Source organism: Vreelandella titanicae BH1 (assembly GCF_000336575.1).
Taxonomy (GTDB): domain Bacteria; phylum Pseudomonadota; class Gammaproteobacteria; order Pseudomonadales; family Halomonadaceae; genus Vreelandella; species Vreelandella titanicae.
This window is the reverse complement of record NZ_AOPO01000016.1, coordinates 1-55,635: the sequence shown is the minus strand read 5'-3', so window position 1 is coordinate 55,635 and position 55,635 is coordinate 1. Positions and strand designations below refer to the sequence as shown.

Here is a 55,635-nt window from a genome sequence, read left to right as displayed (position 1 = left end):
AAGCACCAACGCAGCCTCATACAAATACCTTAGCCCAGTGGCTTAATTTCAAGCTGTTCTTTTGTAAAGTGAACTTCTGCGGGCCGCCCCAGAAGCTGCGCATCAATATCTTCAGAGCGTTTGTAATTACCTGCCACTGAAAGCAGTTCAGCCTCCAATTCGCGGCAGTAAATACCCGCTTGGATATTGCCATGAATACCCGCCAACGCACGGCCACGCAGCGCGCCATAAACATGAATACTGCCAGCGGCCAGCACTTCTGCACCGGCATTCACCGCCCCAATCACCACTAAATCTCCATCAGAGGCGCTTACTTGCTGCCCCGACCGCACGGTACCGCGATAAAGCCGCGTAGCGAGCGTTGGCGCTTCCGCCTCACTTACTGCCTCCTCACGGGAGACTTCTTGCACTGGCGAATTACTGACACTTTCAAGCCCCCGGGCACGGCCCTCTGCCACTGGTGGAAACCACCCCAACCCCAGCGCCCAGGACGATTGGCGCACCGGCTCGGTGCCACCGCGTACGGCCACCGGCAACAGCTTGTGGTCACGGCACACAGCACAAATGCGTTCAAGGGCTAAGTGGGGTTCATCGAGTTTTTCCACGCTGAGCACAACCGGTGTATGCTGAAAGAAAGCAGGAGACTGGGAGAATTTGCCAGCCAACTGCTGCCGGATTTGCTCCGGATCAGCACTACTTAGCTCCATGACGGTCATCGGCAACATGCCCCCTTTGAAGGTAAAGGCCACTACGGCACTATCCACGTTAAGGCTCATGGCCGAACTCCCCGTCATGTTCAGATAAGATAAAGGTAGCGTACTATCACGCATTTCGTCGTCTAGAAACACTGTAGTCTAAAAACAGTGTGGTCTAGAAGCAGTGTGGCCTAGAAAATAGACGTTTATCACACCATAGTAAGGCCAAGCTAAGCGACAGCGCCGGTGACTGCAACCACTGAGCCGCTTTTTTCATGCTACGCATTTCATACTAGCAGGATGATTCATGCACGGACTGTTAAGACGACTGTTCGCACCTCGGTGGCAGCACCCTGACCCCGAGGTGCGCCGTCAGGCCCTCCAGCGATTGAACCCTGAGCAAGCAGAGCAGCGCCAAGCGCTGCAGTCGCTCACTCAAGATAGCGACAGCCAGATTCGCCTAGCCGCGCTGCTAGCCCTGGATGACTGCGCAGGCCTGGTCGACGCTTACTCGCACCACCAGCAGGATGAGGCCTGGTTCAATGCTATTTGCCAACGGCTCAGCGGGCGTGAAGGCCATACCGACTTGCACCAACGCCAATCCTTGGTGGAACAGATCGAAGAGCCGCGGGTACTGAGCGCGGTGGCCCTGCAGGGTGACAACCTGAATCTACGCTTGACCGCACTGAGCAAGCTGGGCGATGAAAATGATCTGATTCATCAAGCTTGCCACAACGGCGTGGCCGCCGTTCGCCATCAGGCTGCCGAACGCATTGAGGGCGAAGAGGGGCTAAAACGGTTGTTAAAAGAGGCCCGCCGCGACCGCCAAGTGGTGCGTCTGGCACGGGAACGCCTCAACCGCTTGCGTAGCGACGCCCAGTGGCTAGAAGCAGAAGCGCAGCAACGCGAAACGCTCCTGAATCAATTAGAGCAGCACGCCCGTGCGCCTTGGGAACCCCTCTATGGCGGCCGCTTTCGCCACCTTGAACGGCAGTGGGAACAGTTGAACCAGCCGCCAAGCGTGGAGCAAGAGCAGCGCTTTCATCAAGCGGTGCTCAATTGCCGCAAGACGCTTCACGACCACGAAACCCAGGAGCAGGCGCGCCAGCAGAGCGACGAGCGCCGTGAAGAAGCCGAAAACACCCGCGAACAGCTGCTTGAAGGCATCGAAGAAACCCTTGATGGCCTGCGCCACGCCTCAGCCATGACCGTGCAGGATATCGACAGCCTGCGCGCCCAGCGCCAACTATTAGGCCAACGCTGGCAGGCGCTTTCTGATATCCATCCGCCCAGTGAGACCATGCGCCAGCGCTACACGTTGGCGATTCATCACTACGACCAGTGCTTAGAGGCATGGCAGCGCTGGTGCGCGGCAAGCGCCCCCATCGAAACCGCATTGGCCAACGGCGACCACGCTACCCTCGCCACGCTGATGAGCGAATGCCAATGGCCGGATGCCTTAACGCCGCCCGCGCTGCTCGGCCGTGCCCAAGCGGCCCTCAACGCTGAAAACACTACGCCCTCGCAGCCGACAGAAGACAACGCCTCCCTAAAAGCACATGGCGCAGAACTCGACACCTTTGAGCACTTGTTAGAGCGCGGCGCCTTTAAAAGTGCCAGCCGTCTGCATCAGCGGCTAAAGCCGCGCATTGAAGCGCTGGAAAGCCCAGCCGCTCAACCGCTCAAAACGCGCTTAAAGCACTTAGCCGCCCGGCTCGCGGAATTACGCGATTGGCGGGGGTTTGTCGCCGGGCCAAAGCGCGAGCAGCTATGTGACAGCATCGAAACCCTCTCGAATGACCGCCATATGGCGGAAGAAGCACTTGACCGCCACCATCGCCAACTGGTCAAAGAGTGGAAATCACTGGGAGATGCGGCGGCTAACCGCGAACAGTCTGCTCGTTTTCGCAGCGCCTCGGATCGCATCCACGAACGTCTCGCCCCTTGGCGAGACCAGCTCAGCGAAGAGCGTGAGGCAAACCTTCAAGCCCGCGAAGCGCTGTGCGATCAGTTGGAAAACCTGCTGGCTCAGCCCGCCGAAGACGCCGACCCCGATGTGCTACGGCAAATCCGCGACAAAGCGCGCCACCAGTGGCGACACTACAGCCCCGTTCCCCGTGAACGCTCCGAGTCCGTTGGGCGGCGCTTTGGTGTCATTCGCCATCAGCTACAGGCGTTGATCGATCAGCGCGCTGAAACTATCGCCGCGCAAAAACGGGATCTGATCAGCCAGGTGAGCGCGCTGCGCAGCGACGAAAGCCAACCTCTTGCACAGCGCATTCACTTGACCAAACAGCTGCAGCAGCAGTGGCGGGCCCTGGGCCGGGCACCCAAAGGCGAAGAGCAAACGCTGTGGAAAACCTTCCGCCACGAATGTGATCAACTCTTTGCCCAGCGCGATGCGCATAAAACTGAGCAGGCAGCGCGCCAGCAACAGCAGCTTGATGAGATGCAAGCCCTCATCGACGAAATGGATAGCTGGCAGCCGATTGAGGCGAGTGAGTCGGCCACGTTGGAGCGCTTTATCGAACAAGCCAATCAACTTGAGCCGTTGCCACGCAATCGGCGCAGCGAAGGCATGCAGCGGCGGATGAGTGGCATCGTGCGTGCGCGCAGAGAACGCTTAAACCGTCTGGCGGTTGCCGATACAGTTCAACAGTGGCATGCGATCATGCCATTAGTGAGCGCTCACTTGACTGCCGACCAGCGCTACCTCGACGAAGGGATCCCAAGCAACGTGGACGCACAAGCGGCTCTCGGCACTTCACTGCCTACCGCCTTTAATGAGGCGCATAACGCACGCAATCAACAGCGCCATAGCGTAGCGGTACCGCTATCAGACGCTGATCACACTCGCATCGCCGACTCCCTCGCCAGACTGAGAGTGCACCTCTCGATGCTGGCCGTGGGTAGCGTGCGGCAGAGCGATGAGCCGCTGCGCTTGGCGATTCAGGTAGAGCGTTTGAATGAAGGCTTCAATCAAGAGCGCAGCCGTGATCAAGAAGTGATCAACATCTTGGTCGCGCTATTGGCGCTAGGGCCAATGCCAGCCACGCTATGGGACACTGAAGTAGAAGAGCTGGATAACCTGCTTAGCCGACTAGCGCGAGTCCCGCTACCTTAAGCGTTAGCAAGAAAACGGGAGGCTTATAGCCTCCCGTTTGCGCTCTCCTCTTGGGCTAATCACTAGCCCATAAACTGACCACCGTTGATATCGATGTTCGCACCGGTGATAAATCCTGACTCCTTATCGGCTAAGAAGGTAACCAGTCGACCAATCTCCTCTGGCGTGCCGTAGCGCTTCACCGGGATTGTTTCCCGGATTGCTTCGCGCACTTTTTCTGGAATATTCATGATCATATCGGTGGCGATATAGCCAGGCGATACGGTATTGACGGTAATCCCTTTGGTCGCTGTTTCCTGTGCCAGCGACATGGTCAAGCCATGCATACCGGCTTTCGCCGCCGCGTAGTTGACCTGGCCAAACTGACCTTTACGACCGTTGATGGATGAAATATTAATAATTCGACCATAGCCATTCTCAAGCATCATCTCAATGACACTTCGGCAGGTGTTAAAAACGCTGTTGAGATTGGTATCGAGCACTTCGTACCACTGCTCGTAAGACATTTTTTTCATGGTGCCGTCACGGGTGATCCCCGCACAGTTCACCAACACACTAATAGGGCCATACTTGTCGTGGATTTGGCGGGCTCCTTCCAGGCAGGCGTTGTGGTCAGAAAGGTCGATACCCGACAATTCGATATTGCGATAGCCGTCGGCGTGCTGCGTTTCTAGCCAGGTCTTAGCCTTGTCGGGGTTGCGATAACCCGCCACGACCAGATATCCCGCATCTGCCAACGAACGACAAATTGCCGTACCGATACCACCAGTTCCACCAGTTACCCAGGCGACGGGGGCTTGATTGGCCATTGACTACCTCCCTGAAATGACAAATGGCTTGGATCTCAAAGCACGCACATCGCGCCGCAAGCCATTGTGAATAAGCGCGACTGCGCCTGTATTACCCTAGTGCATAATTTTCTTGAACAATGCACCAACGTAAGCTTTTTGTTATGGCTATATAAAGCATAGCTGCACTTACCCCATGTTGCCGCAGGTCATAATCAACGGCTATAAGCCAAACGTGTTAATCACTCTATTGACTTCACCTAAAACTTCTGTAGAATACGCCACACGTTGATGCGGGGTGGAGCAGTCTGGTAGCTCGTCGGGCTCATAACCCGAAGGTCATCGGTTCAAATCCGGTCCCCGCTACCAATATTTTGAAAGGCAGATCAGTTACTTACTGGTCTGCCTTTTTTTATGCTTATCTTTCAGAATCCCTCTGTGCCCAAATTGTGCCCACGCTGTGCCCAAACTTCATTTCTTCCCTTAGCCTTCCAAAATGAAGGTGACCTTCAGGCTCCTAACACGCAACTTCGTCTACCCACTATTCAACGTGAATCAGATGGCAGCAGCGCATCCTCTGCTTCCTTGATATGGGTCACCAACTGATCGATTTCACAATCAAAGTAGTAGCAAAGTTTGTCAAGATTATCAGTCACTGTGCTATGGCCTGCATGGTTGATAATTTTCGATAACGTCATCCGATTAATCCCTGTTTCTTTTGCTATCTCACCGATCGTAATTCTGCGACGTTCTGCAAACTCCTTCTCAGCGATCAGCTCTTTTAAGTGATACCGAATCATCTCTTCATCCAATATGATTATAAAAATTATCAAAAAGGTATTGAAATAATCATTTGAACGTATATATTTACATTCGAGCGATTAAAAATATTATCAAATGATCACCAACATGAGGAGATAGTCTCATGGACTGCACTTTTTTGACAACGGAAGAGCTCGCATCGCGGATCAAATATGATGCACGCACTATCCGTCAGCAACTCAAAGACAGCGTGCTAATTGAAGGCACTCATTACATCCGGCCCTTTGGGCGTCGAAAAATTCTTTATATCTGGGAAGCTATCCAGGAAGAAATGCTGCAAGCGACTCCTCGTCAGCAAGCAATCGCCATCCCTATGGCTAATGGAGGGGTATGCCATGGGTAAGGTTCGCGCTCGTAAAGAGAGCAAAAAGCTTTTCATCGACTTCAGGTATGACGGCCAGCGATTTCGGGAACAAACACTACTGGACGATAACGCAAAAAATCGTAAGCAGCTGGAACAACTTTTACAGCGCATGGAAGCAAAAATGCTGCTCAGTGAATTCAATTATTCGGAGTTCTTTCCTAATAGCAGCAATTTACAAAAACTGAAAACTGACCAGCTTATTAATACAGCCGATCTTCAAAATGCCAGCAATTCAAACACACCACTGTTTAATGACTTCGCTACCCAGTGGTTTGAGGAAAGCAAAATCCAGTGGCGTGCTTCCCACGTACGCAATGTAAGTTCGATTCTTGATAGCTCGCTAAAGCCAGCTTTCGGTAAAAAATCGATGGGTGAAATCAGTAAGGCGGACATCATGGCGTTCCGTGCCAAGTTGTCCAAACGTAAGGGGCGCGGAGCCACGGGGGTCGTTTCGCCCAAAACAATCAATAGCCACATGACAATTTTGCGAATGGTGTTAGGTGAGGCAGCCGAGCGATTCGAGTTTGAAACGCCCTATAAGAACATCAAGCCTTTGAAACTGCAGAAAACCCACATCGAGCCATTTTCGCTGCAGGAAGTGCAGCGCATTATCGACAGCGTCCGCCCGGACTACCGCAACTACTACACGGTGCGCTTCTTTACCGGCATGCGCACCGGCGAAGTCGATGGGTTGAAATGGAAGAACGTTGATTTTGCGAAAAGAGAAATTTTGGTACGCGAGACGTTGATCAATGGCGAAACGGAGTACACCAAGACGGATGGCTCACAACGGGAAATCCCTATGTTTGGGCAGGTGTATGACGCGTTAAAAACTCAGTATGCCGCCACCGGACAAAAAAGCGCATACGTGTTCTGTAATCAACTGGGAGGGCCGCTTGATCATAATAACGTCACCAAGCGCGTGTGGTACCCCTTACTAAAAGCCCTTGGGCTGACCAAGCGACGTCCTTATCAAACGCGCCATACCGCCGCGACGCTTTTTCTAGCCTCAGGTGAGAACCCCGAGTGGGTGGCAAGGATGCTGGGGCACAGCTCAACGGAAATGCTGTTCAAGGTCTATTCGCGGTATGTCCCCAACGCCACCCGTATGGATGGCTCTGCCTTTGAGCGTCTGCTCGGCAATACCTCATCCGCTAACGTTCAGAAGGAGCGCCGCCATGAAACTGTCTAATCACTATTCTCGTCAACTGACGCGCTCCTTCACGGGGACTTATCGCCTAACCGGCCGTGTCGTGGTGTTTGATGATGCGAAAAAGCCGTTCTTGAAACTTCGCCTCAGCGACTGCGAGGGCGATCACGTTGCGATGCTCAACTTGGAGAAAACACCCGCACCGGAGCGTATTGGCCACCTGGAACATGTCACCGCCACCGGGGTGAAGTGTTGGTCTGGCCAGTTTTTACTTAATGCATTTCGTAAAGCAAACCCAGAAGAGATTGATGCACTCGGCACGCTGCAGTCGCTACCCCGTGTTTACTGCCCATTACCCGAGGCGTTTGATCGGCTAGTAGCGACCGCACAATCGCTAACGTCTCATCACCTGCGCACCTTTTTGACACGAGTATTGGAGCGTCAAGAGCGATTGGAAGCCTTTCTTAATGCACCGGGAAGCCGTAACTATCATCACGCCTACCCAGGCGGTTTGCTCCAACATTCGTTGGAGGTTGCCAATCATTCAGTGGCAATGCTGCGCCTGAATGAGCCGGCCATGCCTCGTCTCATGCAAGAAGCCTGTTTCGTGGGCGGGCTATTGCACGATATCGGCAAGACATACACCTATGACTCCAAAGGTAAGCCTAATGCCGCCTGGAAGCTCTGCAGTCATGACGTGTTTACGCTAGAGGCTTGTGCATATGGGCTTGCCTACTTAGATGCACATGAGCCCGATATAGCGATGACCCTCCGCCATGTGTGGACGTGCGCTTCTCCTGGGGCACGATATGGCCAACCTGCGGCGATGACGCTGGCCCGCTATATCCGTGATGCGGACGGACAGAGTGCGATGGCTGATAACCAACAGCGAGCTTTTCGCCGTCAATCGAGCAAGGGGTTTGGACGACTCGGACAGAACCTATTTTGGCAGCCTCAACTACCTGCCGCGGCATCTCACTAATGCAGTCTTCTACTTTTCAACTAGAGCCGTCAGCTTCTTGGAGCGGCGGTTTTACCTGACCCATTTGAGAATTTTATGACCATGCCATGTGAACGTACGCGTTCGGTCATCCAGGCCAGAGAATTTTTGATCGAACTAAGCCGTAACACTGACCTTCGCATTGGCAAACCTTCGATCAATACTGGAAGGGGGGCTGCCAAAGCGATCAAGAAGGGGGCCGCGTGATGCAGTACCAAATGTTGGGCACGATGGGCAAAGAACATGTACTGAGCGAGATAGTCGTAATGGGTCAGGGTGACGCCATAGATCGCCGCAACCCCCAGCAGGTAAGCGAGTATACGGGCTATGCTTGTAGACTCGCCAAGCTGTTGGCGCTGTCGGAGGCCACGGAAGTAGAGAACGATAGCCAGCACACAGGCGGTCGCCCACGTCAGTGAGAACTCCCAAGGCTTTAAGTAGCTCAGCGCAACGTCAATCACCCTTCTCCCTCAGATTAAGCACATTGAGACAGCTTAGACAGCGACTGCACCATGCGGCAAGTCGCTGCTACCAAGGTTGTGATGATCGCATTAGCTCTTTCTACGCTAGCGATGGAAAAACTCAATCCAACAACACAAGACGAATATTAAGGGGTTGACGGTAGCCTAGCCGTTGTTCTCCTAAAGGCTGGAAAAACGCGTTGCCCTTTCTTTATCAATATTTACGATGCATGAAGTGCCAGTTCTTCATAAACACTGTTGATATCGTCGTCTTCTTCTTTATTACTCGGTTCCGGCTTGGGATTCAGAGATTCGATGAGCCCGTTGGATGATGCCAGTAAATCGCTAAGCTGTTCGTAATCGAAGCGAACACCATCAGCATTGCGTTGTTCAAGGCGTGTAATGGCGTCTGATAGAGCGGTCATAGTGTGATCTTCCTCACCTAAAGGAGGGAATGCCTGCACCAGCGGCTGCCCGTTGTCCCAACCGATTTTAATAGGTTGGTTGATGATGTTGACCTGGGTGCCCGCCGGGATGCGATCAAAAATTGATTCAATATCGTTAGGCAACATGCGTATACAGCCACGGCTTGCGCGCATGCCAATGCCATCGGGCTGGTTGGTGCCATGAATCAAATAACCATCGAAGCCTAAAATAATGGCGTGATCCCCCAGTGGATTGTCGGGGCCAGGCGGCACCACACTGGGCGCTTTCTCGCCGCGCTCTTCCGCTTCGCGTTGCACCGACTCAGGCGGGTACCATGCGGGGTTTTTAATGTTCATGGTCGTTTTGGTCACACCAAGAGGTGTATCAAACCCCTCACGGCCAATGCCGATAGGATAGGTCTCAACGCGGGGCGACTCATCGTTACTGACATCGGGGTAGTAGTAAAGCCGCAGCTCTGCGATATTGATGACCACACCGGTACGCTCGACATTCGGCAGAATAAAGCGTTCTGGAATGGTTACTTCAGTACCCACTCCGGGAACCCAAATGCTGACATCCGGGTTGGCACGTACAATCTCCAGATAGCCAAGGTTATGGCGTCTAGCAATATCAATCAGCGTATCCTCGTCATCCTTCACGGTGACAGTGTAAGCCTTGCCTATGACATTGCCTTCATCAGGTAATGGATAGTGCCCTTTGGGCCATTCCTCATTCTGCCCAGCCAAGTTCTGCTCGGCTAAGACGGCACTGGACATCGCCAGCCAAGTTACCATCACACTCAACAATGCACTCAACCGTAGCGGCCATCGATATGTTTTCTTGGGTACCACTGATTTACGTATTGATAAGAGCATCGCTTTATTCCTTTTCGTCTAATGTGTTGTCTTGTGATCGAGACACGTTCAGTTGTAAACCGAGTAATGTCAGCAGAGCTGCTAATAACCAGGCGGGCCCGCTACCGGTACGGGTAAAGGGAGTGAGGCCCTGCATGGGGGTTACCTCGCCTGTTAAACTGGTCTTTTCAAACTGGGGGGCGCTAGCAGTGATGCGGCCCTGGGAATCAATAAGGGCGGTTACGCCATTACTCGTGGCACGGATTAAACTACGGCCATTTTCCAAGGCTCGTAGGCGCGCCATTTGCAAATGTTGGTGCGGGCCTATGGAGCGTCCAAACCAAGTATCGTTGGAAACCGTTAGTAACAGCTCGGCATGGCGCGCCTGCTGGGCCAGGCGGTCAGCGAAAATGATCTCATAGCAGATGGCGTTGCCAATGGACGTACCCGCGACGTGTATTGGGGGCTGTTCGCCTGGCCCTGGGGTCATGCTCGGTGTAGGCAGGTCGAAAAAGGCAATGGTGCCAGCGAGGAGACTTTTCAGTGGCAGGTACTCGCCGAAGGGTACCAGGTGTGCTTTGCGATACTGACCTTGCACGTCACCCAAGCCGATAACGCTGTTGTAATAGAGTCCCTCACCGTCGCGTTGCAAGATGCCGGTGAGTAGATTAGTGCCAGGGCTGAGATCAGACGCTACCCGTTCAAGAGTCAACTGCGCTTCCTGCTCAAAGAGGGGTAGTGCCACCTCGGGCCAAACGATTAGATCGATATCGCTCGGCTGCTCCCGTGTCATCGACGTGTAGATATTGATCGATTCGCGCTGGCCTTGAGCACTCCACTTAATGTTCTGGTCAAGATTCCCTTGTAACAACGCGACGTGGATGGGCTCACCAGCAGGCGTCGTCCATTGATTAGGCAAGACTAACGGCACAAGCCACATGACGGCGATAGGGACTAAGAACCACCAGCGACGGCGTAATAACTCTACTCCCAATGTGCCGGTCAGCGCGGTAATCAACGAAAGCAGGTATACCCCACCAATGGGCGCCCACGGAGCCAAGGGAGAATCTATCTGTGAAGTACCTAGCAAGAGCCAAGGAAAGCCAGTGAACAACCAGGTGCGAAGCCATTCGCTAACGACCCACACACCAGCAAAGCTAAGAAATGCAAGCCGAGGCCCTGTGAGGCGACGATAGAGCCCAAAGGGAACCGCAAAGAATAGTGCGAGGACGGCTACGAAGAGAATAGTGAGGAGTAACGCCAACGGCGCTCCGGTATCACTGTAATCGTGGATAGCGACGAAGACCCAAGAAGTGCCAGCGCCAAACAAGCCCACGCCATAGCACCACCCACGCAGAGCAGCCATCGCAGGCGTCAGCGCATGTATCTTCCAATAGACCAGCCCGACAGCCACCGGGCCAAGCCACCATAGGTAAAAGGGCGCGGCACTTAAAGTAGTTAACACTCCCGCCGCTAGCGCTACTAAACAACCGAGTATCGGTGTGACCCGCCCTGAAAAAATTGCGTATGTTTCTGTTTGCTTGACCGAATCCATGCGGTTACTCAGATTGCTTGAAGGAGGAACGCTCACGCCAAAGCGTCAATGCGTAAATGAATACACCTACAAACAGCGCAATATCAGCCAAGTTAAACGCAGGCCAGTGCCATTGCCCCCAGTAGACATCCAGGTAGTCCACTACATAGCCTCGCGCTAAACGGTCAACCGTATTACCTATAGCTCCCCCCAATATTAAACTGTATGCAACCGCTTCCAGACGGGTTATGGGTTTGCATAGTTGTACCATCAACACTACAGCGACGATTAAAGCCAAACCAACAAAGACATAGCGCTGCCAGCCACCGGCATCAGCAAGAAGACTAAAGGCGGCCCCTGTGTTACCGGTGTAAACCCAGTTAAAGAACAGCGTTAACGGAATAACTTGGCCAAAGGGCATCAGGGCGTGCACAACTTCTTTGATGATTTGATCGGCCAGTGCCACCAATATCGCTAGGGAAAACCAAGGCCAGCAATTTGAAAGACGGCCTAGTTGTACATCACTCATGACGTGACTTCCCTTTGTTGCTTTTCAGTCATCGCAGTACTGGACGAAAAGCGATAGCCCAATAGACGCATGGCATTTAAGGTGACCAGTACGGTGGCACCGGTATCCGCCATCACCGCGATCCACATGCCGGTGATACCCATTGCCGTGGTGACCAGGAAAATGGCCTTGAGACCAAGGGCGAGAGCCACATTGGTCTTAACATTGCGCAGCGTGGCACGAGATAGGTCGATCATCTCGGCGATACCGGTAACCCGGTTCTTCAACAGGGCTGCATCCGCCGTTTCCAATGCCACATCCGTACCGCAACCCATAGCGATACCTACGTCTGCTGCAGCCAGTGCTGGGGCATCATTGATACCATCTCCTACTTTCCCTATGGGACCACGACCAGCGGCTTGCCAGGTACGAACGCGTTGAGCCTTGTCCTCAGGCATTAATTCGCCATAGGCTTCAATGCCCAAAGACCCACCAATGGCACTGGCCGTGCGCGCATTGTCGCCACTGAGCATGACGGCTTCGACCCCCAAGCGTGACAGAGCGGCAAGTCCCTCTATAGCATCCTCACGCGGCTCATCGCGTACAGCGATTAGGCCAATTGGTCGATCACCTTCAACGAGTACGGCAAGGCTCTTGCCAGCGCCCTCCAACTCAGATAATCGTGCGCTAATCGCTTCATCAAGAACGATCTGTTCCGCCAAGTGACGAGGCGTAATCAAACTCAGTTCACGCCCCTCTACCTGACCTGCGACGCCTCGCCCTGGAAGCGCTCGGTTGGCAACGCCTTGGGGGATGACAAGACCCAACTGCTGCGCATGAGAGAATATGGCTGTGGCGATGGGGTGACTGGAATCACGTTCCATGGCGGCTGCCAGCCTCAATACTTCGTTTTCGTTCTGTCCGGTGGCCCAGTCTTCCACGTCGGTGACCCTGGGCGTGCCCGCAGTGAGTGTGCCGGTCTTATCCAAAGCGATCAGGCGGAGCTTGCCTAACTGCTCAAGCACGGCGCCACCTTTGATCAGCAGACCGCGACGAGCGCCCACCGATAGACCAGCTGCAATCGCGGCGGGAGTTGAGATGACTAATGCGCAGGGGCAAGCAATTAATAGCAGTGCCAGAGCACGATAAATGGATTCTGACCACGCCATCGTTGAGACCAGCGGAGGCACCACTGCCATCAATAGCGCGAGTACAACGACCGTGGGCATATAGTAATAGGCAAATCGGTCGATAAAGCGCGCTATCGGTGCCTTGGCAGCCTGCGCCTCTTCGACCAGACGGATAACCCGTGCAATGGTGTTGTCCTCGGCGCCTCGTGTTACCTCCACCTCCAGGGCGGCACCAAGGTTCACTGTACCGGCAAAGATATCATCACCAGGCGCACGCGATCGCGGTATGGACTCACCGTTGACGGGCGATTCATCAATATCTGACTCCCCGGCCAATATACGACCATCACAAGGAACGCGGTCGCCGGGGCGCACCAGTACTCGCTGACCTGGCTTGAGTGAATTCGCTGAGATTTCGCGTACATCGCCGTTTTCCATAAGCCTTGCCATGGACGGCGTTAAGTTTGCTAAGGCCGAGATATTGCGACGCGCTCGTGAAGCCGCCACACCTTCCAGTAGCTCCCCCACAGCGAATAGAAAAACCACCATCGCTGCCTCAGCAGCGGCATTGATGGCCAATGCGCCAAGAGCGGCGATGCACATCAGCATTTCAATGGTGAAGGGATTGCGCATCTTCAGCGCACCCCAGGCACTTTGTACGATGGGTACCAATCCCACTAGCGTAGCTATAACGAAGGGTAAATTACCTAAGGACGGCCAGACCATACGTAGTGCAAAGGCCACTACCAACAGGTTGCCCGTAATAATGACCAGGCGGCCTTTAGCGGTTTGCCACCAAGGGGTTGAAGAGGACGAAGGACCTTTTTGGCCATCATGCGAGGCCACTTGGTAGCCCAGCTCATTCAGGACTCGCTCAATTGTCTCTTGCGGCGGCGCCCCATGATCTTGGGAGTGAATTTTCACCGACCCCGTGACCGAGCTTGCTGTCACCTCCTCAATGCCGTCCAAGCGTCCCAGCGCGGACTCTGCCTTGCGCTCGCAACCGCCGCAGTCCATGCCTTCGACCCGCAGCGTCAATACCGCGGGCGCGGCTGTATGCGTTGACTTTTCCATGGTGCCTATCCTCCCAATACGTTATTGTTTTGAAGTTTAAACCTTGTAGCAGCTACAGCTTCAAGTCATTTGGAAGGAGTTTTACGATGGCCCGAAGTAGCCAAAGCATCAGCATCGGTGAGCTGGCACGGCGTACAGACTGCAAGCCAGAAACGGTGCGATATTACGAGCGCATCGGGATACTGCGCGATGCATCGCGTACCGAAGGGGGGCAGCGCCGCTACGGTGAAGACGCCGTCCGGCGCTTGACCTTCATACGCCATGCCCGAGATTTCGGTTTCTCGGTAGACGCAGTGCGTGAGCTATTGGCAATGTCAGACCAGCCCGACATGCCCTGCCAGGAGGTCGATGCCATTGCCAAGCATCACTTGGAGAAAGTGGAGTCCCGTCTTCAGCGACTCTCTGTATTGCGAGACGAACTTCAGCGGATGGTCACCCAGTGCGCCGGTGGCAAAGTAGGGAGCTGCCGAATAATTGAAGTGATAAGTGACCACCAGCACTGTATCAGTGAAACGGCGCATGGTGGGGCCCACGACTTGGGATAACCACAACGCTGTAGGCCCTTGCCAACGCTTTAACCTAGCGAGACATCCAGAAAAAGCATGAATACCAACCCGATCGAGAGGCCAAATGTGGCTTTTTTCTGATGACCATTCCGATGAGTCTCGGGAATAATCTCATGGCTAATGACGTACAGCATCGCCCCGGCAGCAAAGGCTAATCCCCAGGGGAGTAGTGCCTGTGACATGCTGACGACACCAGCACCCAATAGACCTCCCAACGGTTCGACAAGCCCCGTGAGGGCAGCAATCGTCCAGGATCGCCAACGTGAATATCCCACCCCGAGCAGTGATACCGCAACGGCCAAACCTTCTGGCGCATTCTGAAGGCCGATACCAATGGCAAGCGGCAACCCCCCCTCACTACCACCAGCGCCAAATGCCACGCCCACGGCCAGGCCTTCCGGCAGGTTGTGTATCGTAATAGCGATGATAAATAGCCAGATACGACGAAGCGAGGCTGCCTCCGGCCCTTCTCGTCCCTGCTCGAAATGCTCATGGGGAAGTAACTCGTTCAACAGAGCGACCATCCCAATACCCAACAGTATCGCCACACAGGCAATAGCGGCTGGCACGACGCTACCACCGTAGCGCAACTCGGAAGCATCCAAGGAAGGTATAATCAGAGAGAAGAAAGAGGCGGCTAGCATGACACCCGCCGCAAACCCCAGTGCCAAATCACGCACACCGCGATTGGTTTTTTTGGTGAATAATACCGGAAGCGCGCCAATAGCGGTCATCAAGCCCGCAGCAAGGCTTGCTAAAAAACCTAAGGCGACCAGCGAAGTACCTTCCATAAACGTAGCTTTTATAATTATTGATTACCCATCAAGCTGCTTAATACTGTTTAAGAGCCAGCCGATGCCGTTCACGCCGCAACCAACACAAAGCCGGTCAGCATTAAATTTTATGGTTCATTAAATGAAATCAGATCGTAAATAGAGGATATGCCCATCGCTTGCTCTAAACGCCCCCTTGCCTCGTAAAGTGATGCTAGGGATTCCAGGCGAGTAGGCTGTTCCCCAAGGATAATGCGCCGACCTTGCTCCATAGGGTCAATAGGCCGGTCATTCACTCTCACTTCATAATGCAGGTTAGGGCCAGTGGCGACGCCTGAGGTACCTACCTCCCCGAGTATCTCCCCAGCGTTGACCAGATCGCCGACCAAAAACTGTGGGGAAAACTGGCTTAGGTGCGTATAGCGGCTGATAGTCCCCGTATCGTGCTCTACTTCCATCACGCGCCCATAACCGCCTTGACGACCGATGAAGGAAATTCGACCAGGCGCGGTGGTTATGACAGGTGTGCCATAAGGCGCAGCAAGGTCTATGCCATTATGAGGACGAACTCCACCGTACACGGGATGCCGCCGATTACCAAAGCGGGACGTCAGGCGTGCACCAAAGACCGGTAGCTGCAAAGTATCTAAAAGTTCTTCGTTCTTGAAGAGCATGACGATGCCTTTTTTGTCTACCGGCCATACCACCTCTATTCGTGCTGCCTGGTCGAGCAATCCCGCATAATTCAGCCGTGGAGGCCCCACAAGGGAGCCATCCTCACGTCTGTCTTCTTCCCACACTAGCTGGATACGTTCACTACCTGAAAATTCAACAGGCGCCTCCATGAACTCGCCTAGTAGCGCCTCCAACTTGGTAGCGAAACGCGGGGGAACTCCCTCTACTGCCAAGGACTCATATAGAGAAGTAGCAATGGTGATATCACGACCAAATGTCAGAGTGTCAAGGCGGGGCTGTGTAATGAAGCGCCCTTTTTCGGTAGCTGCTTGTATCTTGTCCAATGGTGCACCTGATGGCGAGAGAAAGAGGCTCTCTCGCCAGTTGGCTTCTACGACCACAGGATACACACTCAATAATGCCATTATCAGCCAACGCTGCATCATTGAGGACCCGTTCCATCAGAAACCTCTTCTATTTCGTCTTCAACCGCATCAATCAATTCCTGCATACCAAAGGGGTCTAGAGGTTCTCCATTGACGAAAAAGGTCGGCGTTTGACGGATCTGGTTAGCTTTGACGTCCGCCATGTCTTGGTCAATCACCGCCTGCACCTCAGCCGAGTTGAGCTGTTCTTCAGCGGCATTCCGGTCTAAGCCTGCTTCGCTGGCGATATCCATGATAGCCGATTCATCGAAACTACCATGGGCGGCCCATTGCCCCTGACGGGAGAGTAGAGCTTCGAGCACCGGTTCGAATACACCCTGACGACGAGCGACTTCCAGCACGCGAATGGCCTTATCAGAAACGTCGCCGTGGAAGGGAGTATAGCGCACGACTAACTGCACTTTTTCTGGATAGTTTTCCAGAATACTCTTGGTAAGTGGATAAAAGGCACGGCAGGCTTCGCAAGCTGGATCGAAGAACTCAACAATCGTTACCGGCGCTTCTTCTGGCCCGAGGATCGGTGAGTGTGAACGTACCAAGGTGCTCTCGGCTTGGGCACTATTCTCACTGGCCGCCTCAGCTTGCATATCGAGTAGTGCAGGTTTTGATATCGCCATGATAGCGGCTGTCAACATCAACGTACCCGCAAGCATAAAAGTCGTTTTTTTAAACATTTTTTCTCTCTATTTCAAATGTGTGATTGAAAATTAAATCAGGATTCTTTGGCATGAAGCCCGATCTAAAAAGTGCCCAAAAGAGCATGCATGGCTTGTTACTCATGTCCGTAAAGGTTGGCATTCTGGTGCGCGTGGTCAATATGCTCAAACTCTAAGCTGGAATGGACAATGTTGAAGCGCGTTTTTAGTTGGCCTTTGATCTCTGTTTTAATCGCTTCCAGCCGCTGCCAGCCGGCCTCCGTCATAACCACATGGCAGTCAAGCGCGGCCATGTTCTCTTGCATCTGCCATAGATGTACATGATGAATATCCTGGACACCCTCAATGCTACGCACTGCTTCAATGACGCGTTGACCATCAATATCAGGGGGAGATCCCAGCATGAGTGTGCGGATGGGGCCACCAATCTCCGTGAAAGCGAGATAGAGAATATAAACCGCAATACCGATCGTAATGGCGGGGTCTATCCACCGCATGTCATACAGTAGAATCAACGAACCACCGATAATCACTGCGACGGACGCCAACGCATCTGAAAGGTTGTGTAAAAAGAGGGCACGTATATTAACGCTGCCTTTTTGCATCGACCAAGTAAGCAATGCTGTGAGTGCATCAACGACAAGCGCGACACCACCAATGATAACGATTATCCAACCCTGTATCTCAGGGGGATCAATCATGCGCATGGCGCCTTCGTAAATCAGGTAGACACCAACGAGAATGAGTGTGGTGTAGTTAATGAGGGCGGCTACTATCTCGATGCGACCATAGCCAAAGGTCATTTGTGCATCAGCGGGTCGTCTCGCGATTTTCCGGGCGGCAAAGGCAATAACGAGCGCCGCCATATCAGAAAAATTATGTAACGCATCAGCGATCAGCGAAAGGCTTCCCGCCATAATGCCACCGACGATTTGGACGACGGTTAATAGGCCATTTGCCCAAATGGAAATGCTGACACGCCGGTCACCAGAGGCAGGATCAATGTGGGGATGATCATGATGATGTCCCATATGTTAACCTCGCTAGAACTTTTTCATTTCAGCCACTATAAAACCTCTAGCTACTAAAGCTTCAACCCCTGAATGTCGTCAATTTATGCCCGACAAGGTGGTATGAGGCGAATAGCTCATGATGTATTGTGCCGCGAGACGTGGCTTATCCGCATGACATTCAAATGAGCGACGACCACGAAAGGGCATCGTGCTTATTGGGAGCAAGGTGAGGGCGTTTTTTAGTGCGGTATTCGGCCCACTTCAACCGGTAATTCGAAACCCAACATGAGTAGATTTCTTTATTTTGTCGAGGCACATCTTGTCTGGTTTGTCATCTTTGTTGCAGGGTTAGGCTTATTATTTCCGTCATCCGAAATGTTTCTTGAATCCTCCATTGGCCCACTACTGGCGCTGTTGATGTTTATCATCAGCTTGACGTTTGACGCGCATGCGGTACGCATCGTTTTTCGTAAGCCGTCCCGTCAATTATTAGCTCTAGGCTTAGTCTATGATCCGATGTCGATTGCGGGTTTTTTGACTGGCCGTCTGTTTTTTGGGAGTGGACCGCTAGCCGCGGGCCAGACTTACTTGGCACATTGCCCACGGATGTATCTTCACCCCTTCTTGTATTAATGGCCCGTGGTAACGTGGCGTTAGCTGCCGTCTTCAACGCGGTCAATACGGCGTTATGTCCTTTTATTGTTCCCTTCCTGTTTTTGTGGTTAACAGGTATTCAGTTAGACGTTCCGCTCTGCGCAATCATTCTTGAGCTCGTTTTGATTGTGTTTGTACCCACTGTCTTAGGGGTAAGTCTACGTACAGGCTTTACGGCATTATTTGCGCGTCATGATTCAGCTTATGCAGGACTGGGGTCGATCCTTTATCTCTTAATACTGCTGGCTGTTGTAGGCCCTAACGCAGAAACCATTCTTGGCTATGGTTGGTACGCGTTTGTTTGAGTCTTAATTTGATAGGTTACCTGGTGGGCATGAGCTCACGCTTATTAACGGATGACCGAAAAGAGATAATTACCTATCTTTTCACCGTCAGCAAAAAGGAATTTAGTATTGCCGCTGCGTTTGTAGCTGCCTCGGGCCTGCCATCAGAAATTGCTATCCCAGCTGCCTTTTTCACTGTAATCCAGATGATCACTTCACCTATTGCAGCGAAAATGCTCGCGCGGGGAAGAAATCCTAAATATTGGTAATATCGGTTTGTAGCGTAGCGGTGAGCGGTATAACCCAAATAATTAGACGTTATTATTCAGGCATCGCACATGTATATACGGGAAGTGAGTTGACAGAAGCAGCGGGAGCCGAAGGGATTGGAACATTAGTAATTTTATATTTTCTGACTTAGGGAATCGCTGCTCAATTCGGTGCTGAGCTCCTGTACCGCTCAGCGCAGTCAATTACGTGTCTCAGCGGTTGTACCTGACCAGCAGGCGGTTTATTTATCCCTGCCAGCCGGGTTATCCGGCTGACAGGGTTCAATCTATGAGACTTGTTTGGAATATGTTCGATTCTAATCAACAAGTATGGGTGCAAAACCACCGCCGGGTGTACGGAAATTCGTGGTCTGTCCCTGATATAACCTTGCCGCGGCCAACAGCAAATCACCGCGATAGGTATAGAGGCGCGCATCGACTTTCAGCTTACGCCGCTCACCGTCGACCAAGACCAGACGTTCGGATGGAGGCACGTAAGCCTGAGCGATATAGTCGCTTTCCAGAATCTGGGCAAAGGTGCCTTTAGTGAGTTTACTGCCTCGGTAAGCACCCTTGCTGCCATAACCGGCCACCGGTTTGAAAAACCACTGTCGGCGTTCTTGCCACAGTTCATCAGCATTGTTCGCTGTTACCTGCAGGGTTCGTGGTACACCTGTCTCCAGCAGTGCGGCGTTTTCCTCACTCAAGCCCCATGATACCAGCCTCGAAACATCCGACCATTCCGCCAAATTGCGCTTGTCCGCGTAGAGGGCGTGGGCAAGGGGATTGGGAGTTATAACGGCGCCTCCATCCAGCCAGGCCGAACGCAAGGCTGCGTGCTCGGGGCCTCTAGCGCGAAATCCACCAGGCGGTTGTATACCATGTCGACTTGTTTATCTTCGGCATACAACGCCCCTGTCTCATACCTGAGATCCGCAGGCGAGACGATCAGTGCTTCGATACCATTTTTTTGAAACAGCTGCTGGGCCAGCCTGAACTCGGGATACAGGTACTGTCCGGCAGGCTGGTCGTCGACGATCGCAATGCTTCGTGGACGGCCACTGTCACGCTGGGAGCGCCATTCGCTCTTGAACTGGGCGATCACCGCCGCATCGAAGTCCGATGCTCCGGGTACTCGCTGGGTGCCGCTGCAACAGCGCTGCTGAGCACGAACCAGCACGGCGTTCAGAAACGCGCCACCAGCGTTGGTATTGACTTCGATCAGGCGCGGCCCCTCCTCGCCCAGGTGAAAATCATAGCCCATAAAAGCACCCACAGGCCCCGGATTGATCTGGGCACTCCGCATTGCTTGGGAAAGAACCCTGCTACGGTAGCCCGGCAAAGCGATGGTTGTCTCAAGCGTACGGACGATGCCCAACATTTGATTCAAAGCTTCGCTAGGGACGAAAACAGCCGCATCCGAATAAATCTGGTGCTAGGCTGTGCTGGACAGCACTTCTTCCGCGCTCTCCCCCAACTGACTGGAGAGATTTTTCATCAGCGCTGACCGATCAAGCGTAGTACAGACACAATGCTGGTTCCGCTGTCTCGTCTCCGTTTGGGTCGAGGATTCTTCTGAGAGCATATTGATGTCCTGTGTGACTGTCGTGCCGAACTCAAGCAGACGAAGGGTGAAGTGCACCTAGCTCAGGTCGCTACGGGTAACTTCATCCCGAAAGTAGTGACACCGTCAGCAGATTGACAATGGAGCGAGTGATAGCCATCCCCAAGCCGACATTTAATGTGTTGCCCTCTCGTCTGGCCGTATCAATACGGTAAAAACGGTCGAACAATTTGTCGATGTGCTTGGGCGGGATCGTGGGCCCACGATTGCTTATCTTCAAACGCACCCACTGGCCAACCTGAGATAGCTCAACATCGATCGTGGTGTCTGCGTCGCCATAGCGAACCGCGTTGGACATGATGTTCGAAATCGCCCTGTGCAGCATAAGATTGTCGCCTCGCACCCGTGTTGCACCGTGGCGACGCATGATAAGCCTGATGCCTTTCTCGTCAGCGGCATATTCGTAATACTCCAGCACGCTCGAAGCTATCTCGGCCAGATCTTGAACGTCGAAGTCTGGAGTAATCATGCCATTGTCAGCTTTAGCCAGGAAAAGCATATCGTCAACCATGTCTGACATCCGGCGTAGCTCTTCAAGGGTAGAATAACGCCACTTCTACGAGGATTCCGCAGCTCGTGTGCGATATCAGCGGAAAAATTCGATAGCCTTAAAAGGACTGATCCAGTCGCACGAGCATGGCATTGAAGTTATCAACGAGCTTGTGCTACAAGGCTGGCACAGATGCAGCTGAGATACGCGTATCCAGACAATGTGCAGTGATCATGGCCGGTTGGATCGTTCCTCTCTCTCTACCCGCCCACCCTTCGAGCTTAGCAAGCTGGCCACATCCTCGGACAGGTTGTAGCGTGAGTACATAATCCGATCGCCTGCCATAATAGCGTCCGTAAAGCCAAACGAGTTGTCGACCAACCGTTTGATATCCGAGGCCATCCTCAGGTCGAAATCATCCCCCTTCGTGATGATCGCTCTCAAGGCAGAGACTCTGGCTTCAATCATTCGAGCGTCCTTTCTTTCGAAACGAAGTCAAGAAAAGTAGTCGAAGCTGACAGCCGCGAGCGTGAGGACAGCGGTCACGACTATTACAAAGAGAAGGGCCATCCGTCCTCTTAACGACAGCCTAATCATTTCCGGCATCTCATTACCACTAAAACGCGAGCAAACGCTCCAATGCTGGCAATGGTTAAATGTCTCGGGCTTAGCGTTTACAACAAAACAAATGCAACACATTAAAAGCAAAGAAGCACGATTACCGCCCTTACGTCCCGTCGCTATTGATGGTGCCACTCGTTACCGCATTACATTTAAAATATATCATCGCCATGACGATGAACGCTCAGTGAACGCCCTATGCCATCTTTATGCCGAAAATGGGTGTACAGAAACTGCTGAGAATGGCCTGTTGGCGTCTCGTGTACCTCAAGATGATCACTCAATAATTCAAACGAAGGGCCAAGTTGCTCGCTAAGCTGCGTAGCCGAGTAGCGCACCACGTCCAAACCGCTGCATCGTGTCGGCCCCTCTGGCCCGAAGGTTGCCATCACCACATGCCCACCGGGTACAAGGCTATAGCACAGCTGCCGTACGTACGCTGCGCGCTGGTTTGAGTCCAGCAAAAAGTGAAAAACCGCGCGATCATGCCAAAGATCATAACGACGGGCCTTCAGTATCACTTGCGTAATATCGCCAACACACCACGTTACGCGGCTGGAAGCTTTGCCTAAACGGCGCTTTGCGGCTTCAATGGCGCTTTCCGAAATATCCAAAACGGTAATATCGTCGTACCCAAGCGCCAGCAAATCATCTACTAGCGTTGCTTCACCGCAACCCACATCAATAATCCCCGCATGTGGGTCTGGAGTCGCTGCCTGGATATAATCAAGGGAGGCCTCTAAATGAGACCGAAACCAGCTCACTTGGTCAGTAGTATTGCGTTGATATACCGACTCCCAGTGGTGCTTTGAATTCATTGTATCGACCCGGCTTATTTCATAGCGTCATAAACGCCTTGTCTTCCTGATCAGTAAAGGAATACACGTCATAGGGCACTTCCTGAGGCCCTGGCATACCCGGTGTACCGATGGGCATACCTGCTAGGCCAATGCCGTCTACATCAGGCTGTTGCTCAAACAGCGCCTGTACGGCTTCCATCGGAACGTGGCCCTCGATCCAATACTCGCCGATTTCGATGGTATGGCACGATCCCAGACCATAGGGCACGCCTGCCTGCTGCTTGATATCACCCAGCTCGACGTCATCAATAATGGTGACGTCTACGCCCAGTTCTTCAAGGTGACGCGCATATTCGTCACAGCAGCCACACTGAGGATTTTTGTAGAGCGTGGCTTCGTCAGGCAGCGCGGCCTGAGCCGAGGCGGCTCCTAACAGCAAAACGCTAGATAATACCGTAGTGGTAAAACGTTTCATGAGCGGTCTCCCTGAGGTGTGTGACTAAACAAATATTTGGCCAGCGAGGCGAACCCCAGCCCCACCAACAGTAAAAAAGTTAGCGGCATTAACCAAGCAATCCAACCCATCGAGCTCATGAAAGCAAAACAATCTGCGTTCATCATGGCATCACTCCTGGTTTATGGCTTGAGTTAAGATGGCGCTGTTTAAGACACTGTGGCTTTCAGCCCAACCAATGGCAAAGATCATCTTGTGCTTAACCATGATATTTCCTCTCAACATGCTTCTGATCGAGATATTGCCTTATCCGATAAAAATGGAAGAAGGCAGAGTTAGCTTTTGTTATAAGCCTACAACCTATAGGTGGCCCAAAGGTAAAGAAGAAACTGACCTCAATAACTAAATGTTGTCACAGGTCATTTTTTCCGCCATTTTCAGCTCTGTTTCAGGTTGGCACGCTATAACAGCTACCCACTTCCATGACGAAAAGCGCGTCCAAATGCTGCTCAAATACCTCGCCGCCCAAAAAGCGAAAACCCCTGAAGCCAAAGAATTCCTGAAGGCTCAACCGAATTATTATTAACGCCTCCGCGATGAAGTAACAACATCCATTCAACCCAAAAAAATATAGGGTAAGCGGATTAAATGGTTGATCTTACCTTTGCATGAGAGTGAGACAGACCGGCATCTCATCGGATTATCTGGTTGATGCTTCACCTACTGCTGGTGCATGTTTCCTTCGCTAATTCCAGCAAGAACCCCACACGCCTCAACTTCCCGGTCATCGTTGCAACTCGCTCTCAGTGAAACGAGTTGTTTCTCAAGCGCTTGCAGAGCGGTTATCTGCGACCGCACATGAGAGATGTGATCATCGAGCAAGGCGTTGACGGCGGTACAAGGCTGATGAGGGTCGTCCTGATAGCTCTGTAGTTCGTGAATCTCAGCCAGTGACAGGCCCAGGATTCTGCAGCGACGGATGAAGGCCAGCCCCTCACCATGCTTCTCGGTATAGACACGGTAACCGTTGTCCTGCCGATCAGGCGGCGGCAACAAGCCCTGCTGTTCATAGAAGCGGATCGTCTGTGTTTCGACCCCTACCAACTGCGCCAACTGACCAATGCGCATCAGCCTCCTCCCCAACGGATTCTTTACTCTATTGACCTTATAGTAGCTTTATAGTTTTAAATGGTACCACAACATTGTTCAAGTGGAGTCGTATCATGAGCAAATCCTGTGGTGGCGCCTGTGGCGGTGATGCAACGTCCGCAGCGGATACCGATATACAGGCCTCCTCCGAGGCGCCAGGGAGATGGGTCAGTGTTTATGCCGTGCCGAAGATGGACTGTCCATCAGAAGAACGAATGATTCGCCTAGCCCTGAACGGCTTTGAGGAGATTCGGGCGCTGTCCTTCGACTTGTCGAACCGCCGGCTGAAGGTCGTGCATGACGGCGAGGTCGAGCCCGTCACCTCGAAACTGAAGACCTTGGGGCTAGGCGCCTCGCTTCAGGAAACCGTCGCTGCAAATCCGGAGACCATCAAGGCCGCCGAGTTTTCGGCAGCTTCTGCTAAGCAAGAATCCGGGACCCTGCGCTGGTTGCTCGGCATCAATGCACTTCTGTTCGTGGTGGAAATGACTGCCGGTCTGATCGCCCAGTCCACCGGCCTGATTGGAGAATCCCTGGACAATTTTGCCGATGCGGCGGTGTACGGGCTTGCCCTTTATGCGGTTGGACATAGCGTGAAAATGCAGGTACGTGCCGCGCATCTTGCTGGTGTACTGCAACTGATCTTGGCTGTGGGCGTGCTCGTAGAGGTGGTGAGACGCTTTGTATTCGGTAGTGAGCCTGAATCGCTGGTGATGATGGCTATCGCATTCGTCGCATTGATTGCCAATACCAGTTGTCTGCTGCTCATATCCAAACATCGGGAAGGCGGGGCGCACATGAAGGCAAGCTGGATATTCTCGGCCAACGACGTGGTGATCAACCTGGGGGTCATCACCGCCGGCGCCCTGGTCGCGTGGACCGGTTCCAATTATCCGGATCTGATTATCGGCACCATCGCGGGGGGCATTGTACTTAACGGTGCCAGACGCATTTTGGCGTTGAAAGGTTAAATAATGCTCATTATTGGCAAAAAGCTCTCGCCGTATGCCCTATTGTCCATATCGGGCCTGCTGGCAGCGTCTGATCAGGCTGTAAAGTGGCTGGTGCAGCAATCAATGGCCTATGGCGAGTATGTTTCGGTGACCCCGTTCTTTAACTGGGTGCACCTATGGAACACCGGTGCCGCATTCAGTCTTTTTGCGAATGGTGGAGGCTGGCAGCGCTACTTTTTTATCGGAATCGCGGTAGTGGTCTCGATTTTTCTGATCAAGCTGATCCTTGAAAATCGTCATAAAGGAGAAGCCATCGCTTACAGTCTTATCCTCGGTGGCGCCATGGGCAACCTGATTGACCGGGTCTTTCGCGGCTATGTTGTGGATTCCTTTGATTTCTATTGGCGAGACTGGCATTGGCCGGCCTTCAACCTGGCTGATATTGCAATTGTCCTCGGTGCCTTACTTTTCGTTTCCAGCAGCTTGTTGGGTAAAAAAGCAAACACCAATGCCGAGCCGGATGGATCTGACTGACACCTACGCCTATACAACACCATGACCGAACTTCCCGACAACATCCTTCACCTGCCGCAATACCAAGTACTGGGCTGCAAATCAACCGACGACGAAATGCACTTCCAGGTGGACGTGCCCGATCCCATCGCCTGCGAGGAATGCGGCGTGCAGGGTGAGTTCGTACGGTTCGGCAAGCGTGACGTTCCCTATCGTGATCTGCCCATCCACGGCAAGCGGGTCACTCTCTGGGTGGTCCGCCGCCGATACACCTGCCGGGCCTGCAAGACAACATTCAGGCCCCAGCTACCGGAGATGGTGGACGGATTCCGTATGACACTGCGGCTGCATGAGTACGTGGAGAAGGAATCCTTCAACCACCCCTACACCTTTGTGGCGGCACAGACCGGCCTGGACGAGAAGACGGTGCGCGACATCTTCAACGCCCGCGCCGAGTTCCTGGGGCGCTGGCACCGCTTCGAGACGCCCCGCATCCTGGGCATTGACGAGCTATACCTGAACAAGCGCTACCGCTGCATTCTGACCAACATTGAGGAGCGAACCCTGCTCGACCTGCTGGCCACCCGCCGCCAGGACGTGGTGACCAACTACCTGATGAAGCTGAAAGACCGGCAGAAGGTCGAGATCGTCAGCATGGACATGTGGAACCCCTACCGGGCAGCGGTCAAGGCTGTGCTGCCCCAGGCCCGTATCGTGGTCGATAAGTTCCATGTGGTGCGCATGGCCAACGATGCCCTAGAGAGAGTGCGCAAGGGCCTCAGAAAGGAGCTGAAACCGTCCCAGAGCCGGACTCTCAAGGGAGACCGGAAAATCCTGCTGAAACGCGCTCACGAAGTCTCAGACCGGGAGCGCCTCATCATGGAGACCTGGACAGGCGCGTTCCCGCAACTGCTGGCCGCCTACGAGCACAAGGAGCGCTTCTACGGCATCTGGGACGCCACCACACGGCTCCAGGCAGAAGCCGCCCTGGACGAGTGGATAGCCACCATCCCGAAGGGCCAAAAGGAAGTCTGGAGCGATCTGGTCAGGGCAGTGGGAAACTGGCGCGAAGAGACCATGACCTACTTCGAGACGGACATGCCCGTCACCAACGCTTACACGGAGTCCATCAACCGACTGGCCAAGGACAAGAACCGTGAAGGGCGCGGTTACTCCTTCGAGGTGATGCGGGCACGAATGCTCTACACCACGAAGCACAAGAAGAAGGCACCGACTGCGAAGGTCTCTCCTTTCTACAAGAAAACCATCGGTTACGGACTGCCGGACTTCGCAGAGGAACTCAACTACGGAGTCGATCTATCAACCATCTGAGGGTGGTATCAGATTGATGGGGTGAAGGTGCCCCATCAACCATTAAATCCGTATACCCAAAATATATAAGGATACGGTATGCAAAAAAAGACGAGTTCGCTCCCTATCATTCACGCTACCTTAGCAACGCTGTTGCTGTCGCTAGCAATCCCAGTGCTGGCCCATGAAGGGGGCGCAAGCACTTCGCCTAAGGATGGCGTCACCATTCAGGATTCCCCAGCAGAGATTGGCATCGAGTTTGGTGGCATGATGCGCATCACCCAGTTTGAAGTGACAGGCCCAGACGGCCCCGTTCCTCTTGATGGTCAGCCAGGCAGTGAACAGGTCGAACGCTACGTCGTAAAGCCCGGTGAAATTCTTTCGGCTGGGGGCTACCAGGTGCACTGGCGCGGCCTATCGGATGACGGACACATGATGTCCGACGGTTTTAACTTCTCGGTCGAGCCCTGACCCGTGGCTTGGTGGTTCTCCGTAAATAGCCTCGACGTCTGGACCGTCGCGATGATTCTCGTGGCGGCCGGGGTTTACCTCAGTGCCCTAGTCGCGACGGGAGCCGTGTTGTTTCGTCTAGCGTTTCCCCAACTCCCTGAACATGACCGGAGGCACGTCGCCCGCATGGGTGTCCTTGCTGTCTGGGCCGGGATTATCCTGATTCTGTTCCAGTGGCCTTTAGAAGCTGGTTACCTTGGGGGCGGCAATATAGCGGCTGCAACCAACCCAATGCTACTCGGGATCGTGTTCGAGGGTGCGTCCGGGACCCGGCTGATACTGGTGGTAACTGGCTTGCTGTTGGTCCAGGCGATTCAGCTCAATAACTTAGCACTCTCAAAAACAGCCAATAGCTTGAGCCTAGTGGGCGTGTTACTGGTGATGCTGGCGTTCGTGCAGGTGGGACATACGGTGAACACCCCACGCCTCGTTCTGGCTGGCTTGCTGATCATTCACTTGATGGCGGCGGCGTTCTGGGTAGCCTCGCTGTGGCCGCTGTTCCACTTAGTGGGGCAACATTACAACCACGGCAATACCGCCCGCATTCTGACCCGTTTCGGGCAACTCGCCATGGGCGGAGTTGGCGTGTTGGTACTGGCGGGCGTCACTTTGGCCACGCTGCTAACAGGCGGTCTCACACCCCTGCTCACCACGGCATATGGACAGTTCTTGATCGGCAAAGTATTGATTGTCGCGGTGCTGCTGTTATTTGCTGCCGCGAACAAGTGGCGGCTTGTACCTGCCTTTGAGAGCGGCGACGCAACAGCCCCACGACGTTTGCAGCGCAGTATTGCGCTGGAGGTGGTGCTGGTCGTGGTTATCCTGCTGATTACGGCGGTGCTGACAAGGGTGACATCACCGAATGGGTGACCAACAGGGCAACCACCTTGTAGAGCCGATCCAGAGATCGAACATTAACGGTCGCCTTCTTGTGGGCCGTACACTGAGGTTTAGGCGGATGCTGCCATAGGCATTGCACCAAAAAGACGAAAAGTCATTGCTGCAGCGTTGACACTAATCAGTGGGGGCAGGATCAATCATCATGTTAGAAATGCTTTTGTGCAGCAGGTCATATTATTACTTTAGGTTCAGGCTCGTTTCAGGTTAACACCGTATAAATAAGCAGTGACAACAACCCTTTTGAGGTAAATGACCATGCGCAACACCATTTTAACAACTCCTTTGCTTGCTCTTTCACTAAGCCTAGTAACAAGCGCGGCATGGGCTGCGCCCGGCCATGGCGGCGGTGACAGTGGCCTGACCGACGCTGACGTTGACCGCACGATCACTCTTGATGCTGGCGATATGTGGTTCGACCCTGAAACGCTAGAAATGGCGGCGGGTGAAATTGTTAAATTTGAAATCACCAACACCGGCAATTTAGAACATGAGTTTGTGATTGGTAGCAAAGAAGCCCAAGAAGAACATCGTCAAATGATGCTAAACATGGCCAACGGCGGAGGCCACGATATGTCGAATATGTCACACGGCGGCGGTCACGATATGGCCAGCATGGACATGGCAGGTGTCACCATTGCGCCTGGTGAAACCGGGACTTTATTATGGAGTGTCCCTGACAATGTTAACGAGCTAGAGTATGCCTGTAACATTCCTGGTCATTATGAATCCGGCATGTACGGTAATTTTTCTCTCTAATCTGACGCAGACCCATGAAACTGTTGCTACTCGAAGATGATGATTTGTTAGCAGAAAGCTTGGCAGAGAGTCTCAAGGACAACGGTTACCTGGTTGATTTGGCCGCTTCATTGAAAGCGGCCAAGTCGCTGATGGCAACCGAGGATTATGAGCTGGCTATTTTAGATGTCGGTTTGCCCGATGGGTCGGGGTTAGATCTTCTCGCTCATTGGCGCAAGCAGAAGCGCAGTACGCCTATTTTGATTTTGACGGCGCGCGATACCTGGGAAGATAAAGTTATCGGACTTGAAACCGGAGCCGATGACTATCTCACCAAGCCTTTCCACGAAGCCGAACTTATGGCTCGCCTGAAGGCCTTGTTGCGTAGGCAGTCTGGTCAGTTATCTCATGTGATTACGCTTAACGGTGTCTCGTTGGATGAGGCGGGTCAACGCGTGTGCTTAGAAGGAGAAACGTGGCGTTCGCTAACAGCAACGGAGTTTCGATTACTGCGCTACTTAATGCTTCATCCAGACCGTATTCACTCGAAAGATCAGCTACTAGAGCAGCTCTACGCCTTGGATCAGGACGCTGCCGCACCTAACTTGGTGGAAGTCTACATCGCTCGTCTGCGCCGTTATCTCGGTAAATCAGTCATTCAAACGCGACGTGGTCAGGGGTATTTCTTTGCTTCACATTGATAGACGCAGTTTACGCATTCGGCTACTCGCATGGTTAGGCGGCGTCGCGCTACTGGTGGTGGTCACCACGTGGCTATTGCACGGGATCTTTTTACAGAGCCTGGCAAGGGATTTTTTAGGTGAACGCTTACAACGTGAAGCAAACCACGCGGTCGCGCAGCTAGAGCAAGACCAAACGGCTGTACCGACTGCGCTCGACTCGGTTAGCCAAGGCTATCAAGTCTTTCATCATCTCTACGTACTCCGTTTCAATGGCTCGGTCAGCGCTTCTGACCCGCAATGGCAGCAACAGCTGGCTCCGTTGCTAGATGAGAGCGGCGATGCCCTAATAGATGTGAATCGCGGAACACAGCACATGCTCGTCTATCGCCGCCATTTTGAGTGGCAGGGCACGCAGGGTGTGCTATTGGTGGGCGAGGATTTTTCCCAAGTAGAATCAGGGCTTGCAACTTTACACTGGTGGGTCGGTGGGATCGCCGCCGTGCTTTTAGGGATGCTCATCATACTCAACATGCTAGCGGTTAACCGTGGACTCATACCACTCTGGCAACTGCGCCAACAACTTGAAGCATTGCGATCAGGCAAACGTGATCGCTTGTCATTAGTAGCCCCTTCGGAGCTAGATGAATTAGTCGACCAGTTGAACTGGTTCATGGACGACATTGATCTTCGTCTGAAGCGCTCGCGAGAATCGGTCGCCAACCTATCACACGCATTAAAAACACCGCTGGCAGCCGTTACTCAAGTACTGCGTGGCAACCGGCCTATTGATGACAACCGGCGCCATAAACTACTCAGCCGTATTGAAGACATTAACGCCCAGTTGGAAGCGGAGCTGCGTCGTTCACGTATTGCAGGCCCTAATGCGGGACGAATGGCCAACGTTACTCGTGATAGCTTACGGCTGATTGAGATGTTCCGTAGCCTCTATCCTGAGCGTATGTTCAACCTCGCCCACTCGGCAGGCGAGAAAGACCAAGTGCCTATTGAGGCTCACGACTTTTCTGAAATATTAGGCATCGTGCTCGATAACGCTGGCAAATGGTCGAATAGGTGCGTTAATTGCGATATTGCCGTCTCCGCAACCACACTCACGCTCACCATTGATGATGACGGCCTCGGCGTTGCAGAAGAGGATCTTTCGCGCTTGGGAGAGCGTGGCACACGACTGGATGAACGCCGTCCCGGCTACGGCTTAGGCCTGTCGATTCTTGCGCAGCTAATTGCCCGCTACTCAGGGCACTCGTATTTTGAGCGCAGTCCACTGGGTGGACTGCGCGTTACGATTATCCTGCCTCTAGCGGGTGAAGTAGCTAATTAATCATTATTCAGCTTTGTTTCAGGTTCTTCCATCAAGATGGTGTCATTCATCATTGATGGGAGTTACACATGGCACGCTCAAGCATTATTTCTCACCCGCTTTCTCGCCGGCAAGTCCTAAAAGGCGGTGCTGCCTTAGGGTTAGGTTCCGCTGCCGCAATGGGGCTAACTCCCGCCTGGGCAAACCCCTGGGGCCGTACGAATGTCTATGCACAGGGCGTCGAAGAAGGGCCCGAGATATCACTGGCTATCCGCCGTGAATCCATTCCGATTGACGGACAAGAAGCCCACCCTATTAGCATTAACGGTACTAGCCCTGGCCCACTGATTCGTCTGAAAGAAGGTCAAGACGCCGTACTGCGTGTTACCAACCTGCTGGATGAGTCCACGTCGATCCATTGGCATGGCCTCATCTTGCCACCGGAGATGGACGGTGTGCCTGGGGTCAGTTTTGCAGGCATAGCACCTGGTGAAACCTTCACCTACCGTTTTCCTGTCCGCCAGAACGGTACCTACTGGTACCACAGCCACTCCGGCTTGCAGGAACAGCTCGGCCACGCCGGGCCGTTGATAATTGACGCCGCCGAGCGCGAACCCATCCGCTATGACCGTGAGCATGTGCTACTGCTCACCGACTGGACCTTTGAAGACCCCATGTCGGTATTTCGTAATCTGAAAACCATGGAAGGCTATTACAACTTCCAAGAGCGCACGATTGCTGATTTTTTCGCCGATGTTCGCGAAAAGGGTTTCTCACAAACCGCCGAGATGCGCGGTATGTGGGCCAAAATGCGCATGAGTTCTCGGGATATTGCCGATGTGACCGGCAGTACTTATACCTACCTGCTTAACGGTCACTCCCCCCAAGAAAACTGGAATGCGCTGTTCAAGGCTGGTGAGCGGGTACGACTACGCGTGATTAACGGGTCGGCGATGTCATACTTTGATGTACGTATACCTGGTTTGAAGATGACCATCGTTGCTGCCGATGGCCAGCCAGTGCAACCCGTGCCTGTTGATGAGTTCCGTATTGGCGTGGCGGAAACGTACGATGTGCTTGTTTCACCAGAAGATGATCGAGCCTATACCATCTTCGCCGAAGCCATGGATCGGAGTGGCTACGCTCGCGCCACGCTAGCCCCGCGTGAAGGCATGCAGGCGGAGATTCCCAAGCGCCGCCAAATTGCCGACCGCGGCATGGAAGCCATGGGCGCTCATGGCATGGGTGACATGGAAGGCATGGATCATTCAGGCATGTCGAATATGGAAGGTATGGATCACTCCAATATGCCGGGAATGAGCGGTGACGATGCTGGTATGGAAGGCATGGATCACTCTAATATGGAGGGGATGGATCACTCCAACATGGAGGGCATGGATCATTCTAATATGGGCGGCATGTCGGGCGAGCAGGCGAAAGTCGGCGAAAACGGCATTCTCATTGCCGGTGAAGCCCAGCCCGGCTCTCGCTACGACCAGGCGGGCATAGGCATCGACCCCAACGAACGTCGAGTACTCGTCTACCGCGATCTTAAAGCCTTCACGCCATGGCCTGACCGCCGCGAACCAGGCCGTGAGCTTGAGCTGCACCTGACCGGCAACATGGAACGTTACATGTGGTCGTTCGACGGCAAGAAGTTTAGCGAAGTGACCGGCCCAATCCATTTTGTGAAAGATGAGCGGCTGCGCCTAATCCTGATCAACGACACCATGATGGAGCATCCTATCCACCTCCACGGTATGTGGATGGAGCTGGAAAACGGTCAGGGCGAGCTAATTCCGCGCAAACACACCCTGAACGTTAAGCCCGGCGAGCGGGTTTCGGCGCTGATTACGGCAGATGCTGAAGGCAGTTGGGCGTTCCATTGCCACCTGCTTTATCACATGGATGCCGGAATGTTCCGCGTTGTTCAGGTTTCTTAAGGAGGCAGTATGAAAACTAAGCTTTATTTTACTGGCATTAGCTTAGCGTTTGTCATGACCACCGCTGCCCATGCGGAAGACGGTTACGACGCGCCGAAGGATTGGCCAGCGCCCACGATGGAACACAATATGGGTATGGCGCTCTTTGATCGTCTTGAATATAGCGTACCCGATAACGGCGATGAGGCCGTCGTGTGGGACTTTCAAGGTTGGTATGGCGGTGATATCAACCGTGTTTACCTGAAGTCAGAGGGCGAGAATGTCCAAGGCGACGGTGAAGATGCTGAGTTTGAATCCCTGGAACTACTCTATAGTCGCCTAGTGGCTGATTTTTGGGAGTTACAGGGGGGTATCGGTTACCAAGGCGGTGTGTTCTCCGATGATCACGCCGAACGCACCTATGGGGTTGTCGGCCTACAAGGTGTGATGCCCTACGGCATTGAAACCGACGTTGCTATGCAAGTGAGTGAAGATGGCGAGGTGGCCGCTAGTTTTGAGGGCGAGTACGATCTGCGCCTGACACAGCGGCTCTACCTACAGCCGCGCACCGAAATTGCCGTAGCTGTCAGCGAAGTTGAGGAGTTTGGTGTGGGTGAGGGCCTTAACTCAGTGCGTGTCGGCATGCGCCTGGGCTACGAAGTGACCAGACGCTTTGCGCCTTACGTGGGCGCTTACTGGGTAAAAGAGTATGGCGATACCGCTGACCTATCTCGTGCTGGTGGGAATAATACCGAAGATACCGGCGTGGTGGCAGGTGTCAGGTTAATGTTTTAAATCGTTAAGCACTCTATAACTTGCGCCACCGGAAGGTGGCGTTTTTTTTGCTAAAAAACCACTAAATTCAGCTTCAATTCATACTCTAAGGTTATTATTAAATTGTAAATAACCAACGGAGTAAACCACCATGAAAATTAAAGCAATTGTTTTTAGTGCAGTAGTAGCAAGTATCTTCTCTACACCTGTATTAGCGAGCTTAGGCAATACAACACAGGATCTTCCCTTACTAGAAAGAGGCGTATCTTCTACACAGATGCTTGCTCAGGGGCAATCGAAGCGTTTCAATATTAACATTGAACAAGCGACTACACTGAAAGTAGCGAGTGAGCACTTCCCAGGTTTTACCAGCACTGGCAACCGCATTTCAGCTGTGCTTTATGACGAAACTGGAAAACAAGTAGCAGAAGCGTCCAGTCCACGGGGTCACTTTGAACTTGTTCGTCAGCTGCAACCGGGCAGTTATCAGCTTGAGGTGACAGGTAGCTCAATGGGGGGCACTAAGGAAAATAGCAATAACAGTTATGAACTACATGTCGCTTACTAAGCGACACTAGTAATTATAGCTAATTCAAAAGGGGTTCGCAAGCGAGCCCCTTTTAGATATTAAAAAAAGCAAACACCAACATTTGAAAGCCTCAGTTAATGTATATAACCCCCTAGAAAATGACGCCCAGCCGAAGCGCTCGCCCCGGCTGGCTTGAAGCTTAGCTGGCCATTGCGGCACATTCTTCAGCGCAGCGATGACAAGCTTGAGCACACTCTTGGCAGTGAGGTGCATCATGTTTTGCACACTCATCACCACATTTCTTACAAATGTCGGCACATAGACGGCAGATCTCGTGTGCAAACTCACTTTCTTGTGCCATAAATGAGGCAGCTAACCGACAAATTTGAGCACATTGCATGTTAAGGCGAATACATTCCGCCATCATTTTTACGTTGTCTTCTTTTAGACACTCAGTTGAACACTTGTCGCAATAAGCAGCGCATATGTGACAAGCTTCAATGCAGTTTTCGTATTTTTTGAAGTCCATCTCGGTTCTCCATTTATTAAATCAAATTTTATTTACCATAGTTCTTGCTTGGCATAATAAAGCTAGAACAACCTAAAAGATAAATCAAGGAAAGGTAACCTGGTAACTAATCAAAAAATATAAAAATAAACCAGGTAGCTGTGCGTTACTTGCCGTAATTTTTATTATTCAGCTAGGATTCAGGAAGGCCTACTATAATAAATTTTTTGTCAAAAAAACACTGAAACGTTCGCTGCGCTTGTAAGTTACCTCGCCACGAGATCCTAATTAAAATTAATTAGGTGAAAGAACTAAATTAACAGTGAAAGAAATTAAGTTCTAAGCATTATAAAAATAATCTCCTTTTAGGAGACTAGCTCAGCCTAATAAGCTTCTTAAGGAGTCAGTATGAAAAGTAATCTCTACTTCTCTGACGGCCTGGCTACCCCAGGGTCGCCAGGGAGGGGAAAAGGTCGACCATGAGACTGGAAAGCCGTGTCATGGTACCCGAGACGATGGCGATGCCCATCAGGATCACAATCGTGCCCGCCACGGGGCGAGCATAGGCACTCCACCTTCCCAGGCTTTGCCGATGCAGAGCGAATCGGTTAATCAGTAAAGTGCTGGCAAGAAAAGGTAGCGCCAGTCCTGCCGAGTAGGCACTGAGATAAATCATTCCAGCCTGGGCACTAGCAGCATTGGACGTGGCCATCAAAATGGCGCCCAGTATAGGGCCGATACAGGGGGTCCAACCGATGGCAAAAGAGACCCCGAACACTGTCGCCGACAGCGGGGAGCCACCCTGGACGTTGGGTGTGAACTGAAAGGTACGCTGGAATAGCGGCAATCGGAACACGCCGGTCATAAAGAGGCCCAGCACGATCACCGCCGCGCCGGCAACCCAGTTGAATTCTTGGCGATACCCTCGCATCAGTTGCCCGATACTACTGGCACCGAGCCCGAGTAGGATGAACACGATGCTGAAGCCGAAGACGAAGAAGGCACTGAGGGTCAATGCCTCTAACCGCCTGTCGGCTTTACCGGCACTACCGCCTGTGACCACCGACAGGTAGGCCGGTAACAGGGGCAGCGTGCAGGGCGAGAAGAAGGAGATCAATCCGCCGATAAAGGCGCCGACCAAGCCGATGGAAGAGAGAGATTCCAATGTGTTATCGCAACTTAAGTTATGGAGACGGCCAACAAGGGTATTGATACCAATCCCATGGTGCTACCTCCTATCATATCCATTTTAGCGCCGTAAGAATTTTAAGGCTTACAGCTGCTTTAAGGTCAACCTTTATTGACAAATTATTTGTCTCCTATCGAATTGCAAATATTACACATCAAGCTTGACCTTAAAGTTGACTTCAAAGTTATGGTGGCTACTCAATGAATGACATGAGGACATTTCCATGGCGCTACAACTGGGCGAGACAGCACCAAACTTCACGATCGAATCCACGCAAGGCACGGTCAACTTTCACCAATGGCTTGACGACAGCTGGGCGGTGCTGTTCTCGCACCCCGCTGATTTTACGCCAGTATGCACCACAGAACTGGGCGCGTTTGCCAAGCGAAAGAACGAATTCACCCAGCGGGGTGCCAAACTGGTTGGGGTTTCGGTGGATCCCCTCAGCTCTCACCACGACTGGGCGGGGGATATTGAACAGACTCAGGGCACGGCCCTGAACTACCCCTTGCTGGCTGACGAAGATCAGGTGGTAGCGAAGCTTTATGGAATGATCCATCCCAAAGCCGACCCCAAACTGACGGTGCGTACGGTCTTCATCATCGATTCTGACAAGAAAATTCGTCTCACTTTGACGTATCCACCCAGCACAGGACGTAATGTCGACGAGATACTGCGGGTTCTCGATTCGCTTCAGCTAACTGACAAGCACAAAGTGGCCACCCCCGTTGACTGGCAAAATGGTGACGATGTCATCATCTCGCCATCGCTATCGAATGATGACGCTAGGCAACACTTTCCCGAAGGCTGGAACACCAAGACGCCCTACCTTAGGGTCGTGCGCCAACCGGAGCAATAGGAGCCCCGACCGGTAGATTCGTTGAGTCAGGCTGCCAGAAGCTTGGATTAATAATGTCGTGAGGTAACGCTATGCAAACACTAAGTATCGGCGAGCTTGCCGAACGAAGCGGGGTCGCTAGCCAGGCGATTCGATTCTACGAAAAAGAGAGACTTATGCCTCCTCCGAGGAGGACCGATGCCAACTATCGGCGTTACCCACTGGAAGCTGTGGATCGGTTGCAGTTTATCGTCCATGCCAAGCAGTGGGGCTTCACGCTACAAGAGATTCGGGAGCTGTTAATGCTTCAGGATGCTAATGGCGACCGGGCGCAAGCTAAACGCATCGCCAGCGAGAAGCTGCACAAGGTGCGAGAGCAGATCAAACATCTCACGCGGATTGAAGCCGTATTATCGAAAACATTGAGTGAGTGTGCAGGCGAAGGGCCTATGCAGGAAGGCTGCCCGATTGTTGAAGCTATCGCTGAGCAGACTGAATGATCGGGCATTTTCTCGATAGCGAACATGGGAATCAAGTTTGCCTACCGGGTCGTCGATAAATTAACAGGGAGATCGTCATTATGGCGCAATACGTCGATATCGAGATTCGTGGTATGTCCTGTGCTTCCTGTGTTGGGCGTGTGGAGCGCGCACTCAGCCAGCAGCCAGGCGTGATCAACGCTCAAGTGAACCTCGCCGCACAGAAGGCGGCTATCCAGGTCGAAGCAGGTACCGCGACCACTAGCCTACTCAACGCCATTGAAACGGCGGGCTATCAGCCGGTGGTGGAAAGTCTCGACATTCCCATCACCGGCATGAGTTGCGGATCGTGTGTCTCTCGGATAGAGCGAACGCTAACGAAGCTGCCCGGCATGGTGGAAGTAAGTGTTAACCTCGCCACCCAAAAAGCCTTCGTTCGTTTCCTGCCGGGAGCCGTTTCGTTACCGCGTATTCAGCATGCCATCCGCGAAGCAGGCTATGAACCACAGGATACCGATACGCCGCCATCAACGGACAGCGAGGACCGGGAGAGAGCCGAGCTTCGCCGCCGAGTCGTGCTCGCGGCAATATTTACGATTCCGGTAGTTATCATCGCCATGGGGAAAATGATTCCCGCCTTTGACACGCTTTTGACGAGTCTAATGCCGCATCGCGGCTGGATGGGCGTCGAGTGGTTATTGGCCACACCGGTGCAGTTCTATGCTGGTGCACGCTTCTATCGCGTCGGCTTCGCCGAACTCCGGCATTTTAATCCGGGCATGAACAGCCTCGTTATGATCGGATCGAGCGCTGCCTATTTCTATTCGGTCGCCGCCCTGCTGGTGCCCGGACTCTTTCCCGTCGGAACCGCCGTGAGCTATTTCGAAGCGGCGGCGGTGATCGTGACGTTAATTCTGCTCGGTCGCTATTTTGAACACATTGCCAAGGGCCGCACCTCCGAAGCTATCAAGAAGCTTCTGCAATTACAGGCGAAAACTGCCCGCGTCATCCGTGAGGATGAAACCGTCGAGCTGCCTATCGACGCCGTCGTCACGGGCGATCGTATTTTGGTTCGCCCAGGGGAGCGTGTTCCAGTCGATGGCATTGTTGAGGAGGGTCACTCCTACGTTGATGAGTCGATGATCAGCGGTGAGCCAGTGCCGGTCGTCAAACAGAGGGATTCCGAAGTCGTCGGTGGCACCATCAACAAGAACGGTGCACTTACCTTCCGGGCCACGCGAGTCGGTGCCGACACCGTGCTGTCGCAGATCGTCAAGATGGTGGAAACGGCCCAGGCGGAGAAGCCCCCAATTCAGCAATTAGCCGACAAGGTTGCCGGTGTGTTTGTACCCGTGGTCATCGCTATCGCCGCGATTACCTTTGCACTCTGGTTCGCTTTCGGACCGTCGCCGTCTTTGTCCTTTGCCTTCGTCACTACCGTTAGTGTACTGCTAATTGCCTGCCCCTGTGCGATGGGCCTGGCTACCCCAACGGCCATCATGGTCAGTACCGGGAAAGGGGCCGAGATGGGAGTGCTATTTCGCAAAGGGGCGGCGCTTGAGACGCTGGCCAAGATGAATACGGTGGTGCTGGACAAGACCGGCACTTTGACCCAGGGGCGCCCCGAACTGACCGACTTCGAAGCAATTAACGGTCATGAAAACGACGTGCTGCGACTGGTCGCGGCAGTGGAAGCTCAAAGCGAGCACCCCATCGCCGAAGCTATTGTACAGGGCGCCAAGGCCCGTGGGCTGGAATTACCCTCGGTCAGTCGCTTTAGTGCCGAGCCTGGCTACGGCATTGAAGCCGAGGTCGACGGCCACTTGGTACATGTGGGAGCTGATCGTTACATGCATCGGCTGGAAATCGAGCTCGGCCAGGCAGAAACACGCGCCAAGGTGTTTGCCGAGAACGCCAAGAGCCCGCTCTATGCCGCGGTAGACGGTCAGCTTGCTGCAGTCATCGCGGTGGCGGATCCCCTCAAGGAGGGCTCTGCCGAGGCTATCACAGCACTCAAAGCGCAAGGGTTGGAGGTGGCCATGCTCACCGGCGATAACCGTGCCACTGCCGATGCTATCGCCCGACAGGTTGGCATCCAGCAGGTTCTCGCTGAGGTGCTGCCCGACCAGAAAGCGGCAGAGATCCGGCGTCTCCAGGCGGAGGGCAAGCGTGTCGCTTTTGTGGGGGACGGGATCAACGATGCACCCGCTTTGGCCCAGGCCGACGTGGGCATTGCGATCGGTACTGGCACCGATATCGCCATCGAGTCCGGCGATGTGGTGCTGATGAGTGGCGATTTGCGAGGCATCGTCAATGCCACGGCGCTCTCCAAGCGTACCCACCGGACCATTATCAGCAATTTCGTCTGGGCCTATGGCTACAACGTAGCGCTAATCCCCGTGGCGGCGGGCATGCTCTATCCGTTCATCGGCGTATTGCTCAGCCCCATGCTGGCGGCGGCGGCCATGAGCGTTTCCAGTGTCTTTGTGCTGACTAACTCGTTGCGGCTACGCCGTTTCACGCCAGATACCGGCAATGCCACACCACGTCCAAACGATGCTGTTCATCGCGCCTAAACCAAACACCGTAGTGTTAAAGAGGAATTCAAAATGATGGGAAGTGAAAGCTGCATGTGGGGTATGGCGGGGATGGGCCTAATAGCTATCTTGTTGATTATTGCACTGGGGCTTGGTGTTGCTGCGCTTATCAAGCACCTGTTTTTTAATAAGAAACGCCAAGGCTAGCAAGTAAATGTGATCGACCTAATCCCTTGTAAAAAACAGTAATTGATAAAGAGAGCATCCATGAGGCATATCCTACATTTCACTTATTACCTAGCTGCTGCAGGTCTGTTAGGTCTTATTGCGTTGCCTGCGTTGGCGCAGGAAGCAGGAACCGATGCCAATGAGAGTTATCAGGCCAGCAGCGTCATCGACACTGGGCCTCCCTTGCCCGAGACGATTACCGTATTGGTGGATCAAGGGTTCACATTCCATGGCACCTTCGAAGCGCCTGACGATCTCCAAGGCTATGCCTTGTCTTACGATAATGAGCCTATGGCGGCTTATATCTCCTTCTCTTCCGACTATGCCGTCATTGGTACGTTAATCGACCCTCAGGGTAATGCCGTCATGGAAAGCCAGCTTCAGGCTCTGGTGCTGGAACCCATGCGGGAAGCTACCTGGAGTGCGTTTGAAAACACACGTTTTATCTCGGAGGGGAATGATGATGCATCACATGTTGTGTACACACTAACAGACCCCAACTGCCCTTACTGCAACGCACTCTGGAAGAATTCACGTCCGCTAATCGAGCAAGGCGTGCTACAGCTTCGCCACGTGCTGGTTGGTGTGCTATCAGAGGACAGCCTTCGCAAAGCTGCTGCAATCCTTGAATTCCACGATCCGGTTAGCGCTCTCGAAACTCATGAATTGGAATTTCGCAATGGCGGCATAAGGCCGGTGGAGCCGTCGGAGGAGAGCCAAGCGCTTCTCAGAAAGCATGCCCAGATCATGCGTGAGGCCGGCGCTACGGGGACGCCGACCAGCTACTACCGTGATGAAGCCGGGAAAGTGCAGCGTATCAGTGGTGCAGTGTCGACCGACCAGCTTCGCGAAATCTTAGGTGTTGAATGATACACCATAACGGTACAGGGCTGAGATGACGTGTCTCCCCACTCCCACCACTGAGATGAACATGGCAACCAAGCTTAGCGTAAAGCAAAAGCTCTTTTTGGGGCTCACTCTATTGATGGGCTTGGCGGCCCTCTATTGGATCCTGATGGAAACCGGCGCCTTGTCGGTCTTGACCGACAAGCAGGCCTTGCGTGAGTGGGTTGATAGGCTGGGCGTCTGGGGGCCATTGGCCATCATCTTTATGATGATGGCTGCCATTGTCATGAGCCCGATCCCCAGTGGTCCGATTGCGATGGTGGCTGGTGCGCTTTACGGCCCAGCTTGGGGGACGGCCTATGTCGTTATCGGTGCCGAAGCCGGTGCTCTGCTCGCTTTCTGCATTGCTCGTTTTCTCGGCTATGAAGTGATGCAACGCTGGCCCCGTACACGGCCTATCCTCAATTGGCTGGGAAAGGAGCGCTCTCAAACCGGCTTGATGCTCATCGTTTTTGCATCCCGATTGGTGCCCTTCATTTCGTTTGATGCCATCAGCTATGCGGCAGGTATTACGCCCCTGTCCTTCTGGCGCTTTTTGATCGCCACATTGGCCGGCGTAATCCCCACGGCGTATCTGATCGTCAAGTTCGGCGAAGTGCTAATTACCGCCGACTCCCGTGGTCTCATGATCGCGCTGGTCCTCATCAGTGGCATCACATTGCTGCCGCTGCTGGCGAAACGCCTATGGGCTCGAAAGCCATGACCGATGCAACCTAGTGCTCCAAATCAACTTCCGTAAGCACTAACAATGCTCAGCAGGCACTTACCCGCTACTACCTGTGAGACGTATACGTGAAATTTCGGACATTGCTATTTTTACCCCTATTGGGCTTTTTTGGTTTGAGCTTTTTCTTTTATCAGGGCTTATCAATGGATCCTAGCGCCAGAGATTCCCCCTTGTTAGCTCAGCCGTTTCCGGCCTTCAACCTGACGACGCTGGAAGACCCCTCAAGGGTCGTTGATGAATCTCTTTTTAAAGATAAGGTGACATTGGTCAATGTTTGGGGAGAGTGGTGCCCCACTTGCAAGCATGAAATGCCGCAGTTATTGGACTTAGCCGCGCGAGGCGTCCGCTTGGTTGGCATCAACTACAAGGATACCCAGGCAAAGGGACTCGAGTTTCTTGACGAGTTTGGGAATCCTTTTGAAGTCAATATTTTTGATCCAGAGGGTAACCTAGGTTTTGAGCTAGGTGTTTATGGCGCACCCGAAAGCTATCTGGTCGATACCGAGGGCACTATTCGTTACAAACATACAGGTTACATAACTTCTGAAGATGTTGAGCGAGTCATCCAGGAAGTCGAGAAGTGGAAACGATAAAACGGCTCTTAAGACGCAATAATTTTTGTTGATGACTCCAACAGTAACGATTGATTAAGGAAGATATATGCTGCAATACCCTCAAATCGACCCGATCGCCATCGCCATAGGCCCTCTTCAGATTCACTGGTATGGCTTAATGTATGTAATCGGGCTAGTGGCCGCTTGGTGGTTGGGTCGGCGTCGCGCCCACCGACTCGGCCTAAGCCACGATGATATAGGCGACCTGATCTTCTACGCCGCCATCGGCATCATCGTTGGCGGCCGCCTTGGCTATGCACTGTTTTACGGGCTCGAACAACTGCAAGCCAACCCCCTTTGGTTACTAAAAATCTGGGAAGGAGGCATGAGCTTTCATGGCGGCCTTGCCGGTGTGTTAGTGGCTGCCTGGCTGTTTGCTCGCAAACATCAACTGGCTTTTATTCAACTGACCGACTTCATTGCTCCGTTAGTCCCCATCGGCCTGGGAGCGGGTCGCCTCGGGAACTTCATCAATCACGAGTTACCGGGGAGAGTTAGTGATGTACCTTGGGCAATGGTGTTTCCATCCATGATGGAGCTGGGCCCAGAGCCACGGCATCCTTCGGCTCTCTACGAGTTTGCCCTTGAAGGTGTCGTGTTGTTTGCCGTGCTGTGGTGGCTATCGCGCCGACCACGTCAGCGGGGCCTCATCTCTGGGCTGTTCCTGCTTCTGTATGGAGCCTTCCGTTTCATCGTAGAGTTCGTGCGCCTCCCCGACCCTCAGTTGGGATTCATCGCTTTTGGCTGGTTAACCATGGGGCAGCTACTGACACTACCAATGATCGTCGCGGGCTTTGCTCTGGTCGCTTGGTCCAGAGGTCAGCCAATGGATAAGCCAAAGGCGGCGTTAAACTCATGAAACAAGTCTTCGCTTTTCTAACGGTGGCACTCTTTATAGTCACCCCGGTAGCGGCACGTGAAGAGATGTTTGAGGTTGGTGACAAAAGTTCCCCCTTTAACCGTTCGCCCCAACGTGACTTTCTACCGGCTAAAGAAGCCTTCCGAACCACCGCCTGGCGAGACGATGATCGAGTTTATATCGGCTTCACCGCCGCCGAAAATTACTACCTTCACCGGCATCAGTTCGCGATTGAGAGTCTCTCTCAAGATGTCAATTTCGGTGAGTTGGCTTTGCCTCCTGGCGAGCCAATGTCGCACGCGTCTTTAGGGAACATTAACGTTTTCTACGATCAGGTGTTGGTGAGTGCGCCCATCGAGGCGAGCGACACCGTTACCGGGCCGCTGGCCATCATGGTGACCTTTCAGGGCTGTTCCGACCAAGGACTCTGCTATCCACCCGAACAGGTCGAACTCGTATCACCGTACGGTTCGCCTCCGGCGGCCTTCACCATCAGCCCCTCCCGTGATACGGCGGGTAGCTCCAAAGGTGCCCCTTAAATGAATCCCGCCGACATGAGCCTGCCGCCGCTGGCGGCGGCCTTCGTCTTCGGCTTGCTGGGAGGCGCGCACTGTATCGGCATGTGTGGCGGCATCATGAGTGCCCTGACCTTTGCTGTGCCCCCCAGCATGCGACAGCCGAGGCGTTTAGCAGGTCTGTTGCTCGGCTATAATTTAGGTCGTATCAGCAGCTACATGATCGCTGGTGCCTTGGTGGCCCTGCTCGGTTCCGTGCTCAACCATGCACTGGACAGCTTCGCCCTGGTGTTGCGTATCCTGGCGGCGGTCATGTTGATACTAATGGCACTGTATATCGCCAACTGGTGGAAGGGCTTGCTACGTATCGAGGCACTGGGGCGCGTCCTGTGGCGCCGCATCGAACCAATAGGCCGTCGCTTGATGCCTGTTGTAAAAGTACCCCAAGCATTCGCACTTGGCTCGCTATGGGGCTGGATGCCCTGTGGGCTAATCTATTCGATGCTGGCCTGGAGTCTTGCTGTAGCCGAGCCATTGCGTGCCGCCGCGATGATGGGGGCCTTTGGGCTCGGCACCTTGCCTGCCGTCCTAGCGACCGGAGTGGCAGCGCGCCGTGTCTCAATATGGATACGTAGCCCCGCGACTCGTACGCTAGCAGCGCTGCTGATTATTACGTTTGCCGTCTGGCAACTCTGGCATCTGCAATCCATGATAGGGATGGTGGATACGCACAGTGCCATGACTTCGCCGCATCACTAATGATTACTTCGCGAATCATTAGCCTCGAAAACTAATTTACCTGTCCCAAGCGATTCGATTAGTTCCTTCAGACTGAAGCTTTCAGTCATCTTGTCTTGGTTCATGTTATCTAACCATCGCGCTATCACCTGGAGTTCTTGGGTCCGCAAGTGAAGACGTCGCCTTTGAGTGGCGAGTGGTACTGGTTCATTAAACTCTACGGTGCCTTGATCCGCCCAAGATAATATTTGTTTGATCTCTGGAAGACTAACGCCCAGCGAACGCAGGCAGTCGATAAAACGTAGGCGCCCCAAGGACTCTATATCGTAGAGTTGATAACCGTTGCGCGGGTCGCGGTGCGGTTGCAACAACCCTTCCCTTGTATAGTGACGTACCGTTTCTGCCGTTACCTCTCCCGTCTGAGCCAGCTCGGAGACTCGCATTGGCTTACCCTCATTTGTTTACTCGTAGCCAGCTTACAACCGCCAGGCTGCCCAAAGGTCAAGTCTTCAACGGGCGCTTATGGCAAACCTTTCGGTTGTACATCGAAATTTAAAATGAGGCCTTGACCTTAAAGTCTGCTTTAAGGATATCTTACAAAAGCACCTCTGCCACAAGGTAGAAACCGTAATCAAGTCCTACCACCAGCTCGTTTGGCAGAGTGATTCACACACAAAGGAGAGTGTCATGCGTAAACGTAATACTGCGATCCTGTTTACTGCCATTATCGTTGCCAGTAGCTTCGGAGCTGGCTCGCTTCTTGCCCAAGAAGAGAATCAGCAGGAGCCGATGGAGGGCAATGACATGCATAGCAATATGATGCAAGAAGGTGGTATGCACGACATGATGGGCGATATGAAGTCCATGATGGAAAAATGTAACGCCATGATGGAAAACATGCAGCATGAGAACGACGATGCTTGAAACGACTCGGATGGGGTTGCTTGTACGCAAGCAACCTTTTTCTTATCCGGGTAGCGTCAATGAGACCTTCCGCCCTGTTAACTAACCGGACACTCAATATATGAAACATTGGAAAGCGCTAGCTGTTACGTCTTTGCTGGCTTTTCCCGTATCGGGATTGGCGGCTGATATATCAGCGACCCTCTACAAAAATCCCAATTGCGGGTGTTGTGCCGAATATGCCAAGTATTTGGAACAAAACGGCTTCGACGTGGAGACGATCGACACCCATGATCTCGTTGAAATGAAAGCCGAGTATAACGTCCCTGAAGAACTGCATGGCTGCCATACCACGGTCGTAAGAGACTATCTCTTCGAAGGGCATGTGCCTGTTGAGAGCGTGACCCAAGTGCTTGATGAAAAACCCTCTATCATAGGGCTGAGTGTGCCGGGAATGCCGCTTGGCTCACCGGGCATGTCGGGAGAAAAACGCGGCCCGCTCGAGGTCTATGCCATAGCCTCGCAACCGACCGATAGCCCCGACATTTACGCGACTCACTAAGGGATAGTGTGGCGATGAAACTACCCATCCTGGCAGGATATCTCGTAGCCGTATTTCTGATGACTGCCACATCCCTTGCCATGGCCGCCCCGTCAGAAAGCTCAGGGCCACAAGGGTTTCTTCTCTGGGCCACCCCCAACGACGTATCGGAAATCAGTTTCGAGGATAGCGGCGGCACCCCTTTAACGTTGGCTGACTTTGAAGGAAAACTGATTTTACTCAACATCTGGGCAACATGGTGTGGGCCTTGTCGAGAGGAAATGCCCACTTTAGATGCCCTCCAGGCTGAGCTTGGCAGCGATAATTTTGAAGTGGTCGCCTTATCGATCGACCGTAAGGGGATCGAGATTGTTAATGAATTTTATCAAGAGATAGGCATTGAGCATCTGGCTCCCTATATAGATAAAACCGGGATGGCTAGTGCAGATCTTGGGGCTGTAGGTATTCCCACGACGCTTCTACTTGACCGCCAAGGCAAAGAAATTGGGCGCCTCGTGGGGGAAGCCGAGTGGAACACTCAAGACATGATCGACTTTCTTACCGAAATGATTGCAACCAGATAATGAGGTAGCACCATGAGTTGTTGTGACGACAAAACCCAACAGAGCAAACAAAAATCGGGGCTACAAGGCCTGTTGACAGGGCCTCGCGGCCTGATGTTGCTGGGTGGCGTGGCAGTGGCTGGCGGCCTTGCTTTTGGCTGGGATAACCTGGTCTTGCTCGGCATCGCGCCTATTCTATTGAGCCTATTGCCATGTCTCATTATGTGCGGATTAGGCCTATGCATGATGAAGTGCAAAGACAAAAAAGGTGAAGCGACCGAGCAAAGCGACGCAACCAATGTTCAGGCCCGGGTAGAAGACGCTTCAGAAGTGAATGCCGGCACAGCGCCCACCACTCGCCAAATAGTAGATCAAAGCGAGTCAATCAAGCAGTCCTCTTCAAAATTCCAAGCCTAGCATGGGTAAAGGGTAATGCTTGAAGTAGCCAATATAGGACTGGTCACTGCCTTTCTGGCAGGCCTGATCTCGTTCATTTCGCCCTGTGTTTTGCCACTTGTGCCTGGCTATCTTTCTTTCATAACCGGCCGCTCGCTCGGACAATTACAGGAGGCGGATAGACGAGAGCGTCTCCGGGTGTTAACCCAGTCGATATGGTTCGTGCTCGGTTTTTCAACCATTTTTTTGTTGCTGGGAGCCAGCTCCACCGCCATTGGTCGTCTGCTGTTGGTGTATCGCCAAGAAGCAAACCTAGTCGGTGGCCTTATCGTTATCCTGTTTGGTGCCTTCATGATCGGGCTCATGCCATGGCGCTGGTTTCAGCAAGAATGGCGGTTTATGGGTCGACTGAAGGACGTCGGTGGAAGCCGCAGTGCGGCTTATCTGCTTGGTTTAGCGTTTGCATTTGGCTGGACCCCCTGCATTGGCCCGATTCTGGGTGCCATTCTTACCGTCAGCGCTTCCACGGCCAACGCCTGGATCGGCATGGCGTTGCTCGGTGTTTATTCTTTGGGTCTGGGCGTGCCCTTCATGCTGAGTGCCCTTTCACTTGATCGCTTCATAAAGCACCAGAAGTTCTTGCGCCGCTGGGGGCGTTTTATACATATAGTGGCTGGATTGATCATGATTCTGATGGGTAGCTTAATGATCACAGGCAAACTATCCGAGCTGTCATATTGGTTATTGCGCACTTTCCCTGCCCTCGGGGCTATCGGCTAATCGTTATTTAAGGAAATATTGAAATGCGCAACATCGTGAGTCGTTTTTTACGTGTCTTCTTGCTGGCAGGTTTGTCAGCAGTCAGCTTTGGCATCGCCAGCACGGCCTTGGCAACCGAAGAAGGGTTGCTTTCTCTGCATTATGACGTAACAGGCAAACGACTGTTTAAGATTGAGGCCAACCAGCTATTCCAGCGTACCGATGAAGGCATGGCTTGGAATGCGATTCCCTTGCCCGAAGACGTGACTGAAGGCCAGTTGCTAGCGGTATCGGTACCCTACAATGACCCGCAAACGCTCTATATTGCAGGCACCTCAATTGGGGTGCAGCGTAGCACCGATGATGGGGAAACCTGGCAAGAGCTCAACGCTAACTTACCTAGCCGTGAGGTAACTGCGCTAACCGTACATCGCCGCCAGAACGAAACACTTTATGCGGTGATTGCCGATAACGGCATCTACCAAAGCGAGGATGCTGGCGACACCTGGAAGAAAATGGACAGCGGCCCTTCACAGAAGGTTAACCGACTCATCCACTCTGACATGGAAGGCAGCATGCAGACCGGCTGGCTCTACGCGGTATCGGTCGATGCGGTGCGTCTATCGATGGACTGCTTTTGCGGATGGAGACCGACCGGAGCACTTGATGCTGGCAGCGTCTATGATGTGGCTTATAGCCTTGACAACCCAAAGCGAGTCTATGTAGCTACGCAGCAGGGCCTATGGCGTAGTGATAATGGTGGTCAAGAGTGGCAGCAAGTAGCTGGTGATGGCACAGAACTCGTTGCGCTCACACTCTCGGCGAAAGGCACGCTCTATGGTTTAAACCAAAAAGGGGAACTGTTGCACAGTAAAAACGAAGGCCGATCTTGGACTTATCCCGATGCGTAAGCGCTATTTTTTCTCTGCCTCATGGCTGACGCTAATGGTTGTGGGACACGCCATGGCTGAGGACCGCCCTTCTTCCAGCGATACGTCTCAGTTAGAGGACGGAAAAAGAGTTTACCGACAATACTGTGCCAGTTGCCACGGTGCACAAGGCGAGGGCATGCCCAACTGGGAAGAGCAAAACGCTCTAGGGGAGTTGCCGGCTCCACCACATGGACCAGAGGGACATACCTGGAAACACTCTGATGCCATGCTCTATAGAATTATTGCCGAGGGTTGGCGCGACCCTTGGAATAAAACCGATAGGCTAACGATGCCAGCGTACCAGGAAGTTTTGGCTCCCAGCGAGATACGAGATGTGGTGAATTATCTCAAGACATTATGGACACAAGAGCAAAGGCGTCACCAAGCAGACGAAAGTGTTGAGAACCCCTTTCCAAACCTGCTCCCGGCGAATGCTAGCCCTTACTTAGAAAACCAACTTCGCATTGTCAGCGAATAAATATACACTTTAGCGAATCTCAAATGTTTATGTTGAGACATGGAAGTTAACAAATTTCATAATAAAATAAACTTATTACCTAACGACTGAGGCGCCTTCAGGCTTAGTAAGATCGACTGGCTCACTTCACAATAAAGTTTTCGTCGCGCCACATATTTGATCTGAAGGCTGTGGAAGGGAGTTAGATTATTATGTTAGGTAAGCAATATAGTGTTAATAAACAACTAAGAGGTTCATAACGGTGACAACGACCCACTCCAGCGCTCGCGCTTATGGTTGCAAACAGGAGAGTACATATGTCCGTTTGGCTTGTAGATCGTTGACCTGCTCGTGCACATGGGCCTTAGGTGAACGTAAACCTGCTGACTTCGCGGTAAGAGATTGACGCGTTTACAGAGCAGGAACATGTCGATACGATTTCCCAGGGATATCTGGGCTATGAACGCATTGGCGGCTATGAAGAGCTTCATGAGCACCTGGGAGTTAGCGTTTCAGACCCTAATGCGACCACCTATCGCCCTGTGCTGGCAATTTTTGCCACTGCGTTACTCATCGATTTTTCTGCCAGTTGGGAGGTTCAGTGCATAATATTCACTGCACGCGTGCTAGAGTATGCCGTAGCCACAGCGATCATACCCCCGGGTCTGCAAAAGCTGCAGGGCGTAGCGAGCTTTAGCGCCATGTTTCTCAACTATGACCTGCACGCCCAGCGCCAAGTCCCCTTCAGTTACGTTTACCTTCACGCCTAGATACTTCCGAAGCTACTAATGCTGGCTGATACGCTTATCTGGCTGGCTGCGCCACTGGCGCTATTCGTTGGCACCGTGTGACAGGTTCTGTCTTTAAAGCGATATACCTCGATAAACGTGAGCTCAAGTGCGCCTGTGTCGGCAACAGTAATACCCATTAAGCTTTGTATCGCTCACCGAAAACCTAATGATGATGGGAATGAGGCTATGGATACCGCTTGGGTAATTATCGCCTACTTTTTGCGAGGCGCTTGATCAGGATCATATTTCTATCCGTCGCTGTTCAGGTTGCGTTCAGACAAGTCATCCATGCTGTTATTAGGGTTACTTATTTGATTTTTCCCAAACCAACGGCCTTAACTGCTGTTGGCTCTTTGGGCGAAGTCTTCCAGGTTACGGAGGTGATTATGAGTAACAGTACAAGTAGTCGTTTGCTGATGTTGTGGGTGCCACTTGCTGGGTTTGTCATTTGGGCGGGATACCTGATTGGAACCGAGCACCGTCTCCACCTCTTTCAGTTCTTACCTTTCCTCTTTTTGGCAGCATGCCCACTGATGCATATTTTCATGCATAAACACCACAGCGGTCATAAGGACAAAATAGACAAGGACTGAACCACTCTATATATACATGTACGCGCCTGGGAGAAAGACCATGAGAACGACACAACAAGAGCACCGCTTGGGTGTTTCCAAAAACACACTGGTGACTCGGAATTTAAAAATCAAACCCAGTAAACCCAAACGCATTGAAGAAGCGCTGTCAGATATCGACCGACTCTATGGAATGGATAAGGTGGTCTACAACGAGAAAAACCGAAATATCAGCCTTGCTTACGATGCGCTGAGGCTCTGCATCGATGACGTTGAAAAAATTCTCAAGCTCCATGAAGTAAAGGTCAGCGCTGATCGGTGGAACCGCTTTAAGGAGGAGTATTATCGTTTCGTCGATCAGAACGTTAAAGACAACGCTAAACAGGAACCTTGGAGCTGTCATTAATAGTCATAACAGCTACATGACACAACCAGGAGCAAGACTGGCTGTTTTAGAGTAAGAGGTGCTTGCCTGCAGCCTCGCAAAATCAGACCTTCCGTCAGTCATTTGCCATGTGGCTACACATAGGTTCTATATTTAATTTCTATAGCATCAAAAAACACCCCACAGGAGTCCTCGGCAGTTACCGTTACTGTGGTTGCCGTTAATACAAGGAGTCGTTTTCATGGTTGGGCTGGATAGAACGCCACAATATAAAGAAAACAGTCTTTCGTTGGTCGGTGCCGTTGCATTAGGCACCGGCGTGATGATTGGGGCCGGTATTTTTGCGCTAACCTGCCAAATGGCCGAAATGACTGGTCGGCTATTTCCTCTAGCCTTTCTGGCCGCTGCCGTCATTGTCTCTTTCAGCGCTTATTCTTACGTTAAAATGTCCAATACCTTCCCTTCAGCAGGTGGGATTGGCATGTATTTACAGGAAGCGTATGGCCCGACGCTTCCCACCGCCTTTCATGCCCTCCTGATGTATTTTTCCATGGTGATCGCACAGAGTTTTTTGGCGAGAACGTTTGGCTCTTATACGCTTGAGCTGTTTGACCTGGGGGATCGTTCACTATTTGTGCCCCTACTCGGGGTTGGTTTACTGCTAATAGCCTTTTTGATCAATTTATCCGCCAACCGCTTGATCGAGACCGTCGCCTCGGTGCTCGGATTTATCAAAATAGGTGGCATTATAGTGTTTGGTATTGTCGGCGTGTTTATTGCCGACTCCATCGAAATGGGTGCTGGCAACGATGCACCTACGCCTACGATAACGGACTTTTTAGGTGCTACGGCGCTCGGCATACTGGCATTTAAAGGCTTCACGACGATTACCAATAGTGGTTCGGAGCTTAAAGATCCTAAGCGGAATCTTGGCAAAGCTATCACGATCTCGATTGCGCTATGCGTGGTGATCTATGCCCTTGTCGGTTTTGCCGTTGCCAGCAACCTATCTTTGCCTGAAATTATCGAAACCCAAGACTACTCCCTGGCCGCCGCTGCCCGTCCCGCACTGGGTGAAGCGGCAGTTGCGTTTACCGTCATTCTCGCCATGTTGGCAACGGCGGGCGGTATCATCGCCAGCGTCTTTGCCGTTTCACGCATGCTCGCCATGCTGACAGAAATGAAGCTGGTTCCTCACCGCCATTTCCACATGCCCGGCAGTGTACAAAAGCATACACTGGTGTACACCATCGTATTTGGCTTAGTGCTCACCGCTTTTTTTGACCTGAGCCGCATCGCAGCATTAGGCATCATTTTCTACCTGATCATGGATATGGCCATCCACTGGGGTGTGCTTCGTCATCTCAAGGACAGAGTGGGGGCTAATCCTGTTATTCCTAGCATTGCCATACTACTAGATGCTGTCGTGTTAATCGGCTTTTTATGGGTAAAAGCCATCTCGGACCCCATGGTGCTCATCGTTGCTGGCGTAGTAATGGCTACTCTTTTACTCGGCGAATGGATTTTCCTATCCAAACGCGACGCTTCAAACGATAGCGAGCACTCTCACACTCATTAACGTTAATAGCGTTATAGGAGGTACCAAATGGACGTTAGAACCTTTGGTGAATTGATCGATTGGACCCGTCAGTTACACGAGCATCTTGCAGCTTGCCTTGCTCATTGCGCCGATATACACGAAGAAGAGCGCGCTCGCATGTTGCTCAATTACTTAGCTGCACAGGAAGCGGAAATGCAGCGCGTTGTGGCGCGCTTTGAACAGACTGCTGACGCGAAAGCATTAAAAACCTACGTTTATGACTATTTGGAGCATAAACCTATCCGTACGCATCGTACCTGCGATGCTCCCTACTCTACGCTAAGTGTTGACGACATTTGCCGGGAGGTTTTTGATTTCCATGAACAAACGATAAATCTTTATCGAACCCTGGTCGGCAAAGCGGAAATTCCAGAAGCTAAAGAGCTCCTAGAGTCTCTTTTAGATCTTGAAGAGCACGAAGCCATGCGCCTTGTTCGCCAAACAGGGAGAATGAACGATGTCTGAAAACCATGCCGAGACAAAGGTAAAAGACCCTGTTTGTGGCATGGACGTAGATCCTCATGCTACTCACCACCGTGCCAATCACGCGGGTAAGACGTGGTACTTCTGCTCAGAAAAGTGTCAGGATAAGTTTGTTGCCAAGCCTGACGCGTATCTTGAGCCAAGCAAACAGTCACAAGCGTCAGTACCCTCGGGATCTATTTATACTTGCCCGATGCACCCAGAAGTTCGACGAGAAGGCCCAGGCGACTGCCCTATCTGTGGCATGGCGTTGGAACCTGAGACCGTCTCTGCTGACACCGGCCCTTCGGACGAACTCAAGGACATGACCAGGCGTTTCTGGATCGGCCTAGTACTAACCCTACCCGTGTTTGCCCTAGAAATGGGTGGGCATGTGTTTGGCCTTATGCATTTGATTTCCCAGCAAACCTCTAACTGGATTCAACTGGTGCTGGCAACGCCAGTCGTCGTCTGGGCAGGTTGGCCATTCTTTGTACGCGGATGGCGTTCGCTAGTGCGTCGCAGCCTTAATATGTTCACGCTAATCGCGATCGGTACCGGCACCGCGTTGATCTACAGTTTGCTGGCCACCCTCACACCGGGCATCTTTCCCGACACCTTCCGTCAAGCCGATGGCTCGGTGGCCGTTTATTTCGAAGCTGCAGCAGTGATTGTCGTTTTAGTTTTACTGGGGCAAGTATTAGAGCTACGCGCTCGTGAAAAAACCTCTGGTGCTATTCGTGCTCTGCTCGACCTAGCACCCGCTACCGCTCGACGCCTTGATGATCAGGGCAATGAGGAAGATATCTCCCTTGACCAGGTTCAGGTTGGGGATCGTCTCCGGGTGCGCCCCGGCGATAAGGTGCCATTAGACGGCGAAGTGATGGAAGGTCGTTCCAACGTTGACGAATCCATGGTTACCGGCGAACCGCTAGCGGTAAAAAAAGAAGTTGGCGATGGCGTTATTGGCGGCAGTATCAATGGGCAAGGATCATTCGTCATGCGCGCTGACAAGGTTGGCCAAGACACGATGCTGTCGCAAATTGTGCAAATGGTCGCCAGCGCCCAGCGTAGCCGCGCACCCATTCAAGGGCTTGCCGACAAAGTCGCCAGCATCTTTGTACCCGTCGTTATTCTCATTGCCGTTGTGGCTTTCATCGCCTGGTCATTGTGGGGCCCTACCCCGCCGATGGCGTTTGGCCTGATTGCGGCGGTTAGTGTTCTGATCATTGCCTGCCCGTGCGCGCTAGGCCTCGCTACCCCCATGTCGATTATGGTGGGTGTAGGGCGCGGTGCCCAGTTAGGCGTGTTGATCCGCGACGCCGAAGCTCTTGAACGTCTAGAGAAGGTCGACACCGTCGTCGTCGACAAAACCGGCACGCTTACCGAAGGCAAACCACGAGTGACCGAGTTGATTCTCACTGAAGGCATTGCTGAATCGGAGCTTTTGCGCTTGGCAGCTAGTCTTGAGCGAGGCAGCGAGCATCCCTTGGCCCATGCGATAGTCGAAAAGGCTAAAGAGGCAGAGGTAAAATTAACAGAAGCGTTGGACTTCGAGGCTCCCAACGGCATGGGCGTTATAGGCCAGATAGATGGCAAGCGTATTGCCCTGGGCAATCGGCTCTTGATGGAAAGCGAAGGCGTTAACACCCAGTCTCAAGACACACGCGCCGATCAATTGCGCAGTGACGGTGCTACAGTCATCTTTGCGAGCATCGACGGGAATTTGGCTGGGCTTCTCGCCATTGCTGATCCTATCAAGGAAACCACCGAAGAAGCCATTCGTTCACTCCAGGCTGACGGTATTCGAGTGGTGATGCTGACAGGCGATAATCGTACCTCCGCAGAAGCTGTGGCGCGTCGGCTAAGCATTGATGAGGTCGAAGCTGAAGTGCTTCCAGAAGACAAGGGCCGAGTGATTCAGCGTCTCCGTGATGAAGGGCGCATTGTTGTCATGGCCGGCGACGGCGTGAACGATGCACCTGCGCTGGCTACAGCGGATGTCGGCATTGCCATGGGAACCGGTACCGACGTAGCAATAGAAAGCGCTGGGGTTACCCTACTGCGAGGAGATCTTACCGGTATTGCCACGGCGCATAAACTCTCTAAAGCCACCATGCGTAATATCCGCCAAAATCTCTTTTTTGCCTTTGCTTACAACGCGGCAGGCATCCCCATTGCCGCAGGGATTTTGTACCCCTTCACAGGTATGCTGTTATCACCGATTATCGCGGCGGCGGCGATGTCACTCTCTTCAGTGAGCGTGATTGGCAATGCTTTACGACTTAGGATGATTGCTATGAAGTAAGACATGACGGTCTCAATGAATCGCCCCGGGTTTCGTAGACACCTCTAGGCCTTATACTAAAGGTACCTAGGAGGATCCATGAGCCGTCCCCGTTACACTGAAGAATTCAAAATCGAAGCCGTTAAACAGGTGGTAGAGCGTGGCCATCGAGTTGCCGAGGTCGCTGAGCGTTTGGGCGTGTCAGGCCACAGCTTGTACCACTGGATCAAGCGCTACGATAAGCCGGTAGAACAACGGCAAGAAGACAATGATCTCCAAGCTGAAAACCGTCGTTTA

General features: G+C 52.8%; 63 protein-coding genes, 1 tRNA gene and 2 pseudogenes. 44 read left to right on the top strand and 22 right to left on the bottom strand.

Going from position 1 to position 55,635, the window contains the following annotated elements; translation table 11 throughout:
* Positions 1–29: 29 nt before the first annotated feature.
* A complete protein-coding gene (gene minC, locus HALTITAN_RS20770; protein ID WP_027957729.1) occupies positions 30–776 on the bottom strand; it encodes a septum site-determining protein MinC in 747 nt (248 codons plus the stop codon).
* Between the two features lie 226 nt (positions 777–1,002).
* On the opposite strand from minC, the gene HALTITAN_RS20765 reads away from it, so the two are divergent.
* A complete protein-coding gene (locus HALTITAN_RS20765) occupies positions 1,003–3,819 on the top strand; it encodes a DUF349 domain-containing protein (protein WP_039860363.1) in 2,817 nt (938 codons plus the stop codon).
* 62 nt (positions 3,820–3,881) lie between these two features.
* On the opposite strand, the gene phbB is transcribed toward HALTITAN_RS20765, so the two are convergent.
* Entirely contained in the window at positions 3,882–4,628 is a 747-nt protein-coding gene (phbB, locus tag HALTITAN_RS20760) for an acetoacetyl-CoA reductase (protein WP_009288260.1), read from the bottom strand.
* A 271-nt stretch (positions 4,629–4,899) separates the two neighbouring features.
* Between phbB and HALTITAN_RS20755 the strand changes: the two genes are divergently transcribed.
* Positions 4,900–4,976 (top strand) — tRNA-Met (locus HALTITAN_RS20755).
* Between the two features lie 176 nt (positions 4,977–5,152).
* Here the strand turns inward: HALTITAN_RS20755 and HALTITAN_RS20750 are convergent.
* Positions 5,153–5,407, bottom strand: coding sequence for a helix-turn-helix domain-containing protein (locus tag HALTITAN_RS20750; protein WP_039860361.1), 255 nt, complete (start codon positions 5,405–5,407; stop codon positions 5,153–5,155).
* 125 nt (positions 5,408–5,532) lie between these two features.
* Here HALTITAN_RS20750 and HALTITAN_RS20745 point away from each other — a divergent pair, with 125 nt between their 5' ends.
* The 4 genes and pseudogenes from HALTITAN_RS20745 to HALTITAN_RS26415 form a co-directional block, all read left to right on the top strand.
* Positions 5,533–5,772 (top strand): hypothetical protein, encoded by a 240-nt coding sequence (locus HALTITAN_RS20745; RefSeq protein ID WP_039860360.1) that lies wholly within the window; start codon positions 5,533–5,535, stop codon positions 5,770–5,772.
* Positions 5,765–6,985, top strand: coding sequence for a site-specific integrase (locus tag HALTITAN_RS20740; protein WP_039860358.1), 1,221 nt, complete (start codon positions 5,765–5,767; stop codon positions 6,983–6,985). Before HALTITAN_RS20745 ends, HALTITAN_RS20740 begins: the two co-directional genes overlap by 8 nt.
* Positions 6,972–7,925, top strand: coding sequence for a TraI domain-containing protein (locus tag HALTITAN_RS20735; RefSeq protein ID WP_039860357.1), 954 nt, complete (start codon positions 6,972–6,974; stop codon positions 7,923–7,925). The genes HALTITAN_RS20740 and HALTITAN_RS20735 overlap by 14 nt, the downstream gene beginning before the upstream one ends.
* A 75-nt stretch (positions 7,926–8,000) precedes the next feature.
* Positions 8,001–8,045 (top strand): annotated as a pseudogene (locus HALTITAN_RS26415) (hypothetical protein); the annotation flags it as partial.
* Here HALTITAN_RS26415 and HALTITAN_RS25030 read toward each other — a convergent pair.
* From HALTITAN_RS25030 to HALTITAN_RS20710, 5 genes and pseudogenes are all read right to left on the bottom strand, one after another.
* A pseudogene (locus HALTITAN_RS25030) lies at positions 8,042–8,338 on the bottom strand (cytochrome c oxidase assembly protein); the annotation flags it as partial. The pseudogenes HALTITAN_RS26415 and HALTITAN_RS25030 overlap by 4 nt on opposite strands.
* A gap of 287 nt (positions 8,339–8,625) precedes the next feature.
* A complete protein-coding gene (locus tag HALTITAN_RS20725) occupies positions 8,626–9,606 on the bottom strand; it encodes a L,D-transpeptidase family protein (protein ID WP_223828159.1) in 981 nt (326 codons plus the stop codon).
* 103 nt (positions 9,607–9,709) lie between these two features.
* Positions 9,710–11,239 (bottom strand): apolipoprotein N-acyltransferase, encoded by a 1,530-nt coding sequence (gene lnt, locus HALTITAN_RS20720; RefSeq protein WP_039860352.1) that lies wholly within the window; start codon positions 11,237–11,239, stop codon positions 9,710–9,712.
* Between the two features lie 4 nt (positions 11,240–11,243).
* Positions 11,244–11,747 (bottom strand): signal peptidase II, encoded by a 504-nt coding sequence (lspA, locus tag HALTITAN_RS20715; RefSeq protein WP_009288258.1) that lies wholly within the window; start codon positions 11,745–11,747, stop codon positions 11,244–11,246.
* The gene (locus tag HALTITAN_RS20710) at positions 11,744–13,930 is read right to left on the bottom strand and encodes a heavy metal translocating P-type ATPase (protein WP_039860349.1); all 2,187 of its coding nucleotides are present in this window, start codon (positions 13,928–13,930) and stop codon (positions 11,744–11,746) included. Before HALTITAN_RS20710 ends, lspA (HALTITAN_RS20715) begins: the two co-directional genes overlap by 4 nt.
* Before the next feature lie 86 nt (positions 13,931–14,016).
* Between HALTITAN_RS20710 and HALTITAN_RS20705 the strand changes: the two genes are divergently transcribed.
* Positions 14,017–14,475 (top strand): MerR family transcriptional regulator, encoded by a 459-nt coding sequence (locus HALTITAN_RS20705; RefSeq protein ID WP_039860348.1) that lies wholly within the window; start codon positions 14,017–14,019, stop codon positions 14,473–14,475.
* A gap of 29 nt (positions 14,476–14,504) precedes the next feature.
* Here HALTITAN_RS20705 and HALTITAN_RS20700 read toward each other — a convergent pair whose 3' ends face one another.
* From HALTITAN_RS20700 to HALTITAN_RS20685, 4 genes are all read right to left on the bottom strand, one after another.
* Complete coding sequence (locus tag HALTITAN_RS20700) at positions 14,505–15,287, bottom strand: ZIP family metal transporter (protein ID WP_009288257.1); 783 nt, start codon at positions 15,285–15,287, stop codon at positions 14,505–14,507.
* Positions 15,288–15,397: 110 nt separating this feature from the next.
* Positions 15,398–16,288, bottom strand: coding sequence for a M23 family metallopeptidase (locus HALTITAN_RS20695; protein WP_161609189.1), 891 nt, complete (start codon positions 16,286–16,288; stop codon positions 15,398–15,400).
* Between the two features lie 98 nt (positions 16,289–16,386).
* Complete coding sequence (locus tag HALTITAN_RS20690; protein WP_039860347.1) at positions 16,387–17,064, bottom strand: DsbA family protein; 678 nt, start codon at positions 17,062–17,064, stop codon at positions 16,387–16,389.
* 98 nt (positions 17,065–17,162) lie between these two features.
* Positions 17,163–18,077 carry a cation diffusion facilitator family transporter gene (locus tag HALTITAN_RS20685; protein ID WP_009288256.1) on the bottom strand — a complete coding sequence of 305 codons (915 nt, stop codon included), beginning with the start codon at positions 18,075–18,077 and terminating at the stop codon, positions 17,163–17,165.
* 267 nt (positions 18,078–18,344) lie between these two features.
* On the opposite strand from HALTITAN_RS20685, the gene HALTITAN_RS26135 reads away from it, so the two are divergent.
* Genes HALTITAN_RS26135 through HALTITAN_RS26125 form a run of 3 tightly spaced genes read left to right on the top strand, consistent with a single transcriptional unit; the run spans position 18,345 to position 19,266 of the window.
* The gene (locus HALTITAN_RS26135) at positions 18,345–18,692 is read left to right on the top strand and encodes a hypothetical protein (protein ID WP_223828026.1); all 348 of its coding nucleotides are present in this window, start codon (positions 18,345–18,347) and stop codon (positions 18,690–18,692) included.
* The gene (locus tag HALTITAN_RS26130) at positions 18,692–19,018 is read left to right on the top strand and encodes a bile acid:sodium symporter (protein ID WP_236614980.1); all 327 of its coding nucleotides are present in this window, start codon (positions 18,692–18,694) and stop codon (positions 19,016–19,018) included. The genes HALTITAN_RS26135 and HALTITAN_RS26130 overlap by 1 nt, the downstream gene beginning before the upstream one ends.
* A gap of 29 nt (positions 19,019–19,047) precedes the next feature.
* On the top strand, positions 19,048–19,266 hold the full coding sequence (locus HALTITAN_RS26125; protein ID WP_223828028.1) for a hypothetical protein: 219 nt from the start codon (positions 19,048–19,050) through the stop codon (positions 19,264–19,266).
* A gap of 317 nt (positions 19,267–19,583) precedes the next feature.
* On the opposite strand, the gene HALTITAN_RS26120 is transcribed toward HALTITAN_RS26125, so the two are convergent.
* The 7 genes from HALTITAN_RS26120 to cadR all read right to left on the bottom strand — a co-directional run bounded on the left by HALTITAN_RS26120 (position 19,584) and on the right by cadR (position 24,383).
* Positions 19,584–19,973 (bottom strand): hypothetical protein, encoded by a 390-nt coding sequence (locus tag HALTITAN_RS26120; RefSeq protein ID WP_223828029.1) that lies wholly within the window; start codon positions 19,971–19,973, stop codon positions 19,584–19,586.
* Positions 19,974–20,059: 86 nt separating this feature from the next.
* Positions 20,060–20,572, bottom strand: a complete 513-nt coding sequence (locus HALTITAN_RS26115) for a hypothetical protein (protein WP_236614979.1) — start codon at positions 20,570–20,572, stop codon at positions 20,060–20,062.
* A gap of 361 nt (positions 20,573–20,933) precedes the next feature.
* Positions 20,934–21,401, bottom strand: coding sequence for an ATP-binding protein (locus tag HALTITAN_RS25865; RefSeq protein ID WP_201764706.1), 468 nt, complete (start codon positions 21,399–21,401; stop codon positions 20,934–20,936).
* A gap of 210 nt (positions 21,402–21,611) precedes the next feature.
* Positions 21,612–21,848 (bottom strand): hypothetical protein, encoded by a 237-nt coding sequence (locus HALTITAN_RS25860; protein ID WP_051052165.1) that lies wholly within the window; start codon positions 21,846–21,848, stop codon positions 21,612–21,614.
* Between the two features lie 305 nt (positions 21,849–22,153).
* Positions 22,154–22,819, bottom strand: coding sequence for a class I SAM-dependent methyltransferase (locus HALTITAN_RS20665; protein WP_009288254.1), 666 nt, complete (start codon positions 22,817–22,819; stop codon positions 22,154–22,156).
* 19 nt (positions 22,820–22,838) lie between these two features.
* A complete protein-coding gene (locus HALTITAN_RS20660) occupies positions 22,839–23,276 on the bottom strand; it encodes a DUF411 domain-containing protein (RefSeq protein ID WP_009288253.1) in 438 nt (145 codons plus the stop codon).
* A gap of 699 nt (positions 23,277–23,975) precedes the next feature.
* Positions 23,976–24,383: a Cd(II)/Pb(II)-responsive transcriptional regulator gene (gene cadR / locus HALTITAN_RS20645; RefSeq protein ID WP_004364961.1), complete on the bottom strand. Its 408-nt coding sequence runs from the start codon at positions 24,381–24,383 to the stop codon at positions 23,976–23,978.
* A 95-nt stretch (positions 24,384–24,478) separates the two neighbouring features.
* Between cadR and HALTITAN_RS20640 the strand changes: the two genes are divergently transcribed.
* The 11 genes from HALTITAN_RS20640 (at position 24,479) to HALTITAN_RS20590 (ending at position 34,591) form a co-directional block, all read left to right on the top strand.
* Positions 24,479–25,375: a cation efflux transmembrane domain-containing protein gene (locus HALTITAN_RS20640; RefSeq protein ID WP_004574643.1), complete on the top strand. Its 897-nt coding sequence runs from the start codon at positions 24,479–24,481 to the stop codon at positions 25,373–25,375.
* Between the two features lie 3 nt (positions 25,376–25,378).
* Positions 25,379–25,891 (top strand): signal peptidase II, encoded by a 513-nt coding sequence (gene lspA, locus HALTITAN_RS20635; protein WP_004863699.1) that lies wholly within the window; start codon positions 25,379–25,381, stop codon positions 25,889–25,891.
* Between the two features lie 21 nt (positions 25,892–25,912).
* Entirely contained in the window at positions 25,913–27,202 is a 1,290-nt protein-coding gene (locus HALTITAN_RS20630; RefSeq protein WP_004574636.1) for an ISL3-like element ISPpu12 family transposase, read from the top strand.
* Positions 27,203–27,280: 78 nt separating this feature from the next.
* A complete protein-coding gene (locus HALTITAN_RS20625) occupies positions 27,281–27,652 on the top strand; it encodes a copper resistance CopC family protein (RefSeq protein WP_039860318.1) in 372 nt (123 codons plus the stop codon).
* Positions 27,653–27,703: 51 nt separating this feature from the next.
* Entirely contained in the window at positions 27,704–28,561 is an 858-nt protein-coding gene (locus HALTITAN_RS20620) for a copper resistance D family protein (protein WP_236614978.1), read from the top strand.
* A gap of 285 nt (positions 28,562–28,846) precedes the next feature.
* On the top strand, positions 28,847–29,347 hold the full coding sequence (locus HALTITAN_RS20615; protein ID WP_016915529.1) for a cupredoxin domain-containing protein: 501 nt from the start codon (positions 28,847–28,849) through the stop codon (positions 29,345–29,347).
* A 14-nt stretch (positions 29,348–29,361) separates the two neighbouring features.
* Positions 29,362–30,027 carry a response regulator transcription factor gene (locus tag HALTITAN_RS20610; RefSeq protein WP_009288249.1) on the top strand — a complete coding sequence of 222 codons (666 nt, stop codon included), beginning with the start codon at positions 29,362–29,364 and terminating at the stop codon, positions 30,025–30,027.
* A complete protein-coding gene (locus HALTITAN_RS20605; RefSeq protein WP_152419292.1) occupies positions 30,014–31,348 on the top strand; it encodes a sensor histidine kinase in 1,335 nt (444 codons plus the stop codon). The genes HALTITAN_RS20610 and HALTITAN_RS20605 overlap by 14 nt, the downstream gene beginning before the upstream one ends.
* Positions 31,349–31,416: 68 nt before the next feature.
* The gene (locus HALTITAN_RS20600; RefSeq protein ID WP_009288247.1) at positions 31,417–33,270 is read left to right on the top strand and encodes a copper resistance system multicopper oxidase; all 1,854 of its coding nucleotides are present in this window, start codon (positions 31,417–31,419) and stop codon (positions 33,268–33,270) included.
* Between the two features lie 9 nt (positions 33,271–33,279).
* Positions 33,280–34,044, top strand: coding sequence for a copper resistance protein B (locus HALTITAN_RS20595; RefSeq protein WP_009288246.1), 765 nt, complete (start codon positions 33,280–33,282; stop codon positions 34,042–34,044).
* Positions 34,045–34,174: 130 nt separating this feature from the next.
* A complete protein-coding gene (locus tag HALTITAN_RS20590) occupies positions 34,175–34,591 on the top strand; it encodes a hypothetical protein (RefSeq protein ID WP_009288245.1) in 417 nt (138 codons plus the stop codon).
* 160 nt (positions 34,592–34,751) lie between these two features.
* On the opposite strand, the gene HALTITAN_RS26460 is transcribed toward HALTITAN_RS20590, so the two are convergent.
* Together HALTITAN_RS26460 and HALTITAN_RS20580 are read right to left on the bottom strand one after the other, a co-directional pair.
* Positions 34,752–35,081: a four-helix bundle copper-binding protein gene (locus HALTITAN_RS26460; protein WP_083868867.1), complete on the bottom strand. Its 330-nt coding sequence runs from the start codon at positions 35,079–35,081 to the stop codon at positions 34,752–34,754.
* 421 nt (positions 35,082–35,502) lie between these two features.
* Positions 35,503–36,225, bottom strand: a complete 723-nt coding sequence (locus HALTITAN_RS20580; RefSeq protein WP_009288244.1) for a cytochrome c biogenesis CcdA family protein — start codon at positions 36,223–36,225, stop codon at positions 35,503–35,505.
* A 247-nt stretch (positions 36,226–36,472) separates the two neighbouring features.
* Here HALTITAN_RS20580 and HALTITAN_RS20575 point away from each other — a divergent pair, with 247 nt between their 5' ends.
* From HALTITAN_RS20575 to HALTITAN_RS20535, 10 genes are all read left to right on the top strand, one after another.
* Positions 36,473–37,108, top strand: coding sequence for a peroxiredoxin (locus HALTITAN_RS20575; protein WP_008958491.1), 636 nt, complete (start codon positions 36,473–36,475; stop codon positions 37,106–37,108).
* A 71-nt stretch (positions 37,109–37,179) separates the two neighbouring features.
* Complete coding sequence (locus HALTITAN_RS20570; protein ID WP_022522192.1) at positions 37,180–37,587, top strand: heavy metal-responsive transcriptional regulator; 408 nt, start codon at positions 37,180–37,182, stop codon at positions 37,585–37,587.
* 80 nt (positions 37,588–37,667) lie between these two features.
* Entirely contained in the window at positions 37,668–40,142 is a 2,475-nt protein-coding gene (locus HALTITAN_RS20565; protein ID WP_009288243.1) for a heavy metal translocating P-type ATPase, read from the top strand.
* A gap of 33 nt (positions 40,143–40,175) precedes the next feature.
* Positions 40,176–40,310, top strand: coding sequence for a hypothetical protein (locus tag HALTITAN_RS26245; protein WP_085947164.1), 135 nt, complete (start codon positions 40,176–40,178; stop codon positions 40,308–40,310).
* Between the two features lie 60 nt (positions 40,311–40,370).
* Positions 40,371–41,201, top strand: coding sequence for a thiol:disulfide interchange protein DsbG (gene dsbG / locus HALTITAN_RS20560; protein WP_051052162.1), 831 nt, complete (start codon positions 40,371–40,373; stop codon positions 41,199–41,201).
* Between the two features lie 61 nt (positions 41,202–41,262).
* The gene (locus HALTITAN_RS20555; RefSeq protein ID WP_039860315.1) at positions 41,263–41,940 is read left to right on the top strand and encodes a TVP38/TMEM64 family protein; all 678 of its coding nucleotides are present in this window, start codon (positions 41,263–41,265) and stop codon (positions 41,938–41,940) included.
* 89 nt (positions 41,941–42,029) lie between these two features.
* On the top strand, positions 42,030–42,557 hold the full coding sequence (locus HALTITAN_RS20550; protein ID WP_009288242.1) for a DsbE family thiol:disulfide interchange protein: 528 nt from the start codon (positions 42,030–42,032) through the stop codon (positions 42,555–42,557).
* Between the two features lie 67 nt (positions 42,558–42,624).
* Entirely contained in the window at positions 42,625–43,437 is an 813-nt protein-coding gene (gene lgt, locus HALTITAN_RS20545) for a prolipoprotein diacylglyceryl transferase (protein WP_008958484.1), read from the top strand.
* Positions 43,434–43,976: a protein-disulfide reductase DsbD N-terminal domain-containing protein gene (locus tag HALTITAN_RS20540; protein ID WP_009288241.1), complete on the top strand. Its 543-nt coding sequence runs from the start codon at positions 43,434–43,436 to the stop codon at positions 43,974–43,976. Before lgt ends, HALTITAN_RS20540 begins: the two co-directional genes overlap by 4 nt.
* Positions 43,977–44,711, top strand: a complete 735-nt coding sequence (locus HALTITAN_RS20535; protein ID WP_009288240.1) for a sulfite exporter TauE/SafE family protein — start codon at positions 43,977–43,979, stop codon at positions 44,709–44,711.
* On the opposite strand, the gene HALTITAN_RS20530 is transcribed toward HALTITAN_RS20535, so the two are convergent.
* Positions 44,708–45,133 carry a MerR family transcriptional regulator gene (locus HALTITAN_RS20530; protein WP_009288239.1) on the bottom strand — a complete coding sequence of 142 codons (426 nt, stop codon included), beginning with the start codon at positions 45,131–45,133 and terminating at the stop codon, positions 44,708–44,710. The two genes, HALTITAN_RS20535 and HALTITAN_RS20530, sit on opposite strands and share 4 nt — an antisense overlap.
* Before the next feature lie 244 nt (positions 45,134–45,377).
* On the opposite strand from HALTITAN_RS20530, the gene HALTITAN_RS20525 reads away from it, so the two are divergent.
* From HALTITAN_RS20525 to HALTITAN_RS20460, 13 genes are all read left to right on the top strand, one after another.
* Positions 45,378–45,614, top strand: a complete 237-nt coding sequence (locus tag HALTITAN_RS20525; RefSeq protein WP_039860312.1) for a hypothetical protein — start codon at positions 45,378–45,380, stop codon at positions 45,612–45,614.
* Between the two features lie 100 nt (positions 45,615–45,714).
* Positions 45,715–46,155 carry a DUF411 domain-containing protein gene (locus HALTITAN_RS20520; protein ID WP_009288238.1) on the top strand — a complete coding sequence of 147 codons (441 nt, stop codon included), beginning with the start codon at positions 45,715–45,717 and terminating at the stop codon, positions 46,153–46,155.
* A gap of 14 nt (positions 46,156–46,169) precedes the next feature.
* Positions 46,170–46,718 carry a TlpA family protein disulfide reductase gene (locus HALTITAN_RS20515; RefSeq protein WP_008958476.1) on the top strand — a complete coding sequence of 183 codons (549 nt, stop codon included), beginning with the start codon at positions 46,170–46,172 and terminating at the stop codon, positions 46,716–46,718.
* A gap of 12 nt (positions 46,719–46,730) precedes the next feature.
* Positions 46,731–47,114, top strand: a complete 384-nt coding sequence (locus HALTITAN_RS20510) for a hypothetical protein (protein ID WP_039860309.1) — start codon at positions 46,731–46,733, stop codon at positions 47,112–47,114.
* Positions 47,115–47,129: 15 nt separating this feature from the next.
* Positions 47,130–47,873, top strand: coding sequence for a cytochrome c biogenesis CcdA family protein (locus tag HALTITAN_RS20505; protein WP_009288237.1), 744 nt, complete (start codon positions 47,130–47,132; stop codon positions 47,871–47,873).
* A gap of 23 nt (positions 47,874–47,896) precedes the next feature.
* Positions 47,897–48,763, top strand: a complete 867-nt coding sequence (locus HALTITAN_RS20500; protein ID WP_039860306.1) for a WD40/YVTN/BNR-like repeat-containing protein — start codon at positions 47,897–47,899, stop codon at positions 48,761–48,763.
* The gene (locus HALTITAN_RS20495; RefSeq protein ID WP_051052160.1) at positions 48,756–49,262 is read left to right on the top strand and encodes a c-type cytochrome; all 507 of its coding nucleotides are present in this window, start codon (positions 48,756–48,758) and stop codon (positions 49,260–49,262) included. Before HALTITAN_RS20500 ends, HALTITAN_RS20495 begins: the two co-directional genes overlap by 8 nt.
* Positions 49,263–50,418: 1,156 nt before the next feature.
* The gene (locus HALTITAN_RS20485; protein WP_039860397.1) at positions 50,419–50,625 is read left to right on the top strand and encodes a DUF2933 domain-containing protein; all 207 of its coding nucleotides are present in this window, start codon (positions 50,419–50,421) and stop codon (positions 50,623–50,625) included.
* Positions 50,626–50,665: 40 nt separating this feature from the next.
* Positions 50,666–51,010: a hypothetical protein gene (locus HALTITAN_RS20480; protein ID WP_039860304.1), complete on the top strand. Its 345-nt coding sequence runs from the start codon at positions 50,666–50,668 to the stop codon at positions 51,008–51,010.
* 220 nt (positions 51,011–51,230) lie between these two features.
* On the top strand, positions 51,231–52,568 hold the full coding sequence (locus HALTITAN_RS20475; protein WP_039860301.1) for an APC family permease: 1,338 nt from the start codon (positions 51,231–51,233) through the stop codon (positions 52,566–52,568).
* A 27-nt stretch (positions 52,569–52,595) separates the two neighbouring features.
* Positions 52,596–53,054, top strand: a complete 459-nt coding sequence (locus HALTITAN_RS20470) for a hypothetical protein (protein WP_009288235.1) — start codon at positions 52,596–52,598, stop codon at positions 53,052–53,054.
* Positions 53,047–55,359, top strand: coding sequence for a heavy metal translocating P-type ATPase (locus HALTITAN_RS20465; protein ID WP_039860299.1), 2,313 nt, complete (start codon positions 53,047–53,049; stop codon positions 55,357–55,359). Before HALTITAN_RS20470 ends, HALTITAN_RS20465 begins: the two co-directional genes overlap by 8 nt.
* A gap of 78 nt (positions 55,360–55,437) precedes the next feature.
* The coding region (locus HALTITAN_RS20460; RefSeq protein ID WP_039860296.1) for a transposase at positions 55,438–55,635 on the top strand (198 nt) is incomplete at its 3' end.

Bases quoted from the DNA above. Each gene is read 5' to 3' on its own strand.
- HALTITAN_RS20485 (WP_039860397.1), top strand. From the start codon at position 50,419: ATGAGTAACAGTACAAGTAGTCGTTTGCTGATGTTGTGGGTGCCACTT.
- HALTITAN_RS20740 (WP_039860358.1), top strand. From the start codon at position 5,765: ATGGGTAAGGTTCGCGCTCGTAAAGAGAGCAAAAAGCTTTTCATCGAC.
- HALTITAN_RS20765 (WP_039860363.1), top strand. From the start codon at position 1,003: ATGCACGGACTGTTAAGACGACTGTTCGCACCTCGGTGGCAGCACCCT.
- lspA (WP_004863699.1), top strand. From the start codon at position 25,379: ATGCTCATTATTGGCAAAAAGCTCTCGCCGTATGCCCTATTGTCCATA.
- HALTITAN_RS20555 (WP_039860315.1), top strand. From the start codon at position 41,263: ATGGCAACCAAGCTTAGCGTAAAGCAAAAGCTCTTTTTGGGGCTCACT.
- HALTITAN_RS20590 (WP_009288245.1), top strand. From the start codon at position 34,175: ATGAAAATTAAAGCAATTGTTTTTAGTGCAGTAGTAGCAAGTATCTTC.
- HALTITAN_RS25865 (WP_201764706.1), bottom strand. From the start codon at position 21,401: ATGGTTGACGATATGCTTTTCCTGGCTAAAGCTGACAATGGCATGATT.
- HALTITAN_RS20660 (WP_009288253.1), bottom strand. From the start codon at position 23,276: ATGAAACGTTTTACCACTACGGTATTATCTAGCGTTTTGCTGTTAGGA.
- HALTITAN_RS20565 (WP_009288243.1), top strand. From the start codon at position 37,668: ATGGCGCAATACGTCGATATCGAGATTCGTGGTATGTCCTGTGCTTCC.
- HALTITAN_RS26125 (WP_223828028.1), top strand. From the start codon at position 19,048: ATGAGCTCACGCTTATTAACGGATGACCGAAAAGAGATAATTACCTAT.
- HALTITAN_RS20620 (WP_236614978.1), top strand. From the start codon at position 27,704: ATGATTCTCGTGGCGGCCGGGGTTTACCTCAGTGCCCTAGTCGCGACG.
- HALTITAN_RS20690 (WP_039860347.1), bottom strand. From the start codon at position 17,064: ATGTTTAAAAAAACGACTTTTATGCTTGCGGGTACGTTGATGTTGACA.
- cadR (WP_004364961.1), bottom strand. From the start codon at position 24,383: ATGCGCATTGGTCAGTTGGCGCAGTTGGTAGGGGTCGAAACACAGACG.
- HALTITAN_RS20615 (WP_016915529.1), top strand. From the start codon at position 28,847: ATGCGCAACACCATTTTAACAACTCCTTTGCTTGCTCTTTCACTAAGC.
- HALTITAN_RS20735 (WP_039860357.1), top strand. From the start codon at position 6,972: ATGAAACTGTCTAATCACTATTCTCGTCAACTGACGCGCTCCTTCACG.
- HALTITAN_RS20570 (WP_022522192.1), top strand. From the start codon at position 37,180: ATGCAAACACTAAGTATCGGCGAGCTTGCCGAACGAAGCGGGGTCGCT.
- HALTITAN_RS20685 (WP_009288256.1), bottom strand. From the start codon at position 18,077: ATGGGACATCATCATGATCATCCCCACATTGATCCTGCCTCTGGTGAC.
- HALTITAN_RS20745 (WP_039860360.1), top strand. From the start codon at position 5,533: ATGGACTGCACTTTTTTGACAACGGAAGAGCTCGCATCGCGGATCAAA.
- phbB (WP_009288260.1), bottom strand. From the start codon at position 4,628: ATGGCCAATCAAGCCCCCGTCGCCTGGGTAACTGGTGGAACTGGTGGT.
- HALTITAN_RS20480 (WP_039860304.1), top strand. From the start codon at position 50,666: ATGAGAACGACACAACAAGAGCACCGCTTGGGTGTTTCCAAAAACACA.
- dsbG (WP_051052162.1), top strand. From the start codon at position 40,371: ATGAGGCATATCCTACATTTCACTTATTACCTAGCTGCTGCAGGTCTG.
- lnt (WP_039860352.1), bottom strand. From the start codon at position 11,239: ATGGATTCGGTCAAGCAAACAGAAACATACGCAATTTTTTCAGGGCGG.
- HALTITAN_RS20665 (WP_009288254.1), bottom strand. From the start codon at position 22,819: ATGAATTCAAAGCACCACTGGGAGTCGGTATATCAACGCAATACTACT.
- HALTITAN_RS26460 (WP_083868867.1), bottom strand. From the start codon at position 35,081: ATGGACTTCAAAAAATACGAAAACTGCATTGAAGCTTGTCACATATGC.
- HALTITAN_RS20700 (WP_009288257.1), bottom strand. From the start codon at position 15,287: ATGGAAGGTACTTCGCTGGTCGCCTTAGGTTTTTTAGCAAGCCTTGCT.
- HALTITAN_RS20535 (WP_009288240.1), top strand. From the start codon at position 43,977: ATGAATCCCGCCGACATGAGCCTGCCGCCGCTGGCGGCGGCCTTCGTC.
- HALTITAN_RS26115 (WP_236614979.1), bottom strand. From the start codon at position 20,572: ATGCGGAGTGCCCAGATCAATCCGGGGCCTGTGGGTGCTTTTATGGGC.
- HALTITAN_RS20595 (WP_009288246.1), top strand. From the start codon at position 33,280: ATGAAAACTAAGCTTTATTTTACTGGCATTAGCTTAGCGTTTGTCATG.
- lspA (WP_009288258.1), bottom strand. From the start codon at position 11,747: ATGAGTGATGTACAACTAGGCCGTCTTTCAAATTGCTGGCCTTGGTTT.
- HALTITAN_RS20510 (WP_039860309.1), top strand. From the start codon at position 46,731: ATGAGTTGTTGTGACGACAAAACCCAACAGAGCAAACAAAAATCGGGG.
- HALTITAN_RS20725 (WP_223828159.1), bottom strand. From the start codon at position 9,606: ATGTCCAGTGCCGTCTTAGCCGAGCAGAACTTGGCTGGGCAGAATGAG.
- HALTITAN_RS20475 (WP_039860301.1), top strand. From the start codon at position 51,231: ATGGTTGGGCTGGATAGAACGCCACAATATAAAGAAAACAGTCTTTCG.
- HALTITAN_RS20600 (WP_009288247.1), top strand. From the start codon at position 31,417: ATGGCACGCTCAAGCATTATTTCTCACCCGCTTTCTCGCCGGCAAGTC.
- HALTITAN_RS20640 (WP_004574643.1), top strand. From the start codon at position 24,479: ATGAGCAAATCCTGTGGTGGCGCCTGTGGCGGTGATGCAACGTCCGCA.
- HALTITAN_RS26245 (WP_085947164.1), top strand. From the start codon at position 40,176: ATGATGGGAAGTGAAAGCTGCATGTGGGGTATGGCGGGGATGGGCCTA.
- HALTITAN_RS20470 (WP_009288235.1), top strand. From the start codon at position 52,596: ATGGACGTTAGAACCTTTGGTGAATTGATCGATTGGACCCGTCAGTTA.
- HALTITAN_RS20610 (WP_009288249.1), top strand. From the start codon at position 29,362: ATGAAACTGTTGCTACTCGAAGATGATGATTTGTTAGCAGAAAGCTTG.
- HALTITAN_RS20575 (WP_008958491.1), top strand. From the start codon at position 36,473: ATGGCGCTACAACTGGGCGAGACAGCACCAAACTTCACGATCGAATCC.
- HALTITAN_RS26135 (WP_223828026.1), top strand. From the start codon at position 18,345: ATGAGTAGATTTCTTTATTTTGTCGAGGCACATCTTGTCTGGTTTGTC.
- HALTITAN_RS20465 (WP_039860299.1), top strand. From the start codon at position 53,047: ATGTCTGAAAACCATGCCGAGACAAAGGTAAAAGACCCTGTTTGTGGC.
- HALTITAN_RS20710 (WP_039860349.1), bottom strand. From the start codon at position 13,930: ATGGAAAAGTCAACGCATACAGCCGCGCCCGCGGTATTGACGCTGCGG.
- HALTITAN_RS20495 (WP_051052160.1), top strand. From the start codon at position 48,756: ATGCGTAAGCGCTATTTTTTCTCTGCCTCATGGCTGACGCTAATGGTT.
- HALTITAN_RS20705 (WP_039860348.1), top strand. From the start codon at position 14,017: ATGGCCCGAAGTAGCCAAAGCATCAGCATCGGTGAGCTGGCACGGCGT.
- lgt (WP_008958484.1), top strand. From the start codon at position 42,625: ATGCTGCAATACCCTCAAATCGACCCGATCGCCATCGCCATAGGCCCT.
- minC (WP_027957729.1), bottom strand. From the start codon at position 776: ATGAGCCTTAACGTGGATAGTGCCGTAGTGGCCTTTACCTTCAAAGGG.
- HALTITAN_RS26130 (WP_236614980.1), top strand. From the start codon at position 18,692: ATGGCCCGTGGTAACGTGGCGTTAGCTGCCGTCTTCAACGCGGTCAAT.
- HALTITAN_RS20515 (WP_008958476.1), top strand. From the start codon at position 46,170: ATGAAACTACCCATCCTGGCAGGATATCTCGTAGCCGTATTTCTGATG.
- HALTITAN_RS25860 (WP_051052165.1), bottom strand. From the start codon at position 21,848: ATGATTGAAGCCAGAGTCTCTGCCTTGAGAGCGATCATCACGAAGGGG.
- HALTITAN_RS20630 (WP_004574636.1), top strand. From the start codon at position 25,913: ATGACCGAACTTCCCGACAACATCCTTCACCTGCCGCAATACCAAGTA.
- HALTITAN_RS20625 (WP_039860318.1), top strand. From the start codon at position 27,281: ATGCAAAAAAAGACGAGTTCGCTCCCTATCATTCACGCTACCTTAGCA.
- HALTITAN_RS20520 (WP_009288238.1), top strand. From the start codon at position 45,715: ATGAAACATTGGAAAGCGCTAGCTGTTACGTCTTTGCTGGCTTTTCCC.
- HALTITAN_RS20505 (WP_009288237.1), top strand. From the start codon at position 47,130: ATGCTTGAAGTAGCCAATATAGGACTGGTCACTGCCTTTCTGGCAGGC.
- HALTITAN_RS20500 (WP_039860306.1), top strand. From the start codon at position 47,897: ATGCGCAACATCGTGAGTCGTTTTTTACGTGTCTTCTTGCTGGCAGGT.
- HALTITAN_RS20750 (WP_039860361.1), bottom strand. From the start codon at position 5,407: ATGATTCGGTATCACTTAAAAGAGCTGATCGCTGAGAAGGAGTTTGCA.
- HALTITAN_RS20525 (WP_039860312.1), top strand. From the start codon at position 45,378: ATGCGTAAACGTAATACTGCGATCCTGTTTACTGCCATTATCGTTGCC.
- HALTITAN_RS20530 (WP_009288239.1), bottom strand. From the start codon at position 45,133: ATGCGAGTCTCCGAGCTGGCTCAGACGGGAGAGGTAACGGCAGAAACG.
- HALTITAN_RS20540 (WP_009288241.1), top strand. From the start codon at position 43,434: ATGAAACAAGTCTTCGCTTTTCTAACGGTGGCACTCTTTATAGTCACC.